This is a genomic window from Streptomyces fulvoviolaceus, from assembly GCF_000718165.1.
Taxonomy (GTDB): domain Bacteria; phylum Actinomycetota; class Actinomycetes; order Streptomycetales; family Streptomycetaceae; genus Streptomyces; species Streptomyces fulvoviolaceus.
In genome coordinates, this window is record NZ_JOEY01000064.1 from 1 (window position 1) to 56,888 (window position 56,888).

A 56,888-nucleotide genomic window follows, 5' to 3' on the forward strand; every position below is an offset into this window, starting at 1 on the left:
GGATGGCGTCCCGCGTGATGGTGTAGGCGATCAACGTGTGGGAGTGCGCGGGCGTTTGCCCGGGGCGCACACCTGATGCAGGCGGCCGCTCCCTGACCAAGGGGCGGGCCACCGTGCAACTCTCCCTGCTAAAACGCCAGTTCAAGCGGTGGGAGTGCACGATGGCCCTGTCTCAGTCTGACCTGTTACGCCTGCTTGAGTCACTACGCTCGACCGACGGAAGCGAGCTCGTCCGCGTCATCGCCGAGCGGATGGTGCAGGAGCTGATCGAGGCCGAGGCGAGTGCGCACATCGGTGCCGAGTGGAACGAACACACGCCCTCGCGGACGACCGTCCGCAACGGGCACCGCGACCGGGTGCTGACCACGCTGGCCGGCGATCTCGACCTGGAGATCCCCAAGGTCCGCACCGGCAGCTTCTTCCCGTCGCTGCTGGAGCGTCGGCGCCGCATCGATCAGGCCCTCTACGCCGTCATCATGGAGGCATACGTGCATGGCGTCTCCACGCGCAGCGTGGATGACCTGGTCAAAGCGTTGGGCGGAGACAGCGGGATCTCCAAGTCCGAGGTCTCGCGGATCTGCGAGGCCCTCGACGAGCCGCTGACCGCGTTCCGCACCCGCCCGCTGGATCATGTCCGCTTCCCCTACGTCTACCTGGACGCGACCTACTGCAAGGCGAGGGTGAACCACCAGATCGTGTCGCAGGCCGTCGTGGTCGCCACCGGCATCACCGAGGACGGAGGCCGCGAGGTCCTGGGCCTGATGGTCGGAGACAGCGAGAGCGAGGCGTTCTGGAAGGATTTCCTGCGTTCCCTGCGCGAACGGGGCCTGTCCGGCGTCCGGCTGGTCATCACCGACCAGCACCTGGGACTGGTCGCCGCGGTCCGCAAGGTCATGCTCGGCGCCGCCTGGCAGCGGTGCAGGGTTCATTTCCTGCGCAACGTCTTCAACGTGATCGACCGGGATTCCGGCGAGATGGTCGCCGCGACGATCCGCACGATCTTCACCCAGCCGACCGCCGACCTCGTGCGCGCCCAGCTCGACACCGTCGCCGACATGCTCGGCACCCAGTTTCCCAAGGTCAAAGCCATGCTGCTGGAGGCGAAGGAGGACCTGACCGCGTTCGCGGACTTCCCGCCCCGGCACTGGAAGAAGATCCAGTCCACCAACCCGCTGGAGAGGATCAACCGGGAGATCAAACGCCGCACCGACGTCGTCCAGGTCTTCCCCAACCCACCTGCCCTGGAACGGCTGGTGACCGCCGTGCTCTTCGAGACCGGCGGTCACGGATCAGGGCCCACAGGACGTTCACGCGTCGCCGGGCCAGGGCGAGCACGGCCTGGACGTGGCGCTTGCCCTCCGCGCGCTTGCGGTCATAGAACTGCCGGGAGTTCGGGTCGCAGCGGATGCTGACCAACGCGGAGGTATAGAAGACCCGTTGGAGTCGGCGGTGGTACTGGCTGGGGCGGTGCAGGTTGCCGCTGACCTTGCCGGAGTCGCGTGGCGCGGGAGCAACCCCGGCGAAGGCGGCCAATGCGTCCGGGGAAGCAAAGCCGTCCAGGTTGCCGCCGACAGCGGCCAGAAATTCCGCCCCGAGCACGGCCCCGATTCCGGGGAGGCTCTGGACAATGTCGGCCAGTTCGTGGCTTCGGAACCGCTCCTCGATGAGCCCGTCGATCTCGCCGATCCGCTCATTGAGGGCAATCACCTCCTCGGCCAGGGTGCGAACCAGCTGGGCGATGGTTTTCTCTGCTGGCACGGACATCTGCTGGCGCTTGGCTGCCTCAACGGCCCGCTCCGCGAGAGACCTTGAGTTCTTGACCTTGCGGTTGGCCAGCCACTTTGTCAGCCGCGTAATTCCGGTCCGGCGGATAGCCGCCGGGGTCTGGTAACCGGTCAGTAGCTTGAGAGGACCGACATAGGTGATGTCCAGGTCCCGCTCGAGCGCAGGGAAGAGACTCAGCAGGGAGCCGCGGAGCCGATTCACTGTCCGGGTGCGGTCCTCGACCAGGTCCGTACGGCGCCCGGTCAGCAGTTTGAGTTCGAGCGCGGCCTCATCGCCGAAGTTGATCGGGCGCAGGTCGCGCCGCATGCGGGCCTGGTCGGCGATGACGTAGGCGTCGCGGGCGTCGGTCTTGCCTTCGCCGCGGTAGCCGTCGGAAGCGCGGTTGACAAGGCGTCCGGGTATATAGAGGACTCTCTGGCCGTGCGCAATGAGCAGGGCCAGTAGAAGCGCCGGCTCGCCGCCGGTCATGTCGATCGCCCAGGTCACCTCGTCTCCCGCGGCCATGCCCAAGACGTCACCAATCAGCTGCAGCAGCTCTGGTTCATCGTTCACGACACGGCGCGACAATCGGGTGTTGCCCTCGGCGTCCAGGGCCAGGCCGTGGTGGTGGCCCTTGCCGCTGTCGATCCCTGCCCATATCCGGCTCATCGTGCTCCTGACGTGCAGACTCGTGCTGTCCGTACCGCAGACGACCTCGCCGGCATTGCTCTACACAGCGACTTTCTCGCACTTCCCAATCGGCGGCCGAGTCGTCGTGGGGAGCCGGGCGGCCAAGCATCTCGAGCCACAGTCGGCAGCACGACGAAAGCCACACCCGATTCCCTGGGTGCCGCAACCTTACGAATGGCTGGGGCGATCCCAGAGAGGAAGGTAGAGCACGACGAATGGATCGCCTTCCCCCGCCGCTACCTCCCCGAAGGCAGCATGGAAGAGCTCTACGCCGAACTCCCCGAAAGCGCCCCTGCACTACCTGGCCCGGCGCGAAGCCGTCAAAGCGGTACTTGGCTTCCATGGCACACCGCATGTTTCCACCACCACACGTGCCGTTGGCCTTCACGAGCCCCTCCCCGCCCATGTCCAGGCGCAGATGACCCCTGATGCCTCGACCGCCCAGCTGCGGCGGATGGCGTACTTCGCTGAGGGCAGTTACCGCACACGCTTTCTCAGACGCGGAAACCCGACTCCTCAACCCCGCCCTGAGGAGTCAGATTTGCTGCATACGTACCTGCTCCGACAGCTCCGCCTACCATCTGCAGGGGTAATCGATCTCAACGCTCGGCGGGCAGCGGCAGCCTCGGCACGGTAGAAGCATGACAGCACCGAGCACACCCCCATAACGGTCCATCGAGGTTCTCGGTCGAGGAGCCGAGCGAGTTCGAGAACCGTCGCGTAGTCAGCACCCCATGCCTCGACGAGGCACTGGTCTACAGGGTCGGCCGCCAGCAGTTTCCGACGTGGCCATCGTCTACGCCGACACACGCAGGTCCGGCCGAGGAGAATCACCCGAGTGACGAACAGCCCAAGAATTCTCTGCGATTTCACCTCGGTTACCGCCTCGGACGCCTGCCACGGCACCGCCATCCCCTCGTACAGCAGATGCCTTGCTCATCTGGATAGCACCCGGCGCACTGAATACCTGGACAGTTTGTCTCCCGGCTCGGACATCGACTGCAGAGGCGTGGTTTTTACGGGCTCGCTCTTGCGTGAACTCCTTGACGCCCTGTCTGACTCAATGGGTCATTCCGTCCTGGGCAACGCATTGTTTGAGGAGGCACACTTTCGGGGGGCTGCGCCCTTCACGGGGGCAGCGTTCACAGGAAAGGCATGGTTCGGCAAGGCGAAATTCGCTGGCGCGGCAGGATTCAGATTTGCGAAATTCAACGGAACCGCCCGATTCCGCGGAGCCCATTTCGCCGGAAAGGCCCACTTCGATCAGGTGCGCTTCGATCAAGGGGCGCGCTTCGAGGACGCCCAGTTCGACGCAGAAGCATCCTTCACCGATGCTCACTTCGTCGGAGATACGTGGTTCGACAAGGTGGACTTCAGCGCTGCTGTCTGGTTCGAAAGAGCAGAGTTTGACCAGAAAGTTCGCTTTCCAGACACCCAGTTCCATGAGCCTGCCCTGTTCGAAGAGGCGAAGTTCCACGGCGAGGCTCGCTTCGATCACGGGCATTTCCATCGCGAGACCGGTTTTGATCAGATTCTCGTTGGCGGCGCAGCCAGCTTCGAGGGAGCCCGGTTCGACGGCATGGCCCGGTTCGACCAGGCCCGATTCGCCGACCACGCCTCGTTCGCCGACGTTCGGTTCAACGACGCCTCCCAGATCGGGGCCCTCATGTGTGCGCGCACGCTCGGCCTGTCCGGCGCGGTCTTCATGCTCCCCGTGACACTGCAGATTGCGGCCGGGGAGCTGGTATGTGCGCGCACGCAGTGGGAGTCCACGGCGACGCTCCAGGTGAGATATGCCCGAGTAGATCTCACGGGTGCCGTGTTGTCTGCCCCTCTCGACGTGACCGCTCACCCTGTGCCCTTCATGACGCACAGCGGACGCGCAGTGGACGAAAGCCTGCTGACCGGCCGGGATGAGGCAGTCCAAGTGGTCTCGGTACGCGGCGTGGACGCTGCTCACCTGGTACTCACCGACACCGATCTCAGTACCTGCCGGTTCACGGGAGCCTTCCACCTGGACCAGATCCGGCTCGAGGGCCGTACCGTCTTCGCCGAGGTGCCTTCAGGCATCCACAGACGCTTCCGGGTCTGGCCTACTCACTGGTCCCAGCGACGCACCGTGGCCGAAGAACACCAGTGGCGTGCCCAGGCCACGAAGCAGGGTCCCAATCCTGACGGCGCCTCACCACGCCTGTGGCGGACCGGACCGGACCACGGTCATGCGGTACACACACCGGATCCAGACGACGTCACCGCGGTGTACCGGCAGCTACGCAAGGCATTCGAGGACGGCAAAAATGAACCCGGAGCTGCGGACTTCTACTACGGCGAGTCGGAAATGCGCCGCCACGACCGCGTCACAACATCACGCTCCGAGCGACTCCTACTGCACGGCTACTGGCTTCTGTCCGGATACGGACTACGCGCCTTTCGAGCCTTCGGCTGGCTCCTCGTCGCCATGGGGATCACCATCCTGCTTCTGATGAGCCTCGGCCTCCCCCAGCACTCCCCTCGGCAGGAAGCGACCGGCATCGTCCCGGCTGGCGGAGGCCGCGTGACGCTCACGCTCGATCAGGACGACCCGCAGAACCCCAGCGGCGACTGGTTCACCAGCGAGCGGTTCGAGAAGTCCTTCAGCATCACCTTGAACTCGGTCATCTTCCGCTCCAGCGGCCAGGACCTCACCACCGCCGGCACGTACATCGAGATGGCCTCCCGCCTGTTCGAACCCGCCCTCCTGGCCCTCACCGTCCTCGCCATCCGCGGACGCATCAAACGTTGACTTCGAGGATGAGCGGCTCAACACCGCGCTGCGCGGCCTGGATGCGTCCAAGCAGCAGGTGGTGCTGCGTACGCTGAGGACGAAGGAAGCACCTAGACCGAGGCCGCGGCGGCCGCCTGCGTCGTCAAGCCCCGCGACCGTCGGCATGATGGCGTCGTCGGCGTGAGCCGTGCCATCGCTGCCGTACGCCAGCGGGCCCCAGCCGGCGGCGAGACCTCCCCGCGCAGTGTTGGGTGATGGACGGGGCGGCGGGGTCGGCCACCGTTCCCGAACAGTGCCGGTGGGCTCTTCATATGCCCCGGTCGGAAGCGTGGGCGGGGCCGCCGTCTGGTGGGATGCTGAGCGCAGCGCCTGCGATGGCGCGTGGGGGATCTATGTTGATCCGACGACGGGCAATGACCAAGTGCGGGGTCGCCGTTGCAGCGGCCGTACTGAGCTGGGGTGCCGTGGCGTGCGGAGCCGCTACAGATCCACCGGGAGGGGATACGGGCCCCCTGCCTGAGACCAGTGGGGACGTCGGGGCCCCCACCCTCACCGGTACAGCACCAACCAGTGGCCCCACCGGCACAGGCGAGGTGCCTCCGCCCCCTCCTCCACCAACGAACACCTTTCCGAGCGATGGACAGCCTCCGCTCCCAACCGACCAACCGTCGCCGACGCCGACGCCGACGTGCAGCGAACTGCCTACTACGTCGCTCTCGCCGTCCTGTCTCTCGCCCTCACCGGATGGCTCCGGACCGTCGCCTGAACCGGATGAGTCCTGAGGCAGCCGATGGCCTCCACCGGGACACCGGCACCCGCCGACGGCTCTCCACGTCCGTCCTCCCGCAGCCGACGCCACGCAGTGCGACAGAGGACGGCGCGGCGGGCAGCGCCCCCGCCTGCTGCCGTTCGACGCAGAGTGCGTCGTGCGGCACGCAGGCGCGACGGGCTAAGTCCCCAGCGGCCGGCGACCGTGTGGGGTGGCAGTCCGGTTGAGCTGGCCAACTCGGCTTTCGGCGCGGGCTCGTTCATCGTGGCGCTGATGCTCTTCGCCGGCTTCGTCCACAGCAGCGTCTACTACGGTTACTTCCACCTGGAGAGCTCCGCCATCGGCTTCGACTCGGTCGAACTGGCACTGCGCAGCCTGCGACTGGCCACGTTCCCCGTGCTCATCACCCTGGCCCTGGCGATCGTCCTGCCGCGCCTTCCCGAGCTGCTGCCGACGCTCGGTGTCCCCTCCCACCTCATCCGGCGCATGCGCCGCGCCGGACGGGCGGTGGCCCGGGCCTATCTCGCCTTCGTCGCCGCCGGCATCGTCCTGATGCTGTTATGGCGCTACATCCAGCCCTTCGCCTGGGCCGCTCCCCTCCTGGTGGCGTGCGGCTTGATCCTTGGCCAGACCAGCGCCGCAGCGCCCGTGGCGACCAGACGACGGCGCCTGTGGGACCGTGCACTCCCCGTGGCCGGCGCCGCGCTGTTCCTGATGTGGGTGGTGGCCCTGGCCGCCGGGCAGCTCGGCCGCCAGGACGCGGAGCGCGACGCCGAACGGCTCGTGCGGCGGGTCGCCGTCCTCGTCCACAGCACCGAGCAACTGAGCATCACCGGTCCCCCCGGACTGGTCATCGAAGACCTCGGTGAAGGCCTGCACTACCGGTACCGCTACAGCGGCCTGCGACTGCTGGTCGAACGAGACCACCGCTACTACCTGCTGCCACTGGGCTGGAACCACAACACGGACCCCACCTACGTCATCGACGACGACGAAACCATCCGGATCGAACTACGCCCCGGCACCCAGCCCCGCCGGTGACCAAACCCCGTCCTCACCCGCACCGTCACTTGATCCATAGGACCGCGCGGCTTCACGGGCAGGTGGCGGGCATACCACCGGCGAAGGGACTCGTTGGGAGTGCACACCGCCTGCAGCGCACGTACGTACAGGCTGGACGGGGGCGGGTCCTGCACTTGGTGCATGACCAGTGTGGTGTCGTGCCGTCTCGCTGCCCTGCTGTGCCGCTATGGTTCTGGGCTGCGGCAGGATGCGCACGCCGCGAGCCTGCGTCCGGTACCCCGCACCGGTCATGCACCAGGCGAAGGACACCGGAACTGACTCGGTTCCAGGGACGGTCCCGCACCGTTTCGCCCATGCCTGCGCGTCATCGACTCTGCGGGGCAGCGGGGGCCCTGGAGCGGAGATCGATCCTCATGACCAAGTCCGGTGCGAGCGGCCCCAAGGCCCGTGCCCGCAAGGCGCAGCAGGCGGCTGGTGTCCGCTACACCCAGGTCCGCCGCACGAGCTCGCCGTCACGCAACGGGCGCACGGTGCAGTTCCTGCTGGAGGACCGGTACGAGCTCGGCACGCTCGAGGTGCAGATCGCGGCCGCATGGGCGCGGCAGGGACTGCGGGTGCTGCTGGTGCACGAGTACAAGCCGTACGGGATCAACATGGCCCTGTACTCCCGCCGCGCCCGGGAACGCAAGGCCGCCGAACAGCGGCAGCAGGCCTGGCCCGGGCACCGCAGCACCCTGCTGTGGACGGCCGGCACCGGCCGGGACCAGGGCGGGCTGCTGGTCGAGCAGCACACCCCATGGTCGACTCCGCCCGCCGAACCCAGGCTCCTCACACGTGACGACAACCCGCTCCGCGACGCACTGCAGTGGGGACGCCGCTACTTCGACACGGTGGTACTGATGGGTCGCCCGACCTGGCCGCACCGCGAGCTCGTGGACCACTTCGTCGTGCTCGCCGCCAGCAACGGCATCCCCGTCACCGAGACCCTCACCCACGGCGCGGTACCGGAGGAGCGCCAAGAGCATCCGCTCACCCCCGAGCAGAGTGCCGCGCTGCTGCGCGAGCGGTACCTGAACTTCCTCTACCACCGTCCGTCCGCGTTCCTCGGAATGATCACCGGAAACCGCGAACTGCCGGCCGCGGAGCTCGAACCCGGCTTCGTCCACGCGGTCGAAGCCAACATGGCCGCCGCCGGAATCCCGCTCCTGGGTCACGTCCACGTCGGCGACCACGACCTGGCCACGCACGCCCGCCGTACCGACCAGGCAGTCCTGGTCGCCGCCTCCTCGCTCGATCCCGGCGTCGAACAGGCCGCGAAGACCATCACAGACCGCTGGTAGCCACCCGGGGCTGCGGCAACGCACGGTCGCTCATCTCGGCCCTGCCTGTTGGGCCCTTTGAGGAGATACCCGCGAAGGGCCTACTAGAAAGTTGCAGGTTCTCGGACTGCGCAGGTCTGGCTACGGTGACATTTCGTCTGGGCAAAACTCCTGCGGGGCACCGAGACACGTGCCCTGCTCGGCCAACAACGGGGGATCCATGAACATTCGCAAGCAGCTCGTCACCCTTGCCGTTACCGGCGCACTCGCCGGGACTGGCCTCATCGGGACTGCTTCCACCGCCAGCGCGGCCACCTGCCTCGGCAGCGCACACTCCTTCACCAAGGCCGTAGACAACCATTACCACCCGCCATACAAGGAAAACCGCTTCCTCGCGACGAGCAGCAGCTGTGCGGACATCAACATCAAGCTCAGCAGCGCGTACACGGAGAACGTGAAGGTCTGCTTCTATCGCGCGGGTGGCGACCTCAACTACTGCCAGAGCGAGGAGAAGTCGGTCGCACCTGGCGCGTGGAAGGTGATCGCCACGGACGTCGCGGACAACGTTCTCTACAAGCTGTACTTCGGCAAGGCCGCCGCCTATGACCGGAAGATCACCGGCAGCTGGGCTTCGTAGACCGCCCAGCTCGCCTGCCGCAGAGTGGCCCTCAGCAATTCCTCCGCTGAGGGCCACACCAATTTGCCGCACTGAGAGACCAGCATGCCGCGGCGGCGGCCTTCGGGCTGTGGCAGGGCAACCGCGGCGCCCGGGTCGTGGCAATCATGATCGGCGTGGCGGCCTTCCCTGCCAGCAACGCCCCCGGCGTGTACGGCCTGGCCCTGATCGCGTACGGGCTGACCATCATCCTGCTGCTCGTAGTGCCCAGGTCGTCCCGCGCCTGGTTCAGCCGTCAACGGGCCGGCCTGCCGGACTGCATCAGGACCGCCCGCACCGGCGCGTACACGGGACGGGGACGGACGGGACGGTCGTATCCGCCCTGGCGGCCGCCCCACGGGCCCACACGATGACCGACGTGAAGTCGATGACCCGTCAGGTCGAGGTTGTTCTCGGCGGGCCGGGGCCGCTACCAACCGGTCCCTACCGGGGTGCGGCGTTACCGCATGGCCACATAGTCCTGCGGCGCCTTGCTCAGTCTCTCGACCATCTGCTCCTCGCTCATCCCCCGCCAGGCCACTGCGGAGGCACTGGCGATCTTCCGGAACAGGACGTCAGCGGGGATCGGCGGCAGACCGGCGAAGAGGAGGTGATGGTCTGCGCCGACGCCTTCGCTGAACTCGCGGTGCAGCAGCCACACGACCTCGGCGAACATGGGGTAGCTGCTCTGGTGCTTGTTCCACAGGCACCGCAGTGCATCGAAGCCGAAATCGACCTTGATGAAGCCCCACAGGTATGACATCTCTGCCGTCTTGTCCGGAAGCTGATCGCTATTCAGGTACCGGACCCAGTCATTCAGGATGTCCCACCGCAGCGCGTTGGTGATCACCCCGGCTGGTGCCACGCTCTGCCGTAAGTCGGCCGCGAACTCATCGTTGAACGTCATCCGGCGACCGTAACGAGAACAGCACCGGCGCACCACGGTGCCCGCTCGCGGTCCACCCGGAACTCTGCCGGCCGGCACCAGCGTGCGAGACCATCCCTCCCATGACAGATGGATGGGGAACGGTCATCGCCACGGTGATCCCCGCCGCGGCCGGTTTCATCGGCATCGCCGTAGGCCGCGCCACAACCAGGGACCAGGCCACCGTCGAACACAAACAATGGCTCCGGGGACAACGCCAGGAGGCCTACGTCGAGTTTCTCGCGGTCTGGGACCGCGCCCTGGGAGAACTCGTCGACAAGCTGGACTCCTTGAACAGGTGGGACAGCCTGATGGACGACTGGGAAGGCGACCCCGAATCCGCCCGCGAAGACATCTACGAGGCCGTCGCCGCCATACCCGCAAGGGTGAAGACACCGCGCGAGCGAGTCCTGCTCCTCGGGCCCGACGGCGTCGACGACCTCGCCGACAACATGCTCGCCAACATCACCGCCATGCACACCGCGCTCCTGGAACACCTCAACGAAGAACTTGGCCTTGCCGCGGCCCGAGTACGGTTCGAGGAAGCCCATGGACGCGGCCTAGAAAACCGGGGCGAGTGGCTGAACCGTGTGAAGGACGTCCTGCGAGCCGCTCCAAAGCCGACCTAAAACCCGCGGTGGACGCTCGCCGGTACTGCTGTGGCCGGGTCGCCGAGCGCCCCGCCACGAACGCGCCACCCACGATCGCGAGTTCGCCCGCCTCCTCGGACACCCCGGCCCACGCCTGACCTGAGACAAAAAGAATTTCCAAGATTTATTGCCGGTTTCGGCGCCGCAATTGGCGGTGGCGCCAACCCCGCACTCGCCGCTTGCCGCCCCGGGAGCTCAGTTCAGGCCCGCTTCGTCCTGAAATTGGCCGCAAGAACAGCGTCGACACAGACGTCCGGCAGGCTGGTCGACATGGCCAAGTCGTTCGCCGTGATGCCGTGTCGTGCTGCCACAGCCACGAACTCCTCTAAGGGCTCGCAGAGAATCAAGGTGTTGCTTCCCGCATCGGGGCTCGTTTACCTGGTACGGGCATCCCTGACGCGACTCGTGACCAACTGGCTGTCAAGTTTGGGGTGTTGTTCCCGCATCTGGACGAGCGGCAGCGTCGGCTGCTGATGGGAGCCGAGGCCCGGGCCCTGGGACACGGCGGTATCCGGGTGGTCGCGCAGGCGGCTCAGGTCAGCGAGACCACGGTTCGCACGGGCGTGGACGAGTTGGAGGCGGGCGAGGGACCGCTGGGGCGGGTTCGCCGTCCTGGCGGCGGGCGCAAGAAGGCCGCCGAGGTAGACGCGGGGCTGCGGCCGGCCCTGCTCGCACTGGTCGAGCCGGACATACGCGGGGATCCGATATCGCCGCTGCGCTGGACAACCAAGTCGACGAGGAAACTCGCCGCCGAACTCACCCGCCAGGGGCACCAGGTGAGCGCGGACACGGTCGGGGACCTGCTCCGGGAGGAGGGCTTCAGCCTGCAGGCCAACGCGAAGACCATCGAGGGCGCACAGCACCCGGACCGTGATGCCCAGTTCCGCTATATCAACGACCGGGCCAAGGAACACATCGGTGCCGGGGACCCGGTGATCAGCGTGGACACCAAGAAGAAGGAGTTGGTCGGCGACTACAAGAATCCCGGGCGTGAGTGGCGGCCGCCGGGCGAACCAGTGCTGGTCAAAACGCATGACTTCCTGGACCGGCAGGGACCGGGCAAGGCGATCCCATACGGCATCTACGACCTTGCGGCGAACACCGGCTGGGTCAGTGTCGGCACCGACCACGACACCGCCGAATTCGCTGTCGCCTCGATCCGCCGCTGGTGGCAGGCCCGCGGCCGTCACGACTACCCGCACGCCACCCGTCTTCTGATCACAGCGGACGCGGGCGGCTCCAATGGCTACCGCACCCGGGCCTGGAAGAGTGAACTGGCCGCTCTCGCCTCCGGAACTGGTCTCGAGATCACTGTCTGTCACCTACCGCCCGGGACCTCGAAGTGGAACAAGATCGAGCACCGGCTGTTCTCCCACATCTCCATGAACTGGCGCGGCAGACCACTGACCAGCCATGAAGTCATCGTGGACAGCATCGCGGCGACCACGACCCGCACCGGTCTGAAAGTCGAAGCTGAACTCGACACCGGCACCTACGACACCGGGGTGAAGGTCACCGACGCCGAGATCGATGCACTGGCAATGAGCCGGCACCGCTTCCACGGCGACTGGAACTACACGCTCCGCCCTGCTGGTCCTCGCCCGGCCCCACACCATGAGACGGAATCCGAAGCCGCCACAACCACCCACCCGGCCGCGCCCCCGGACGGCGTTGACACCCAAGCTCTCCGCGACCCGGAGTTGACCGGCATGACCACTGCCCAACTCGACGGTCTGGTCAGTGCGATGATCCCGGCGCTCACGCAACAACGCGAGCAAATCCGCCACGAGCGCCGGGGCGGCGAGCGCCGACGGCGCCGAGGTGCGGGTGCCAAGGACAAGCTCTCCGACGCAGACCGGATCCTCGCCACCGTGCTCTGCCTCCGCAAGATCGGCACCCACGACCTGCTCGCCCGACTCTTTGGCGTCACCGGAAGCACTCTCACACGGGCCGTCCAGGAAGCACGCCCGCTACTGGCCGAGCACGATCACGCGATCCACCCCTCAACTGCCAGATTCCGCACCCCGACTGATGTGGCCGTCCACCTCGACCGGTACGGAACACACCCCCCGAAGAAGATCAAACCCGCATGTTGATTCTCTGCGAGCCCTTAGCGGACAGGTCGGCCAAGTTGACCCAAGTCAACAGGCGATACCGCCGAACTAACTCAAGCGCGCCCCCGTTCCCCAGCTTCGTGCCGGGGAACGGGGGCAATTTCGTCGTTGATCACCTCAACGAGGGCAGATCAGAATTCCACCAAGGCACGTGATCTCGAACGAGCCCTGCCTGCTGATGTGCTCCGTGACAATCTCGCGCGCTCGGTCGATCGTCGCCTCGAACGGCACCTCGTGCTGATCCGCCCATGCGCGATACGAGTTCATGTGGGCGATCACAGGCTCAGTGGTCGCTACCGAGATCGTGCCGGGTAGCTCGACGATCTCGACCTTAGGGAATGCGGCTCCGAGCAATCCGGGCGCCTTCTCCAGCGAGAACCGTGCACTCAGTGAGATCCTCGACGGCCCCTTGTCGACGCCAAGCACGTCGCCAGCCGCACGCTCCCACAGTCGATCAAGTTCGACTTTGTCTCGCTCGCTGTTCGTCGAGGCGATCAGCAGGCCGCCAGTTACAACCCGATCGAGTTCTGCGACGGCCGCCGGTATGTCCTCAACGTGATAGAGCATGTGCAGGGCGAGGGCCGCGTCGACGCTGCCCGTCGCAAGCGGCAGGCGAGCCGCATCCGCGACAGCAACAGGCCTCGGTACTCCGTCCAGAATGCCGAGGGACACATCGAGGCCGAGCAGGCGCAGGTCGGGGCGTTCCTGCACGAGTCGCTTGATGAACATGCCGTTCCCGCATCCCACATCAACAACCGTGCCTCGAACGTCGCGCAGGTGCTCAGCCACAAGCCCGGGCAGGTCGTAACTCGGTGTCTGCCATTGGTAGAGCGACTGGCGCGCAGCGAGGTCTTGCTCGGTCTTGTACGCGCTCTCGGTCAAGATCGCGCGGTCGGTCACGGCGGCGTCGTGCGTGGCGGAAGGGTCAGTCACGTCAGCGGCTCCGAAGGGTCGGCAGCAGGCAAGGCGATGGGTTTCGCCGTGCCCCTGATGCGTTCCCGCAGGTCGGCAACCTGGGGCGATCCACGGTACTTGGCCGCACCGAGTTCGCTCGCGAACCTTCCGAGCCGAGTGACGATGCTCGCCGACAACTGCCCTGTCGGGCTGCTGAGGACCGAGCCGAGCAACTCTGCGGCGGCGTCGAGGTCGCCGGCAAGCAGATGACCTTGGGCAAGGTCTAGGTGAGCGGCGAGCAGATCGAAAGTAGACCGGTCATCGTCTGCCGCCTCTTGGTACAAGTCGACCGCTGTTTCGGCGGCGTCGATGGCACGCTGCACGTTTTGAACTCCACCTAGGGCAAGGTGAGTTGTTCCGGCATACGTGAACTGCTTGGCATGGGGGAAGCTGAAGATGCCGGGCACCTCGTCACTTCCGTTCACGGCTTCGCGTGCCCGCTCGGCAGTCACGAGCGCCTCGGCAGCACCGCGCACATCGCCGACTACCGCCAGCGCTCGGGCCTCCAGACTCGCCAAGCGAGCCGCGATGGTTCCCGGCGCCGTGTACTGCTGGCCGCTCCGGGCAAGGTCCGCGGCACGCGCTGCGTCGCCGTCCCAAAACGCGATGAGCGACTCAACGGCACGCACCCATGCCCGTAGCCCGTTGTGTCTGGCCGCCTCGGCGCAAACCCATGCCGTGCGGGCGTGGGTAGCGGCCGAGTGGTAGTCGCCCACGTCAAGGCAAACGTGCGCGGACAGACCGCTAAGCCGGCCGGCCGCTGTCAACAAGTCCGTTGTCTGCTTGGGCCGTTGGCGGCCTCGCAGCGTCTCGAACGTCTCTTCCCTAAGATCGCGAATCTCAGCGTGCAGCTCGGCCAGCGGACGACTCACGAAGTGTCGAGAGAGCCGGGCAACGTCGGCGTCAATCTGCTCAACGGCGGTTTCGTCCGCGTTCCTGGTCGCGAGGAACCGAGCGAATCGTGCTGAAGCCGCAGCGTCGGCCGCCAACGTGTGACGCGACGGCGGAGGAGCAGCCGGCACAACCGCGTGCACGCTGATTGGCGCGGCCTCACGCCGACGGACTTTGCTGACCGCCGCCGCACGGTCCAAGAGCACCTGATCGACGCCGAGGACTTCCGCGAGGTACTTGCGCGTGTGGTCGGACGGAATGCGCACCTCACGCTCGTACCGGCCGACCTCCTTGCCGGTCATCGCGCCCCGGCCCTCGACCTCGTTGTACCGGTCGGCGATTCCCTGTTGCGACTTAGCGAGGTCCTGACGCAGGCGAGCGAGCAGTGCGCCGATGCCTAACTCGCTCATCGTGGCTCCCGGCTAGAGACTCTGGCCCCCATCTTGGCCCCCTATTTGGCCCCCGCGCAGGCTCCCGACCCAAAAGGGCTACGGAAGTTTGCTGGTGGCATGCAGTTTCACCACCACAACACCGCGTCCCCCGCGGCCGTTCCGTTCCCCGGGGGTCTGGCTCCACCGCCGCCCACCCCTCTAACCCGCGGCTCTCTCCGCTTGATCAGTGTGCGCCGACAGAGACTCGACGACGAGGGCGACTTCGTGCTGCATGTCGCCTTCGGCCGACTCCCCAACGTCGTGCGTCTGGTCCGTAACACAGCCGTCGAAGTTGCAAAGCCCCTCGGCTACTTGGAGCAGCTCGACGACGTACAGCTGCTTACGAGCGAGCTCGCAACCAACGCCGTACGGCACTCCCACGGCGATATCACTCTGACCGTCCGCCGCCGGTCGGATGCCGCTCTATTCCTCGCGGTCGGAGACGAATCGCCCCACTTCCCCCGGCGCCGTTCAGCAGCTCTGCACGACGAGCGCGGACGTGGCCTCGAACTCCTCCACTGTCTCGCCGCCCGCTGGGGAATCGCCTCTACCGGTCACGGCTCCAAGTACGTCTGGTGCCTGCTCCCCACGCCTACAACACCCCCCATTCGGGAGACCCCCGCATGAACTCCCCCAAGCCAGCAATGCCGGACCTCGCCGTCACCCTTCTGGACTGCAAGCAGCGCGACCAGGAAGCCCGTAAGCAGACTCACGGGCCCGACGCCGACCCCTTCAAGCTCGGCGTCATCGCCGCCGACAACGCGTTCGTTCTGCGCGGAATCATCGAGCAGCACGGATGGCCCGGGCACAGCCTCGTCGGCAAGCTCGCCGCGAACGCCGCATGGTGGATCGCTCAGCACGCCGACCGTGACCGTGACTTCCAGCAGCAGGCCCTCACCGCCTTGCAACAAGCCGTACCGAAGGGCGAGGCCACCCCCGTTCAGCTCGCCCACCTGACCGACCGCTGCCTGCTTCGCGCCGGCATGCCACAGCTCTACGGCACCCAGTACAGCTACCAGGGCAGCACCCTCAAGTGCCACGAGATCGAGGACCCGGAGAACCTCGACGCTCGCCGCGCCGAGCTCGGTCTCGACCCCTGGGCGGAGTTCGACGAGATGATCCGAACCGCGTTCCCCGTGGTGGGCGTCAAGGTGGTTTCCGATGCCCACCCCTAGCCAAGCCTGCCCCAACTTAGGCCGAGCCGTCCGCCGGCAACTACGCCGGGCCAAGTATCACGGGGCCGCTCACATGGTCGTCGTCCTGTGGTGCCTGCCCGCTCTGTGGATCGTTCGCACCGCCTCGTACTGAGTCGCAGGAGATCGGATGCAAGAGCTCATCGTCACCCCGTTCCTCGAGGGCCACTACGTCTTACGCCCTGGAAGCCCCGCCGGCATCAAGATCACTCAACTCCAATACGCAGAACTGTGTGACTCCCCGTCCAAGGGCACCATTCCCACATGGTTGCTGACCGCCGCTCGCCGCCGCTGGTCTCTCGACCTCGGCGAAAGCCCCGCGCCCGACGCTCTGTTGATCCGCGATTGCTCCCCATACGGCCACGGCCGTGCCTCCTACGAGGTCAACAACGGGTGCAACTGGGCGTGCGGCCACTGTGTCTACGGCGACAAGCTGCACGAGGGCCTCGCATGGGAACCCCGCGAGCGTCTGCTGCACATCCTGCGCGACGCGGGAATCGTGTGGATCGAACTCGGCGGGGGCGAGTGCACGATCGACAGCCACTTCCCGGAGACGTACGCGCTCGCGTACGACCTCGGAATGATGGTGGAGATCCTGACCAACGGGTCCACCCTGCACCGCCCGAGCATGCTCGACCTGCTCACCACTCGCCGCCCGTACCGGGTAACGCTCAGCGTGTACGGCGCCACAGCAGAGACCTTCGACGACTTCACACAGCGCCGCGGCGCCTTCAACAACTTCATGCGCGGCCTCGTCGCCGCCAACGAGGCCGGACTGCCGCTGTCCCTAAGCGTGATCATCACCCGCAGGAACGCCCACGAGGCCGAGGCCATGCGGGCACTCGCCCACCGCTACGCCTCACGCGTCCGTGAGTACGCCCAGATGTCCCCGACCTTCGCCGGCGGCGCGGACCCCCTCGCGGAACAGGCCCCCGAGTACCTCCGCAACGAAACACCCTTCACCGGATGCGACGCCGGCCACACGTCCTTGAACGTGAACCCCTTCGGCCTGGCGAGCGTCTGCAAAGTCTCCCGTGACAACCCGATACCACTACTCAAAGAAGGTGTCGCGGGATTGGCGCGGCTCGGCGCCATCGCAGACCGAGCACTTCAGCGTCAGGACGCATGCACGGGCTGCGCCCTTCAGAAGAAGTGCACCAAGTGCATGCCGCTCGTGAAGATGCACCGCCGAGCCGACGCGCCTCTGAACCGCTACTGCCAGCACGCTTGAGAGAGGAAGTACGCCCATGACTGCCACCGCTGTGAAAATCACCGTACGGCCGACCGACGAGGACGAGGTCGAGTTCGTCGACCTCGACGAGGTCGCCGGCAGCGACGTCATGAGGGGCTGCGGAGACGACAACCCGTACAACTAACCCCCTCCGACCCGAGGCTGCCCGCCCCGCGCGGGCAGTCTCGCCTACCCCATCCGAGCCCCTACACTCCCGCCGTGGTGACCATGAGACTGCAATGGCAAGACCTACCCGCCGCCACCCGCGAGGCCGTCGAGGCCCGTACCGGCCCTATCTACGCAGCAGCGACCGCAGACAAGGGGCTCAACAGCGAGATCGCCGCCACCCTCGACACCCGCGCCGGCCGCATCTTCGTCAAAGGGATGAACACCGGTCACCCTCGCGCGTGGACACAGAACCGCGAGACAACGATCAACCCTTACGTGGCCCCCCTCGCCCCCCGCCTGCTCTGGCGGGTCAACGACGACACATGGGACCTGCTCGGTTACGAGCACCTCGACGGCCCATCAGTCGACTACTCCCCCCGGTCCGACGACCTGCCACTCGTGGCCGAGGCAATCATCACGCTTTCCAGCGTCCGAGCCCCCATCGACCTCGACCTCAAGCACATCGAGCGACGCCTCGCCGACTACATCGACAACCCCGATGACGCCGAACTGCTGCGCGGCGAGACCCTGCTGCACACCGACTGGCACCCCGACAACATCCTGATCGTCGACAACGCCGCCCGCGTCGTCGACTGGGCATGGCCAACCCGCGGCGCCGCATGGATCGACGCCGCCTATTGGGTCGTTTGGCTCATCTCCGCCGGCCACACCCCCGCCGACGCGGAACAGTGGGCTGCAAAGGTCCCCGCATGGTCTACGGCATCCCGGCGCGCCCTAGACATCTTCGCGATCGCTCAAAAGCGACTCTGGGCCGGCATCGCCACCGACGCTCCCGACATCGCATGGATGCAAGACCTCGCCGCCGCAGCCGCCCAATGGGCCAACTATCGCCGGTCGTGAACCAGGGGGCACGCATGCCGGACCCACTCATTCACCCCCACGAGACACTCACCACCCGCGACGGCGAACAAGTCGAGATCGACGCAGAGATGGTTCCCACCATCCGTGAACTGTGGCGCCTCAACTTCACCACACTCGCCTGCTGCCAAGACGTCGGAGAAGCGACCGCCGGCGTCCGAGCACAAAACGACAAGCCCCTCGGCTACGGCGCCGACAGCTTCATCGCGTATCACCGCGGTTGGGCCCTGCTCAAACTCCCGATCACCGACGCCATGCGCCTCGTCGCCATACTCGCCGAAGAGCCAGCGTTCGCCGACCGGGTCCGCCGCCGATGGCGCCCCGGTTCCTGGCGTATGGACGTCCCCCTCGTACCGGACGGACTCGACGAGGCCGCCCTGCTGCACTTCCCCCGCTGACAGCTCGCCGAGCTCGTCGAGGTCCTCGAACAGCAGCAGATTCACAACCGCCCATGATTCGCCCGTCGGCTCCGGGCTCGACAGGCGAGTTCAGTGTGGCTGGGCGCGCTAGTTGGTTGTAACTATGCGTCCGTGACCGCTACGGCTGATCCGTCAGGGACTGTAAGACGTTCGGGTCTGGCCCGTAGTCGGTGGTGACGCTGAGTGTCCGTCAGGGCAGGAGGATGCGGTGGCGGAGGAGGTCGAATCCGGCGCGTCCGTGCATCTGTCTCATGATCCTCTTGGTGCGGGTGTTGACGCCTTCGGTGCGGCCGTTGTGGTAGGGCAAGGTGAGGCCGGCGTCCACGGCGGGCCGGTCGATTTCGAGGCCGTTGGTGAGGCTGCGCAGGTGGGGCAGGTCGACGGCGCGGGCGGCCGTGATCCACTCGGTGAGTTTCACGTCGTTGCCCTCGGCCGGTTTGAGCAGGGCGGCGAAGCCGCCTACGAGATCGCCGAGTGCGGTCATCTCCGGGCAGGCCGCGGCGATCTTCTCCAGCAGGGTCGTTTCCTTCGGACGCAGGTTTCCGGGGTCGGTGAACAGGAGGCGGCTGGCGTGACGTGGGGTGGTGACGGGTCGGTCGCCTTCAGCGCGGCCCTGGTTGAGGTAGCGGACCAGCAGGTTGGCGCTGCCGGTGTAGCCCAACTCCCGGATTTCCCCCAGCAGTTGGGTGACAGCAACTGCTGGACCGACCGCGCGGCGGGCGCGCAGATGGCCGCGGTAGGGGTCGACGAGGGTGGGCCGGTAGGCGGGGGCGATGCGCAGGGCCTGGGGTTCGGGCATGCTGGCGTAGCGTTTGACGGTGCTCATGGCCAGGCCAGGCGGCGGGAGCAGTCGAGCAGGCCGACGCCCTGGCCGAGGAGGTCGTGGATCTTGTTCCAGCGTTCGCGGGTGGTCTGCTCGCGTACTCCGCCGGGGCGGGGTGGGTTGATGGTGGCCCAGCAGCCGGTGTGCGCGCGGACCTCGAGCTGGACTTTGTCGCAGAGGTTTCTCCAGAGGTGCCATCGGTCGCTGACCTGCACCGCGTCGGGCAGGGCGCGGCGGATGGCCTCGGCGCAGGTGGCCGAGCCGTCGCGGCACACGACCTCGACACCAGGATGTTCGCGCAGCCAGGACTCCAGGGTGGCCCTCTCGCGGTCGGGCAGGACCGCGACGCGTCGGCCGGTTTCGGCATCCGTGATGATCGTGGCGTAACGGTGGCGGCGGCGCAGGGCGAAATCGTCCACGCCGATCACCCGTGGGACCGCCTGCTGCGGCAGCGGCAGGCGTCGCAGATGGCGCAGTGCGGTACTGCGGGAAACGGGCACGGCCAGCAGGCCGGCGAGGCGTGCGGCCGCCCGGCCGCATAACTCCCGCGCCACCTGGGATATCTGCCAGGCAAGCCGCACCGTGCGGCGCTGATGGCGCTCCACCAGTCCGGGAATCTGCTCGCGGAAGGTCTGCCGTCGGCAGCCCAGGACCGGACAGACCAGCCGCCGTACGCGCAGGTGGACGACGACCTGGCGGCCGTCGACCGGCACGTCGGTCACTGACCGGCGGTGATACTCGTGCACCTTCGCCGTCGGCGTCCGGCACACCGGACACGGCACCGCCGCATCCCGAGTGCGAGCCGTGACCACCACCGCGTCACCGCCGTCCACCACGTCCTCGACGACCAGCGCCGACAGACCGGAAAACACCGTCCCCATAAGAAAGTCGATATCCACCACAAGATCATGATCAAGGACGGCTACTCGGCGTCACCACCGACTACGGGCCAGACCCGCTCGTTTGACAGACCCCCTGTAGGGGCTGGGAGGACCCCAAGCTGTCCAAGGAGTGGTTTCTGCGCGACGGCCGGAAGATCGGGTACGTCGGCGCCGACGCGACCCTGTGCAGCACGCAGCCCCGGACCAACTTCACCCTGGGGCCGTGGCGCAGCTTCGTCTCCTGGGCGACGTTCCACAACGTTCCGTGGAAGGGCGACCGGATCTCCGTCGAGTGGGGAGGTCTGGGCAGCAGCAGGTACCTGGATCCCTACTGGCCGCTCAATCGATGAGTGCCGGTCATCCCTTCACCGCACCAGAGGTGAGTCCCTGGACGATGTACCGGCTGGCGAAGGCGAACAGCACCATGGTCGGGGCGATCGTGAGCACCGCGGCCGCCGACATCGAACCCCAGTCGATGTTGAAGCTGGAGATGAAGCCGTTCAGCGCGGTGGGCACGGTCTTGTTGGCGTCGCTGTTCATCAGGGTGACCGACAGGAACAGTTCGTTCCAGCAGTTGACGAAGTTGAAGATGAACGCGGCGATGATGCCGGGCTGCATGACAGGCAGCAGCACCCGGAAGAGCGCCCCGAGCCGTGAGCAGCCGTCGATCATGGCGGCCTCCTCCAGTGCGTCCGGCACGTTCTCGAAGAACCCGCGGAGCATCACCGTGCAGAAGGGGATGCAGACCGCGATGTAGACGAGGGTCAACCCGAGCCGGTTGTCGACGAGTTGGAGTTCCGTCATCAGCATGTACAGCGGTCCGAGCGCGATGAAGGACGGGATCATCTGGGTGACCAGGGCCGCCATCAGGAGTGCTGTCTTGCTCCGGAACTCGAAGCGCGCCAGCACGTACGCCGACAGGAGTGAGATGACGGTCGCCACCGCGCCGGCGACCGTCGCGATGACGAGGCTGTTGGTGAGGTAGACGCCGAACTGTGCCTTGCTGAACAGGCCGGTGTAGTTGGCGAGCGAGAAGTGCTCGGGCCAGTAGGCGATCGAGGGGCTGAAGATCGTCCCGGGGCTCTTGAGCGAGGTGATGGTGATCCAGTAGAGCGGGAAGACGGTGACGATCAGCCAACCCGTCAGGAACGTGATGCGTACGGCGCGTCCGGCGGTGGACTCCTTGTTGATCATGATGTCTTTCCGTTCCGCTCCCGGGTGGCCGTGAGGTAGAAGACCGAGAAGACCATCAGCATGGCGACGACGATCAGACCGACCGCCGAGGCCTTCCCGTAGTCGCCCTGCTGGGTGATGGAGATCATCCACGTGGTGACGATGTGCGTCTCGTTGGACGGACCGCCGCCGGTCATGCCGAAGATGATGTCGGGGAAGTTGAAGATCCAGATGACCCGGAGCAGGACGGTCAGCGCCAGCGTCCCGCGGATGGAGGGGATGGTGATCTGGAAGAGCGTACGGACCTTCCCGGCGCCGTCGAGCGCGGCGGCCTCGTAGATTTCGTCGGGGATCGACTGCAGGGCGGCCAGGATCATGATGGTGAAGAAGGTGACGCCGTACCAGATGTTGGCGATGACGACGGCGGTCATCGCGGTCTTCGGGTCGGCCAGCCACGGGATCGGTGTGTCGATCAGATGGGCCTTCTCCAGCAGGTCGTTGACGACTCCGAACTCGCTGTTGAACATCCAGCGGAACAGGATGCCGATGAGGAACCCGGAGATCGCCCACGGGAAAAAGATCAGCGCCTGGTAGAGGCCGCGGAAGCGGAAACGGCGGCGCAGCCACAGGGCGATGGCGAAGCCGATGACGAACTGGGGCACGATCGAACCGACTACCCAGACCGCGGTGTTGCCGAGGACCGTGTAGAAGACCGGGTCGTCCAGAATTCCCTTGAAGTTCTTGAGGCCGACCCAGGAGGTGTCCGTGAGGTCGTTGAGGTTCCAGTTGCGGAAGGCCATCTGGCCGCCCGCGATCATCGGGTAGTAGACGAAGATCGCGACGAACAGGGCGGCCGGGGCCATGAACGCCGCGATGCTCAGGCCCCGGCGGCCGGTGAAGACCGGCCTGCGCGGGCGCGGTGCGGCCGGCCGGGCCGCCGCCGGCCCCGGGTTGTCCGTGGGCGGCGGCGCGGCTTGGCGGGCCTTCGCGTCGGTGGTTGAGGGATTCACGTCCGGCCTTCCCGCCAGCCCTACTGGCTCTTCCACTTCTCGGTCCAGTAGGTGTTCCAGCCGGCCAGGAGCTCCTTGGGCGTCATCTTGCCCAGCAGCACCTTCTGGATCTCGGAGTCGGACTTCTGGATCCACTCGGTCCACCAGGAGGAGTTACGCGGCTGGGTGACCGTGATGTACGTGTCCGGGCTCTCGGTCATCGTCACGTAGCTCGCCCAGGCACCCGTCTTGTAGAACGTGTCGTCCGCGGAGCTCTTGAGGATGGGCACCAGGCTGTTCTTCTTGTCGAAGGTGGTGGCCGCGTCGCCCTCGGAGAGGAACTTGATCAGCTTTTCGGCCTCCGCCTTGTGCTTGCTGGCGGACGCGATGCCCCAGCCCGCGGTCGCCACCGGCTGAACGGCCTTGCCGCTGGGGCCGGTCAGCAGCGGGGCCGTGGTCCACTGCTTCTTGGTGATCGACTTCGACTCCCCGACCGTGGCGATCACTTCGGGGTCCTGGAGGAGGAAGGCCGTCGAACCGTTGGAGAAGCCCTCGACCATCTCCGGGTAGCCCCACGCGACGGACGACGGCGGCGACGCCTTCTTGAAGAGCTTGAAGTACGTCTCCAGGGCGGTGAGCGCCTCCGGCGCCGAGAAGATCGTCTTGCCGTCGGTCAGCTTGAAGCCGTTGTCCCGGTCGATCTTGTCGGCGACGTACGCCTCGATGACCGCAACCGCGTTGCTGTTGGCGTTCGTTCCACCGCGGAAGGCGTAGCCGTATCGGCGCTTGTCGGGGTCCTGGATGGCGGTGGCCTGCTTCAGCAGGTCGTCCCAGCTCGCGGGCGGGGCGGAGAAGCCGGCGTCAGAGACCAGGTCGGTGCGGTAGTAGAGGCTGAGGCCGTAGAAGCCGTACGGGATGTAGTACGTCCGGCCCTTGGCGTCCTTGGAATACTTGACAGCGTTGTCAGTCAGCGCGTCCCAGCCGCTCCAGCCCTTGAGGTCCTTGCTCATGTCGTAGATCCAGCCGTTGGTCGACCACGGCCCGGCCGTGATGTCCCGGACCTCCATGGTGTCGATGCCGCTGCCGGACTGGAGCATCTGCTGGATCTTCTGGTCCGCCTGTTCGGTGGGCGGTGAGATCAGATCCACCTTGATCTTGGGGTTCTGCTTCTCGAACTGGCCTATGAGGGTCTTCAGTACGGCCGTACGGACCGGGTTGGTGAGACTCTCGACCATGTGAAGCGTGACGGTTCCGTCACTCGCGCCGGAGCCGCCGCCGACGGCACAGCCCGACACTGTCAACGCGGTGGCGAGCCCGAGGGCGACCGCTGCCTTTCTCCTGCTCAACACTGTGCTCTCCCAAGTCCGGGGGTTCTGTGGTGGATCACTGCGATGTGAGGTGTGCGACGTGCTGGGTGCGGGCCCATGCGCCGAGCACCGGAACGCAGTGCTCGGCGAAGTACTCGAAGTCGGCGGCCGTGTTGTACACGTGCGTCGACAGCCGGAGGTAACCGACGCCTCCGAAGCTGGTGAAGGCGGCCTCGACGCCCAGTTCCGCGGCGATGCGGTCGCGCAGGGCGTCGGCGGCGGCATGGGTGGTGCCGAGGCCGTCGGGAAGCCGGACCAGGCGCAGCGCGTTGACCGGCATGCCGACGTCAACTGCACTGTCCGCACCGGTGAGTTCGGCGAAGGCGTCGCCGACGATCCGTTCCGCGTAGTCGGCCAGCGTCCGCATGTACGCGCGTGCCGTGTCCCAGCCCCAGGTGTGCTCGACGAAGTCGAGGGAGGCGGGCGCGGCGAGGTAGCTCGTGACGTCGACGGTGCCCTGGGTGTCGAAGCGGGCGGGGTACTGCTCCGGGGCGCCCCACGAGTCGATCAGGGGGTGGAGGTCGTCGCGGAGCGGTCCGCGGGCGACCAGGGCCGCCGTACCGCGGGGTGCGCAGCCGAACTTGTGGAGGTTGCCGATCCACACGTCGCAGTCAAGACCCGCGAGCGGGTCCTCTGCGAGGCCGGGAACGTGTGCGCCGTCCACCAGCAGCGGGATGCCGCGTTCACGCGCCACGCGTCCGATCCGCTCAACTGGCATCCAGCGGGCGGTCGCCGAGGTGATGTGGTCGAGGACGATCAGGCCCGTCGCGTCGGTGATCCCGGCGAGCACGGCCTCGTACGCACGGTCCTCGTCCGCGTTGAGGGGGACCCGCGCGGTGCGGACGGTGCCGCCCCAGCGCCGGGCCAGGCGCTGCGCTCCCATGGTCACGGCGCCGTAGCCGTGGTCCGTCACGAGGACTTCCCCGCCCGGCCTGGCCGGCACGTTCGCGTAGACGATGCTCGCGCCGCCGCTGGCATTCGGCACCAGGGCGAGATCCTCCGCGGCGACCTTCAGGAACGCGGCGACCGCGCCCCGGGCGGCGGCGACCCGGACCGGCAGCCCCGGGAACCACACGCCCGGCGAGCGGTCCATCTCCGCGCGCAGCCGGTTCTGCTCCTGCTGCACGACGAGCGGAACCGCCCCGAACGACCCGTGGTTGAGGTGCTTGTGCGCGCGGTCCAGCGACCATGCCTCGGCCGCCGGTCTGCCATCGGCGAGCAGCAGAGGGCTCGGCGCGGTGGTGACAGTGCTGACATCGAGCTCGCTCACGTATGACTCACGATCTCCCTGGCCCATGACAGCAGGCCCATACATCGGACGGCCACCAAAATAGATCTGATGACTTGCGGCGCATCGTGGCACGACACCCTGGGGTGAGCAAGAGTTCCAGGGCGCCGACATCAGACGGTCACGCGATTCAGAGGGGGTGGCCTGTTGCCGTAAGCCCTCCACAAAGTGGGCTTTTAGCTGCACATACGCCAAGAGATGAGGCCCGTGGCGCAGCCTTCGAGGCTGTCCGCGATTTGATGGCGTCGTGACCGGTCGATTACGTCCTCGAAATAAGTCATTGGATGACTTGAGGGGAGATGCCGTAACTCATCAGATGACTCTGTAAGCTGCTGGAGGCCGAGCGAAGTGGCCAAGTCCTCAGGAGGGGAAGAATGTCCGCAGTTGACCAGGCGTTCCACGGGCTACGGCACATGATCTCCACCGGCCGCCTGGTAGCGGGGCAGCGCATTCCGCCCGAGGGCGAGCTGTGCGAGGAACTGGGCGTCTCCCGGGGCTCTTTGCGTGAGGCCGTACGGATGCTCGCGGCCCTGCGGGTCATAGAGCCCCGGCACGGCTCGGGCACCTATGTCTCACAGCTGCGGCCGGAGGACATCGTGGGCAGCCTGTCGCTGACCGTCGACCTCCTGCCGCTCGCCGGACTGCTGGAGATGTACGAGATCCGGCGGATCCTGGAGTCCCATGCGGCGGCGCAGGCGGCGGCCCGTATGACCCCCGAGACGCTGAAGTCGGTCTTCGAGCACATCGAGGCGATGGAGGCGACCGAGGACCCGGAGCGGGTCTCCGCCCTTGATCAGAGCTTCCACGCGGAGATCGCCCGCGTCGGCGGCAACCCCACCCTCGGCTCGCTGCTCGGGGTGTTCCGTGCCCGGTCCCGCGCCTATCAGGTGTTCACCCTGCCCGAGGGCCCGCATATCAAGCGCGCCAGCGACGAGGACCACCGCGCGATCGCCACGGCGCTCGCCAACCGCGACCCCGTCGCCGCCGCGGGCGCGGCCTCGGCCCACGTGGCCCATACCGAGAAGTGGCTCACGGCCTTCCTCCAGCAGGAGCCGGCCGCCGACGGCAACCCTCTCGGCCCGGAATAGATCACCACCAGGACGTTGTCGCCGTTCAACGTCCGAGTGACCGCTACTCCGCCGGGGCGAGAGCGGCGTGGCGCGGCACAGTTGTCCCCCACCTGCTGCCCGGCAGTCAGGGGCTGTCGCCGAACCACTCCCAGCGGGCTGGGTAGCCGGGAAGCGGGTCGTACAGCGCCCGGCCGCCGGGCCCGAACTGCCCGAGCTCCGTCTGGAGGGAAACGCCGGTGTCGATCTAGTCCTGCGTCCAGCCGGTGATGTCGAGCTGGTAACCGAGCTAAGTTCCTTGTTTATGCAGCTCAGGGATAATTTCTGCCAGCTTCCGGGCAGAGGTCAACTCGGTGATCACGAACGGAGTGTGAAGTATCTGGACCTGCCCGATACAGGCTGCCTCTTGGAGACTGGCGATCCCTGAGAGCCGTATCGGCTACTCGATCAGCGGTGTTCCACAGGCAGAACCCGCGTCACCGCCTTGCCAGTTTCGCCAGCCAGGGATGTCCGGGATGCACGCGCGTCAGCCACTCACGGAGAACGTCGCGTCGCGCCTGGCTCAGCAGCGGCAGGACCCCGTCGAAGTCCGCATGGTCCTTGGCCCGTGCCGCCTTCGCCTTGAACAACAGCACCAACTCCGGCACCAGATAGGGGATGCCGTCTGCAGTCCGCTCGATGATCGCGTCGTACGGCAGCCGCAGGCTCTCGTCCCGCCGACAGATCCATGTCCCACCCTCGTGAGGCTCCCGAAAGACATCGAACAGGAACTGACCGCTCACCGGATCCCTCAGCCAGGTCTGGTGCGTGGGCACCCTTTCGGGCCGGGCCACCAGGGCCCGTATCCAGCGAGTTGTGCGAGAGACTGGTGAAGGTCCCGTCTGGTCACGTCCGCTGGAGTGGTGTATTGACGGCCACTCGGTGATCTCTTCTGTGAGGCTAGGCGGTGAGTTCGGTCGGGACGAGGGTCTCGTCGGTTTGTGACTCGATCGGGTGGAGGCGGGCCTTGGCCAGGAGGTCGAGTCCCATGTAGCGGCGGGCTTCGGTCCATTCGTCGTTCTGCTCGGCCAGCACCGCGCCGACGAGGCGGATCAGGGCGGTGCGGTCGGGGAAGATGCCGACCACGTCGGTGCGGCGGCGGATCTCCTTGTTGAGCCGTTCCTGCGGGTTGTTCGACCAGATCTGCCGCCAGATCTCACGCGGGAAGGCAGTGAACGCCAGAACGTCGCCCTGTGCGGCGTCCAAGTGGGCTGCCGCTTTGGGGAACTTGGCCTCCAGGGCGTCCAGCACGTGGCGCATCTGGGCTTTCACGGCGTCGGTGTCGGGTTGTTCGAAGACGGTCCGCAGCAGGGTGGCGACCCATGGCTGGGCCGACTTGGGGACCTGGCTCAGCAGTGCGCGGGCGTAGTGCGTGCGGCAGCGCTGCCAGCTCGCGCCGGGCAGGGTGGCGCCGATCGCGTTGACCAGGCCCATGTGCGCGTCGGAGACGACCAGTTGGACGCCGGACAGACCGCGCGCGACCAGGGAGCGCAGGAAGGCCAGCCAGCCGGCACCGTCCTCGCTGGAGGCGACGTCGATGCCGAGGATCTCACGGTGGCCGTCGGCATTCACGCCGACCGCGATCAGCGCGTGGACGTTGATGATGCGGCCGCCCTCGCGGACCTTCTGGGTGAGCGCGTCGGCCCAGACGAAGGCGTAAGGCCCTTGGTCCAGGGGCCGGTTGCGGAACGCGGTGACCTGCTCGTCCAGATGCTTGGCCATCGCGCTGACCTGTGACTTCGACAGCTGGGTGACGCCCAGGGACTCGGCGAGCTTCTCGACTCTGCGGGTGGAGACACCCAGCAGGTAGGCGGTGGCGACCACCGAGATGAGGGCCTGTTCGGCCCTGCGGCGTCGCTCCAGCAGCCAGTGCGGGAAGTAACTGCCCTGGCGCAGCTTGGGAATGGCAAGCTCGACGGTGCCGGCCCTCGTGTCCCACTCGCGTGGGCGATAGCCGTTGCGGTAGTTGACGCGTTCGTCGCTGACCTGCCCGTATTCTGCGTTGCAGAGGGCATCTGCCTCCGCGGACATGAGCGCGTCGGCGAAGGTCTTGACCATCGCGCGCAGCAGATCGGGACTCGCCGCGGCGAGGTTGTCCTCGGCGAGGGCGTGCAGGGGCAGACTGTCGGGTGCGGTCATCGTGCTGATCTCCTTCGAGGCTTCGACACTTCGAAGATCAGCCGGTGGCCGTTCAACTATGCGGGCACCATCCCGATGCCGGAGCAAACCCCCTTCAGCTCTCCTTGCGGTCGGCCTACCAAGCCTGGGCTTGGACCCCGACGGGGTTTCCACGTTCCGGACCAGTAAGGAACGGCTGGGGTGGGCACCCCCTCTACCCCGGGACCAGCGGTGTCCGCCTCCTGGGCAAAGTTCCCCAGAAGTCACTTGGCGCCTTTCAGCACCGGGTCCTGTCACTGCCGATTACTCACCACCGAGCAGCGTTATCGTCACGAGGCATAGAGCTCGTAACACGATCTTGTTGAAGTGCCCTGGTCGGGCGTGACCGTTGGGTGATTCGGCCGTTCGGGAAGGTGTGGGTACTCGACCGTGGATCGTGGACGACGACTTGTGGGCCCTGATCGAACCGCTGTTGCCGCCCTGGCCGGAGCGGTCACCCGGGCCTCGGCCGGTGGCGGACCGGCTGTGTCTGCAGGGCATCCTGTACGTGTTCCACAACGACATAGCCTGGCAACTGCTGCCGCTGGAGCTGGGGTTTGGCTCCGGGCAGACCTGCTGGCGCAGGCTTGAGCGATGGCAGCAGGCCGGTGTCTTCGACCAGGTGCACCGGATCCTGCTCGCGGAACTCAACGCGGCCGGCGAACTCGACTGGTCCAGGGCGTGGGTGGACGGCTCCCACATCCGCGCGAAAAACGGGGCGCCGACACCGGTCCGTCGCCGGTCGACGCCGCAACCGCATCGGATGTCTGATCTGCGACGGACGCGGCACCCCTCTCAAGGTCATCACCACCGCGGCCAACGTCAACGACGTCACCCAGACCCTCGCCCTCGTCGACGGCATCCCGCATGTCGCAGGCCGCCCCGGCCGGCCACGCCGCCGCCCCGACTCGCTGCTCGGGGACAAGGGCTACGACTCCGATCCCCACCGCGACGAGCTGCGCAAGCGCCGGATCCTGCCGGTCATCTCCCGCAAGGGCGCCCCCGAACATCAAGGGCCTGGGCAAACTCCGTTACGTCGTCGAGCAAACCTTCGCCCTGCTCCACCAGTTCAAGCGACTCGCCGTGCGATGGGAATGCCGCACAGAACTCCACGACGCGTTCGTCTCCCTCGCCTGCAGCCTCATCTGAGGCTATGAGGGCCGGGGCCCCAATCAGGCGGGTCCGGAGGACCATCGTTCCGGGACTATCCGGAGCTCGGGGAGGAGGCCCGAAATGGCTTACGTGGGAATCGATGTGCACCGCCGCCGGTCACAGATTGCCGTCATGGACGAAGGCGGCCGGACTGCGGTGAATCGGAACGTGCTCAATGGCCGGGAGAATGTGCTGGCCGTGATCGGGGACCTGCCGGCCGGCACGCCGGTGGCGTTCGAGGCTGCCTTCGGCTGGGGCTGGCTGCTCGAGCTGCTCCAGGACTACGGCTTCGAGCCGCATATGGCACACCCCCTGCAGTGCAAGGCGATTGCCTCGGCCCGGCTGAAGAACGACAAGATCGACGCCGCCACCCTGGCTCACTTGCTGCGCTCGGATCTGCTGCCCGAGGCATGGATCGCTCCGCGAGCGGTGCGCGAGCAGCGGGCCGCGCTTCGCCACCGGGCCCAACTGGTGCGTCTGCGCACCCTGCTGCGCAACCGGATCCACGGGGTGCTCGCACAGTACGGCTGCGACCGCCCGTCGGGCTGCTGGAGTGCACCAGGCCGAGCCTGGCTGAGCGAGCTCCCGCTGCCGAGCGCCTCCCGGCATATCGTGACCGACTTGCTGGAGAGCATCGATGCCCTCCAGCACATCATCGACCGGGCGGATGCTCTCCTGGCCGAGAGCGCGACGTCGGATCCCCGGGTGAAGGCACTCACGCAACTGCCGGGTGTCGGCCCACTCACCGCGATGACGATCGTGGCCGAGGTCGGGGACATCTCCCGGTTCTCCTCGGCCCGCAAGCTCGCCTCCTGGGCCGGGCTTACACCCACCGTCCGCGGCTCTGACCGCACCGTGCGCTACGGCCACATCTCCAAACAGGGCGATCCGTGGCTGCGCTGGATCACGAACCAGGCGGCCCAGACCGCCAAACGGTCGCCGCAGTTCGCGGCCCACTACCAGCAGGTCGCATGCCGTCGCGGTAAGAAGATTGCCACCGTCGCGATCGCCCGCAAGCTCCTCACCCACGCCTACTACCTGCTGCGCGAGGCCCAAGCCGCGCAGGCTTCGAAGGAGGCCGGCGGCCCCGCGTGAAGACCACCTCCGAAGGACGGGACAACAAGTCCCGGGCGAGCTCGCCCTCTAGCATGAGCCGGCCACGCCGCACTCGATCATCTGAATGAGCAGCCCGATCCCCGAAACAAGGTCATGATCCCGCCGCACCCCGGACGGGATCGAATGGGTGCATGCGAGTCCTCTCCGCACGACCACACACCGGGGAACGGCTTGGGCCCTGTCCTTCCAACAACCTGGCGCGCGCTCTGCCACGCCAGGGCGGATTGGTATGCCCCTTGACTACCCCAGCCCTCATGGGTGCTGGAGACGGCTCAAGAAACACCGATCATGATCGTGTTACGAGCTCTTAGGCGTGCTGTCGCATGAGGTTGGCGCCGCTTCAGAGGCGGGTGGCGGCGCGGCGATGTCGGGGAAGGCCTTGCTGCACCAGGCGGCGAGTTGGGTGTAGGCGGGTGAGGGAGGTCGACGCCTGATGCCGACGCGTCCTGCACTTTGGCGGCCGTTGTTGTGCCGAAGAACGAAGAATCCAGGACCATCCCGAGCGGCGCGGCGTACGCGGCGGCGAGTGCCACGATCCGGGCGCCTTCGGCTAGTGCCGTGACCGCATTGGTTCGGCGGGGCCTTGGGTCTGGCGTTGTTAGGGGCCGGGGGTGGACGCTCGCAGGATGGGACGGCGTGTTGATCCACGGGAGATAGTGCGGCGTGAGGGTAGCGATCTGTTCGCGTTCTTGATCTCGGATGGGGGTTTCGTGGGGCCCGAGGTGCTTGAGTCCGGCTTGGTTTACCAGCACCGTTCGGGGCTCCAGATCGCGATCTCTTACCTGGGACCGCGTGAACCGGAGGTGACCACAAGGATTCGTGTGTCGAGGGACGGCGGCGCCACGCGCTCAGCGTCACTTGACTGCCTCTGGGTGGCCTTCGAGTGCGGGACGCTTCAGGATGTGCCCACGTCAGCCGTCAACGGCAAGACAGCGGCGAAGCGGTTGCGGCAGCAGGCGGAGGCTCTGCGTCGGCTGCTGCCGACGCTGTTGACCTCGGAGGTTGATGATGCGGTTCGTCGCTGTCAAGGGCGATTGCTGCCCGAGGAATGAGGTGCGGTTCAAACGCCGTCAGGCGGCGAGCCCGACCTGGGTGACGTACTCGCACTTGGGGTGGGGAGGCGCCAAGGTGCGGCTCCTGAGGTGGTGTCGGGACGGGTCAAGGGCGCCTTCTTTGGCTGTGTTTCAGCTTCCCGGCGAGGAGCCGGAACCAGTGGTGGGGCCGGATTGTCTTGAGGGAGCATGAGCGCGTATCTGCCCCGGCGTCGTGCGGAGCGGCGTGGCCTGCGGCTGTGGCCGGTCGGCACGGTTTTGGCCCTGACCTTCACTGCGGCGGTCGTGGTGGCGGCCGCGGTGTTCTACACGGGTTGGGATCTGCTGGACGCGCGGGGGTTGAAGGCCGAGCGGCGCCTGGACTCCCAGACGCTCTTCGATCTGGTGAAGCTGTCTTTCGGTGTGGTGGCCGGCGCCGGTGCCCTGGTCGCCCTGGTGGTGGCCTACCGTCGTCAGCGGCTCGACGAGGACGGTGCCCTGCGGGAGGCCACACGCCTGCACACCGAGCGTTTCACCGCCGCCGTCACCCAGCTCGGTGATGACTCCGCCGCGGTCCGCTTGGGTGGGGTGCATGCTCTGGCCGGCCTCGCCGACGACGCCCCCACCCGGGGCCTGCGCCAGACCTGTATCGACGTCCTGTGTGCCTACCTCCGTCTGCCCTACACCGCGAAGGCCGATCTACCGGACGACGATGCTCCGGCCCGGCACGCTTACCTGGCCCTGCGGGAAGTACGGCACACGATCATCCGCCTCATCCGTGACCACCTCCGCTTGGAGGCCGACCACGCTCACTCCTGGCAGGGCCATGACTTCGACCTCACAGAAGTCGTCTTCGACGGCGGCGACCTCTCACACGCAATCTTCTCCGAAGGCACGGTCGACTTCCGTGGGGCGACGTTCTCCGAGGGCACGGTCGACTTCCGCAGGGCGCGGTTCTCCGGCAGCACGATCTACTTCAGCGAGGCGCAGTTCTCCGGCGGCAGCGTCGACTTCCGCGAGGCGGAGTATCTACTTCAGCGAGGCGCAGTTCTCCGGCGGCAGGGTCGACTTCATCGGAACGCAGTTCTCCGGCGGCAGCGTCGACTTCCGTGGGGCGACGTTCTCCGGCGGCACGATCTACTTCTACGAGACGCAGTTTTCCGGCGGCAGGGTCGACTTCCGCAGAGCACAGTTCTCCGGCGGCACGGTCGACTTCAACAGTCCGGCCGACTTGGGCAGTCCGTTCCATGTCGGCAGCCCCGTCGGCTTCGGCAGCGCGACGGGTGTAGCGCCGGTTGGCCTAGTTCCGTCCGACGAGACGGCTCTGCCCTCTGGGCTGAGCCTGCCGACTGCGTGGTATCCGGGCGGGGGTGCGGCCTAGGGCAGCCAATGGCTCCGGTGGCGTGCCTGGATGGCCGACGGTTTAGACCTCGATGTAGGCGACTACGAAGCCGGTTATCTGGGGTTCCCAGGGTGTTAGTGCAGGTCAACGCCGTGTAGCTGTGTGAGGGACGTTAGGCACGGTGCTTTTGGCCTTCGTGACAAGATCTGGGTGTGACGACGTTGTTCCTGACGGTCGGCCTGCCAGGGGCCGGAAAGACGACGAGAGCTCGGCAGCTGGCCGAGGAGCACAGCGCTCTGCGGCTGACGCCGGATGAGTGGATGCGCCCGCTGTTCGGCGATCCGCAGCCGGAGGGTAAGCGCGCTGTGCTGGAAGGACGGCTGCTCTGGCTTGGTCTGGAGGCGCTGAGGTTGGGCACCAACGTGGTCCTGGATTTCGGATGCTGGTCTCGTGACGAGAGATCCGCGATCCGCTGGTTGGTGATGTCTGTGGGCGCGTCCTTTCAGCTTGTGTATGTGCCGGTGGACCATGAGACCCAACGTGCTCGGGTCGCCCATCGCCAGTTGACCACCCCTGATCAGACCTTCGCGATGAGCGAGACGGACCTCGTGCACTGGAGGACGCTGTTCGAGGAGCCCGATGCTGCGGAAATCGAGGGCCATGGAGTGGGAGGTCCGCCTCCTGGGTGGTCAGGCTGGTTGGAGTGGGCTACCGATCGGTGGCCGTCACTCGCGTGATCGTCCGGCCCTAGGCACGGTTCTCGTTGCGGATCATGCGGCGGAGGCTGGTGCGGGCAGCGGCGAGGTCGTCCTCGAGCTCGGCGACTCGCTGCCGGAGCTGTGTGTTCTCTGTGGTCGCCTCCCGCTCCGCCGTGGAGAGTCGCAGGTTCTCCTCGGTGAGCTCGTTGATGCGGTCGACCAGGTCGTGGTTGCCGAGCTGTTCGACCTGCTGACCCAGATGAATGCGGGCTTGTTGCCGCAGCTGGCCGTTCTCGGTTCGGAGCTGTTTGATCTCCTGTCGGGCGAGAAGCAGGTCGGTCTGCTCGCTGGCAGTGGAGACCTTCCGCCCGCTCTGCTGGTCCTGGTGGCCTTGGGCGCCCTGTCGGGCCCGGGCCTGATCGATGCGTTCGCGCAGGCCAGGGGCATAGACGAGCCAGCTGGAGACGTCAGCTTCGCGGGCGACCGCTGCAAAGGTGATCCGGCGGTTGTCGCGGAGCATGTCCTGGACGGCCTTGAGGACGCGTCCCCGTTTGTCGGCACTGTCCCGTTGACGTGCGGCTTTGAGGATCTCTGCGCGTGTCCTTGAGGGCTTCTCGGACGTCTCAGCAGGCATCCGAAGCGTCCTTGCGGATCACGGTCAGCGGCAGCAGCTTGTGGTCCCGGGTCGCGCGGACCTTCCGCAGGACCGCGCTGGCCTCCTCGATCTCCTCGCGCTCGTCCGTGGGGAGCTTGCTGAGCCGGTCGCGCATGGTGTCGGCGACGGTCGTGAAGGCGGTGATCTGGTCGGTGAGGTTGCGGACGACGAAGTCGTCGGCGTCCATGGCCTTGGCGGTCTCGCGGTCGGCCCGCAGGTCGTTGACGTGCTCCTCGATCGCGGGCAGGTAGGACGGGTCGGGGCGATAGAAGCCGCAGCCGGCGCACTGGAAGCGGATCGCGCAGGCTTTGCCGCCGGCTTTGACGTTGCTGGGCTCGCGGCAGTTGCCGAACGGGACGGCGACCGATTGCGCTTCGTAGTCGGTGGTGCTGGTGAACGGTGCCGGCCGTCCGGAACGGTCGATGGTGTGCTGCCGCATGGTCGTGATCGCTTCTCGTTTCCGCTTCAGGGACACCTGGTAGTACGACATCGTGGTGACGATCGACCGGTGGTCCATGAGTTCTTTGAGCACGTCAACGGGGACGCCGGCGTCGGCGTGACGCTGGGCATAGGCATGCCGGAAGGCGTAGGGGAAGATCAGTGTGCGGTCGAACGGGAGCCTGTTGCCCTGGTCGTCCAGTTCGTCGCTCAGCAGCACCGGGATGGCCGCGACCCAGTCCCGCATCGCGCTGGCCAGGCTGGACCCCATGTGCGCGATCCCGCTGCGGTCGGTGATCGACGGGAACAGGTACTTCCGGCTGCGGGAGGGAACCTCCAGCTCGCGTCGACGGGTCTGCCAGGTCCTGATCACCGCGGCGGTCTCGCGGGTGATCGGCAGCTTGCGTCCGTAGCGGCGCTTCTTGACGTTGTCCCAGATGAGGGTGTCTTCGCCCCCGCGGGTCTCCAAGCACTTCAGCCGCAGGCTGGCGATCTCGACGGGACGGCGGCCGGTATCACGCAGGACCAGGTAGGCCGTCTGCATCATCAGCTCGACGTCGGCCGGCTCCATCTCGCCGTAGGGGAAGCCAGCTCCCATCAGGGCAAGGTGGGCATCGAGCTGGGCGATGACGGGCTCAGGGACGGCCCGGCCGGCAGCATCCTCGCTCGTCTCCTCGGGCGGCAGGACCAGAGTCTTGTCCCGGTCGAAGCTGCCGGGCATGCCGGTCAGCATGTCCGTCTTGCGGCCGAAGTCGACGATCTCCATGAAGCTGCCGAACGACTGCTGGCGATGGCTCCGGCTGGCGAGTTCGTCATCGGTGGTGCGGCGGATGCGGCTCATCGCGGTGAAGACCGCCTGCATGTCGGCGAACCGCAGTTTCGTGTAGTCCTGGCCCCCGCCGGGCCGGGCATGCAGTGCATCGGAAGCAACGACGCAAGCGGCGAACACCCGTTTGAACTTGCCACTGTCCAAGCTGACCGTGGTGGCCCATGTCTTGATCACTTCCCGGAGCCACGGCTGACGGATGGCGGAAGCGTCGACCTCCCCCGGGCGGTTGCGGCGCCCGCCCAGCGCCGGGGACCGCAGATTCATCCAGCCCAGGTCCCAGGTGTCGGCATCGGTGGGCGTCAGGCCGCGGAACGACAGTGAGGCCCGGCGCAGACCTCGAACGGTCTCCCGGATCAAGGCCACGAGGTTGTGGTGCTTGGCGACCCCCTCGATGAAGGACGCGACATCCACCGTCAGCAGGGTCGGGACGCCCTCCAGCCGACGAGTCAGATGGCGGGTGGCCATCGGCTCGATGATGCCGCCGCGGGCATCCCGTTGCTGGAGTGCGTAGAGAAGCTCCCAGCGGACAGGCTCCTCCAGGTCCCGCAGGGTGAACTGGTGGGTGAGCAGACGGGTGGCCGCTTGCCGGGCCCATTGCTCGGGGTCGCGGGTCGCGCCCGCTCTCTTCTCACGGTCCCACCGCTGAACGTGCGGGCCGCAGAGCCCGGCGACCACCCGCTGGTTGAAGCAGCCCCGGACGATGCAGGTCGGCCTTGCTTCCAGCGGCTCCGCAGTGGTGACAGCCAGCCATTCCTCGACGGTGGCCTCCGGATCCGGGCGCCGGCGCCAACGCGAGTAGTGGGTGCGGCAGAGCCTGGCGCTGTAGGCCGGCCGTTCGCATCTGCCGGAGGGACCCTCCAGAGCACATGGCTCGCGCTCGGCCCCCCATTTCGTGCGGATCCGTCGGGGCCGCCGGTAGGTGGCGACGAACTCTTCCCGGCTCAGCCTGCTGGCCCTGTGAGCGTCCAGGCAGTGTCGGCAGAGCAGGTTGCGGGAGGGCATCACGGTCCAGCACGAGGTAGTGGCGCACTTCGAGGCCGAGGTGCGCGGGTTGTCCACGTCGCCGTCGAAGAACCATGCCTGCTGGGACCATTCGCCCGGCCGCCAGAGAGGATCAACCTGGTCTTGCAGCCAGCTCGTCCAGGACGCCAGGTCGAGGGGAACGACGTCGGAGAGCGGCTCCGCTGTGATCGGGGCGGGACTGGTCACGAGCGCCTCCCCGCTGCCACCAGCTCGACTGCCGCCCGCTTGTCCGCGTCACTGGCGTGCAGGTAGGGCGTCAGCGAGGACCGGGAGACGTGCCCCATCAGGTCCTGGACCACGTCCTCGTCGACGCCGGCGCGGACCCAGGCCGTGGCTGCCCCGTGTCGCAGCATGTGCGGACGTGCGGTGAGCTGGGTCTTCTTCGCCAGCCGGTCGAAGAGTTCCTTCGCCGTGCCGTAGCGCATCGGTCGCCCGAGCGGGGCGTGGAAGAGGTTCACGAAGACCATGTCGCAGCCGGCCGCCTCGGGAACCTCGTCCCTTTCGAGCTGGTAGTCCGCATAGAGCCCGGCGAGGTCCTCGGTGACCGGGATGACCCTGGCGAAGCGGGACTTGGCCAGGGCTCCGTTAGCGTTGTTCGCCCGCCGCCGGACGTGGATGTGTGGGCCTTCGACCCGGCATCCGAGCATCCGTGAGTCGCTGAGCAGGTGCATATCCTGACGGCGTAGTCCCAGGGCCTCGCTGATCCGCTCTCCCGTGCAGCCGAGCAGGGCGATCAGGAACCGGTCGCGGGCCCGCGTGGCGACCTGGAACAGCTGGTCAGCCTCCTCCGGGGGCAGATACTCCACGGCCTCTTCGGACGGCTCCGGCAGCTTGAGGATCTTCGTCCTCACGGTGCGGAACTGGCCGTCCTCGCCCGCATCCTTGCCCGGCGGAAGCCAGCTCAGGTACTTCGTTTCCGACAGCCGGCCCACAAGCTCCGCGTCCACCCACTCGTTGCGCGAGCAGAACCGCAAGAACTCGCAGACCCCGGTCATCACCGCGTTCGCGGACTTCTCCATCCGGAAGCGCGGCGGGGAAGGCTTGCACTGCTCCGGGCGATCGGATATCGCCGCCTGACCAGGACCGTCAGGACCTGAGCCGATTCTGCTGAGGATCGAAGCAGACCAGCCCCATTGAGTCCGCGAGGGCCGCTGCCCAGGCAGAGACCTCCTCAGCCCTGCTCCAACTCATCGGGAAGTAGACGAGCGGACCCCCGGCCCCGCCGATCAACGGTCCTGCGGCCCAGGGTGAGGCGTCCTCCAGATCTTCAGTCACGTCACCCCACCGATCCACAAGCGCGGCGACGTAAGCCGCGATGCGCTCGGTCGGAGGATGGCCCACCTCTGTGTCCAGGTAGCGGTCGAAGAGGTCCGTGAAGGCTCGGCCAGCGGTTTTGTCGTCCGCTGGCTGCTGTCCTTCCCACACGGCCAAGTCGTAACTCATGCCCGGAGGCTCTCACACCGCAGTGACAAGGCAACGCTGACGTCCGACAAGCACCAAAGGAAACGGTGTCTATGTGATGAGCCGGGAGCGCTGGGAGGCTTCGGCGGAGTCGGCGGCGGGCCCGTGCAGGGTGTTGCGCTGGCGCAGTTCGCCGACAGCCGCGGCGGCAAGCCAGGCGTCGGCGCGCTCGAGTTCCATGAGGTCGGTGGCGGTCAGGTCAGCGGGCGTGCCGGGGGTGTTCTGGGCGTGCGGCCGGTAGACGGTGTTATTGCACTTGAAGCCCAGCGTGTTCAGCAGCGGCGGCAGCATCTGCCGGTAGTACGAGCTGTACGACGAGCGCAGCGTGGTGCGGACCTTGGCCTTGAACGCCTTCTCGTTCGCCTTCGCCTCCGCGACCAGGTCGCGCAACGTCTTCTCCCCGACCACCGGGTACAGCACCGCGCGTACGGTCCCCTCCGGCCGACCCACCGCCGCATCTGCCAGGCGGAAGAGGATACCCTCCTTGCCCCTCACCTTCTTCAGCTCCGCCGTCAGCTGCCGTTCCACCCGCCGTTCGGCACGGGCGTTGATCTTGTGGACCAGGGCGACGAGCAGTTCCACCAGGGCGTCGGTGATCTCCGCCTTGCGGGACGCGCACAGCGCGGCCAGCAGGGTCCGTACGTCCTCGCCCGCGTCCCGCAAGTCCGAGGGGTACATCTTGATCGCCCGCGCCCGCCACGCGGCCACCAGTTTCTCCGAGCAGTCCGCGAACAGTCCCTCCGGCAATCCAAGTTGCCCTACGGCGGTCAGCTTGGTGATCTCCGTCAGCAGCGAGTCCAGCCCCACCGCGCCCGGGTCCCGCTTCAGCGAGGCCAGCAGCGCGGTGCCGTCCTCATTGCCCTCCGCCACCAAGTCCAGCAGGCGCCGGGCGCACACGTCGCCCAGGCGCGCGACGGTCTGCGCGCAGAAGACTCGCTCCGCCCGCGCCCGCGCGGCGGACACTATCCGCTCGATACGGCCCGGGGGCTCGATGCGGTCGCTGCGGCACTGCGCGAGCAGGGCCTCACGCAACCGGTCCTCCAGCAGCTCCACCGGGCAGACCTCATCGGCGAGCCAGCCGGTCAGCCGCTCCTCGTCGGCGCGCGCCGACGGACGGAACCCGAGGGCCTCCCGGATCTGCGTACGGTGGCCCTTCGCCGAGCGGGACGACAGGTCGTACTTCGCCAAGTCCTCCGCCGGCACCTTGACCACGTCGGCCAGGTAGTCGACAGCGGCCTGCGGGACCTCTTCCAGGATCTGGGGGAACCGGCCCTCCAGCTCGAAGGACTTCAGCATCAGCACGAACCCGAGCCGCGTCGGGCCGGACTTGTTCGCGACCAGGTCCCAGTCACTGCCCACCGGCGTCCAACACGCCACCATGTCCTCGGGCGACCACTCCCTGCGCATGAACGGCCCCGCCCCTCCGTCGACTACTCCTTCCGCCTAACGCACAGGCCGGGCACGAAGCAACGGGGCGGGAAAGAGGGCGATGGTCACTTTGCACCGTGGGTCAGAGATAGGAGACCGGGGCCGTGAAGGGCCTGCCGATTCAGCGGCAACGGACCCACCGCACTTTCATGCCTGCCTGCCGAAGGCGCCGTGGGTTCTCAGTGAAAGCACCTCAGTCACGCTGAACTCACGGCCGACGTGTTGGTAAGGATCATGTCACCAGCCGCAAAGTAGTCCGGAGACCGGAAAGCCGTCAGCGCTGAGGCGTATGGGCGTCGTCGAGTTACTCGCGGACCTGAGCCTTCACTGTGGGATGCGCGTCACCGCTGTCCGCGTCTAGGCCTGCGAGCAGGCGCAGCCCGTCCTCGGCGGGGCTGCCGGGGGCCGCGGACAGCACCAGCAGCTCCATGCCCGATTCATCCGGTAGTGCGAAGTTCTCCTGGTGCAGTTCCAGCAGTCCGATCAGCGGGTGCCGGTACGCCTTGCGTCCATGTGTGCGGGCGCGCACGTCTGCGCGGGCCCAGAGGCGGCGGAAGCGCTCGCTGCCCATCGCCAGTTCGCCGATGAGCGAGGCCAGACGGGGGTCCTCGGGGTATTTGCCGGCGGCCAGGCGCAGGTGCCCGACCACGTCGAGGGTGCAGTTCTCCCAGTCCGCGTAGAGGCCGCGCTCGGCCTCCTCAAGGAAGATGTGCCGGGCGGTGTTCAGGCCCGGCATCGGCCTGCCGTAGAGGAGCCCGGCGAGGCGGTTCCCGGCGAGCACGTCCAGGCGGTAGTCCATGATCAGCGCGGGTGCGTCGGCGACCAGATCGAGAACGCGCAGCAGCTCCGGCCGGACCCGCCCGCCCGGCGCCTTCGCACGGCGGCGGCGCTGCCGGGCGAGCCGGTAGAGGTGCCCGCGTTCGGTCTCGTCGAGGCTGAGGACGCGGGCGAGCGCGTCGAGGACCTGCTCGGAGGGCTGGGTCGCGCGGCCCTGCTCCAGGCGTACGTAGTAGTCGACGCTGACTCCGGACAGGTGCGCGACCTCTTCGCGGCGCAGCCCTTCGACGCGGCGGCGGCTGTCGGTGGGGATGCCGACGGCCGCCGGGTCGACCCGGGAACGCCGGGTCCGCAGGAAGCCCGCAAGATCGTCCATGCCCCCCAGTATGGCCTCGGTGGTGCCCGTGAAGGTGGTCCTGCCGGTACCAGGAAGTCCCGTCCTACGGAAGAGGAGCCCCTGAACGCCGGGCGCCGCGGCCCCCAGGATCGAAGACACCCGATCCGAAGGAGCTCCCATGAAGACGCTGATCGTCTACGCCCACCCGGAGCCGAAGTCGCTCAACAGCTCGCTGAAGGACCTCGCGGTGTCCACATTGGAGACCGCCGGGCACGAGGTACGGGTGAGCGATCTCTACGCGATGAACTGGAAGGCGGTCGTGGACGCCGCGGACTACGGCCCCGACGCCTCAAGTCCGCTGAAGGTCGCCCTGGACTCGGGCCGGGCCTTCGACGCCGGGACACTCACCCCGGACGTCCTCGCCGAGCAGGAGAAGCTGCTGTGGGCCGACACGATCATCTTCCAGTTCCCGCTGTGGTGGTACACGATGCCCGCGATCCTCAAAGGCTGGGTGGACCGGGTGTTCACCTACCGCTTCGCGTACGGCGTCGGCGAGCACAGCGACACCAGGTACGGCGAGCGCTTCGGCGAAGGCACCCTCGCGGGCAGGAAGGCTCTGGTGTCGGTGACCGCCGGCGGCCCGGAGTCACATTACGCCGCTCGCGGGATCAACGGCCCCATCGACGATCTGCTGTTCCCGATCCACCACGGCATCCTCTACTACCCGGGCATCGAGGTGCTGCCGCCGTTCGTGCTGTACGGCACCGACCGGATGACCGGCGAGGACTACCCGGACGTCGCCAAGGCCTGGGAGCAGCGCCTGCTCACCCTGGAGTCGACCGAGCCGATCGCCTTCCGGCGGCAGAACTTCGGCGACTACGAGATCCCCTCGCTGCACCTGAAGGAGGGACTGGAGCCCGCGGGCCGCATGGGTTTCGGGCTGCACGTGCGCGGTTGACCGCCAGCGATGGACAGGGGGAGCTGGGGCGCCACCTCGAGGAGCAGCCCCGAGGGCGGTGGCGGTGGTGGCGGCCGACGCGGCCAGCTACCTGCTCTCGGCCCTGGGCAGCCCCGCTCCGCAGCACGAGCGGGAGTCGGCCGAGCCTCGCCTGACGGACCGCCACGACTGTCACCGCAATCGGGCTGCGCCGCCCTACCTCGGGACGGTTCACCCCCGCGCCTCCAGTTGGGAGATGAGCGCGACGGCTCCCCTCCCCGGACGCAAGCACGCTTGCCGACCGGCCCGCCGAGTGAACACAGCGTGCTGCTCATTCTCGTGAACATCGAACAGCCGCCGATCGGGGTGCCTCCGGAAGTGGTGTACATCTGCTGTCCGTTCTCGGGCTCTGGTCAACTTTCTGTGGAGGGCTCACCGACGGTGATGTCAGTGGCATGTGGTGGGATGGCCTCGCTCTATCAGCCGCCTGGTGGGAGATCGTTCCGATGAACCGCTCCGGATCTGATGGAGGCTCCGGACTGTCCCGAGTTGGGTGGAGTTATGGCACGTCCATCCCCCTACCCTGCCGAGCTCCGTGAGCGTGCGGTGCGCATGGTCGCCGAGATTCGCCCCAACTACCCAACCGAATGGGCGGCGATGAAGGCAGTCGCCGCGAAGCTGGAGATTGGTGCGGCGGAAACGGTGCGGACCTGGGTCCGCAAGGCAGAGATCGATGCCGGCCAGCGCCCGGGCGTGACCTCCGACGAGGCTGCCGAGACCAAGCGTCTGAAGGCCGAGAACGCCGAGTTGCGGCGGGCGAACGAGATCCTCAAGGCGGCGTCGGCTTTCTTTGCGGCCGAGCTCGACCGGCCGTCGAAAGGAGCTCGGGCGAGTTGCGTATCGCCCGAGCCGAGCCGGCCGCCCTCGGGCTGTTCATGTGCGGGCGCCCCTACATCACGCCGCTGATCCCGTAGTCCTGCAGGAAGGCTGGCGCGATCATGTGCTGGATCTCGGGCCATGTGGACAGCTCATGTGCCAAACGGGGGTGGGCCGCGGCCCATCCTGGTGAGTGCGCCACGAATTCGCGGCTGTTGAATACCGTGAAGCGGTTCAGCACGGCGGTGTCCAGGCGCCGTGCCTCATCTGGGTCTCGGCAGATGAGCAGGGCCAGGCTGTCTCCGAGCGGCACCGTGATCCTCTTGCACTCGTGGAGGCCTGCCCCCACGCCGTGGTCGTACACCCCCGGGGGCAGGGACGGAGGATCGCTTCCGACATAGCCGGAGAAGCACACCACGTTGTCGCCGACGAGAAGCCCGCCTGCGCGTGGCCTGTAGCAGGACCAGTGCATGCTTGCGAGCAAGCTCACCAGGTAGTTCCACCGCTCCTTTGGACACACATCTTCGTGGCGCATGGTCCACGGGCTGATGACGTACGAATCGAGCAGTCCCAGGAGGCTGGTCTGCATCTCTTCCTGGGAGGCCTGCTGCCCTTGACTTTCAGTGTCGACCTCCCGCGCGACGACGTACATCAGAAAGCGGGAGCGCTGCCACTGCAGGGCCAGGAGCCACGCCAGCGCCTCGCATGCGTCACCGCGGAGGGCGCGTGAACGGGCTGCGTCCAGTGTCCGGATGGCCGCCATGGCGTCGCCCTCGATCTGGGACATGGCCGCTTCCAACGTCGTATGGTCCGGTGCGCGCCCTGGCCGGTACAGCGTGTGCCCGAAGTTGCGGTGTCCGACGTTGGTCACGCTGGCCTGGTACTGCTTCTGCGCCATGACCCGGTGGACGATCAGCCGCTCGGCAGGATCGGCGAACCGTCGCAGCAGGAGCTGGGGAACGAAGTGGTGTTTCTTGGGATGGTCGGGCACATCAGCCCCAGTTCTTCAACGCCTCGGCGGCCTGGCGGACGTTGCCGCGGCCCTCGACGACCAGCGTGATCTGAGGGGATGACTACCCGGTTCGGGATCAGGGTTTCCAGGTGCGCAGGAAAGAGGCGATCCGGGTGGCGGTGCAGCGCGGGTTGTTCAGCTCGTGGGCGAGTGCGGTGAGCTGTTCGCGGGTTGGGTTGACGGGGATGTTGCTGGCCTCGAGATACATGACGGCGACCGCGCAGGCCACGGTCAGGTTGGAGCGCTCCAGCCAGCGGCAGCGGCCCAGGGTGTGTACCAGGGCGGCGGCGCGGGCGTAGGCACCGTCGTAGACGGGTGTGTCGAGGAGTTCGCCGCGGTGGCGGGCGACTGCTGCGATGGGCACGCCGTAGTCGTCGGCGGCCGGGTCGCGGTGGCCGGCCCGTTCGGCTACTTCGAGGATCCAGGATTCGTCGACGTGCAGGATCACGCGGCGGCACCCGGCTGCGGCTCGGCGTACGGGGCGTCGAGCTGCTCCTCCAGGTCGTCGAGGAAGGTGCCGTGCTCATCGATGAGCCGCTGGGCAGCCGCCATCCCGGCAGCGCGGGCGCCGGTCGTGTCCTCGATGATGAGCCGCTCGACGTACCGGTTGAAGTCCAGGCGGCGGGCAGCCGCGGCGGCCTTGCCGGCTGCGAGGACGTCCTCTTCCAGCCGGACCTGCGTCTGCTTCTTCGTGGAAGTCACATCGCATATGGTAGCAGGGTGGTAGCAAGTGGGGTCTGGAGGTGCGGATGCGACTTCGAAGTGTCCGTTCTCGACTGCTACCTGAAGGTGACGGCGTCCATCACCCATGCTCGACATCACCCTGCGTAACCTCACCGGTACCTGGAGCGCCGAAGTGGCGTACACGGGCCAGGGAATGGAGAATTCTTCATAGTCCTGGACGATCCGGTTCACCTCGCGTGCAGCGAGCGGATCTCAGCCGCCCCAGGTTTCCTGGCCCTTCAGTAACTCTCGCTGGGCGCGGTCGCAACGGGAGGTGGCGTGACGAATCCCCGAACCGTCCTGATGCAGGCAAGCCAAGGTCCCGTACCGGGGAATTGGCGGGTCTTCACCAAGAAGCGGGGGAAACTGTCCGGCTTCCTGCGCGGGACATCGGATGATCCGGATCCGCTGCTGGTCATCACCCCTGACGAGGTCATCGAGTACAAGGACGAACGCAAGCCGCTGACGATCGTCAATTTCTACGATCTAGATGGAATAGCGCTGAAAGCGACCGCAAGTACCTCCTCCGGAAGTATGCTGGCGAATCTTGACGTATGGGTGGACCTCAACTACCGCGACGGCCGGAAGGGAAAGTGGCGGTCCATATCCTTCGCGGACGACCTACAGACGATTCAGGGGTTCATCGAAGCGTACGGTGTCCACAAGACACTTCAAGGGCGCTACTGACCTCTGGCCCAAAACTTCTGCCCATTCCGGGTAACAAGAAGCCGTCATCCAGGCAGATCAGTGATTCTAGTAGGCGCCCTAGTCGCTGGCGCTGTCCGATGAAGGTGAGGGTGCAGCGTCGAGGCCGCCAGAGACTTCATGCAGCCTGTGTGCGACATTCTCGATTTCAGGCAGAAGAGAGTCTGCTAGGACTGCTGCTAGGTCGGATGCTACCTTTCGGCTACCAATGTCCGCGTAATCGATTCCAGAGCCAGCATGCCTTTCCCTGATCTCATCGCGCCTGGCTTCTGCTTCGGCGCGCCGAAGTTCTGCCTCAGTAGTCGCCGCTTACGTCTCGGCAATCTTGGCCTCTTCCTCGGCATTCTTACGTCGGATTCTGTTTGGTAGCGTGAACAACGAGCTTTTTCAGCGTTGCCGCTCCAGGGTGAGGATGGCCGCGGTGATTGACGACATTCGATTCGGGCCGCATCGGGACCTGCGGAAGATCCGCCACGACTTCAGTCGTGCGACGCCGCGTTCGACGGGTGCCCGTGCCGCGGACAGCGCGCGGTTGACGGTCTGCCGGGTTGGCGCAAGGTTCCGGCCTGGCGGGTGTCTGATGGGTGTTGTTACCCACGGGCCGGCTCCGATGTAGGCGCGGTCGGCGAGGACAGGGACGCCCTGGCGTTCACAGATCCGGGTGATCCGGTGGGTGCGGGCCGCGGTCAGGTCGTGCGCACGGCCGGGCAGCGTGGGCGAGATCCACAGCAGTCGTCCGTCCGGATCGGTCACCAGCTGCACGTTCACCCCATGCCGACGGTGCTTGGCGGAATAGTCGGCCCGGCCGTCGCCTACCCGGTCGCACACGGCGAGAGTTCCGTCGAGACGACGACGGTCAGCTGAACGTGTCCGTGGCCCAGGTGGACCAGGTCGTGACCGCAACGCAGGAGCACGTCGCCGCACTACTGCTGCTGCGCAAGAAAGGCCCATCGGCAGGTCCCCCGGAGGAGTCCCTCGTCCTGCGCGTGGCATACGAGAACGCGTCCCAGGCCGCATTCCTCGTACGCCACGGTCGCACCTCCCACGCCGATGCCATCCACCGCCTGCGCTACGTCCTCCCCACTGAGCGCGCCCGGGCGGAGGCACAGGAGGATCCATGTTTTGACGGTCTCCATGGCGAGCTCGACTTCCAGGAACTGGTCCAGGAGCCTCCCGGCACCTTCATGGGCCTGCCCGTTTCACCGGCTCGTCCCGGCCGGTCTGAGCGCGCCGCCGAGTTGGTCCTGCGTACCGGGTCCGACCAACAGCGCGGCGAGCCAGCCGAGAACCTGGGCCGACCCCAAACCCACGGTCACCCATTATCATCTTTTGCGAAGTAATGCAATAAATGCGAAGATCGAGGTGCTGAGTGAGTCGCTAGGAGAAACAGGTGACATCAGGGCAAGGTGACACGTCCGAGAAGGAGTTCGTCGAGGCTTTGGTCGAGCTACGGGCCGAGGCTACGGTGCACGACCTGGTCCCGTGGTGTTCCCGTCATGGCATCGACGTGGTGCCTATGACCGCCGGGGCACTCGTCACCGGATCGAGCGGGAAGTTCGCCGAGGCGTTCGGCGTCGCGCAGCTCGCGAACCGTTCACGTCCCCAGACGCTGCCCGTGCCACCGGCGCTCGCGAACACCGCGAGGTCCGTCACCGTGCTGCCGATTCCCACGCCCGGAGCCCGCGACCGGAGTTCGTGACCGGCTGCCGCGCCGCGTGTGTCCGGGCCTCCGCTTCTGGAGGACAGATGACGAACCCCACAACGCCCCAGTACGGGCAGGACGTTCCGCAAACCGTGTACGGCTATGTCTCCGCCCGCTCGCAGGGCGGGGTGCCGATGACCCAGGCGACCGCCTTCGACTCGGCCAGGCCGTTCCGCGCCGAGGACGACGCCTTGGAGCGCGCCAAGGAATACGCACGGACAGCGGGGTTGACCGTGACCGCCGAGAGCCGGCTGGGCTTCACCGTCGCCGGCACACCGGCCTCGTACGAACAGCTCACCAGCGGACGAATCGCCAGCTACGAGGTGGAGCAACTGGGGTCGATGAACCGAGAGCGTTTCGTCACGCACCTCGACATCATCGGCGACCGGCAACCGGACGCCCTCGGCGTCGGCGCCGCCCCCGGCGAGGACGCCATCGAGGCGGTGGCCCTGGAGCGTCCGCGCACGCCCATGCGTCTCCTCCCGGCCGCCGCCAAGCCGCCGGAGGTCGCCGCGTTCCACCTCACGCTCCCGGACGACGTGGCCAGGCTGCTCAACGCGACCCCGGCGCACGAGGCGGGACACGAGGGCCGCGGTGTGCAGGTCGCCATGGTGGACACGGGACAAGCCGAGCACGCCTACTTCACCGCCCACAACTACGACGTCGCCCCGACCATCGCACTCGTCCCCGGCACCAGCCCGGCAGAGGACCCGATCGGACACGGCACCGGTGAATCGGCGAACATCTTCGCCATAGCTCCGGGCGCACGGCTGCGCCCCTACCGCGCGAGCAACCGGCGGGGCGACCTCACCGCCGCCACGGCCGGTTTCCTGCGCGCCAAGGCAGACCGCCCGCAAGTCCTCACCAACTCCTGGGGCGGGGACGGGGACTTCCCCCCGTTTGGACCGCCGAGCCAGGCCGACGTGATCTTCGCGCTTGAGATCCTGGACGCGGTAGAGCAGGGCATCGTCGTCATCTTCTCCGCGGGCAACGGCCAGTTCGCCATCGAACCGCAGGTACCTGGCGTGATCGCCGCGGGCGGGGTGTTCGCGGCGCAGGGCGACCGGCTGCGCGCGTCGAACTACGCGAGCGGATACGTCAGCCCCTGGATCGACGGCGTCCGCGTGCCGACGGTGTGCGGTCTGGTCGGCCTGCTGCCCCGGGCCCAGTACCTGATGCTGCCGGTGCCGCCCGGCTGTGCGATCGACGTCGACGAGAGCCTGCCGGACTCGGGCGACCCGACCGGCGACCCGGGCGACACCACAAGCCCGAGGGACGGCTGGGCGATGTTCTCGGGTACGTCGGCTGCGGCACCGCAGATCGCGGGAGCGGTGGCCGTGCTCCTCGGAGCCCGGCCGAGGCTGACTCCCGCCCAGGTGGCCGAGGCGCTCGTCAAGACGGCCACCGACGTCACGACCGGCACCAATCACCCGCGGTTCGGCAACAGCGCCCAGGTCGGCCCCGACACGGCCACCGGGCCCGGACTGGTCAACGTGAGTGCCGCGCTGGACTTCGTCCTCACGCAGCACCCGTAGCCGCAGCCACAGCCACAGCCGGGCGGATGCTCTGGTTGAGCCGGAAGACGTTGTCCGGGTCGAGGTCCCGCCTTGATCCGGACGCGTTCCTGCCCCTCGGCCATCATCATGTTCACGTCGGCACCGCCCGCTGAGTGAAGGTGCAGGGCCTCGACATAGTCGACCGTCCACCGCCTGACCAGGCCGGCGTTGGACGGGCCTGGGTCGACACCGGCCTCGGGGGTGTTGGACCGACTGGCCGCTGGCTGCCAACCATGTCTGTGATCGTGGCCGACTGCGGCTACAACCGCAGCGTCTCCTTCCGCCTGGCCCTGGAAGAACGCGGCTGGTCCGACGGCATGGCCGTCGACCCCAAGGAAAGCCGCCGCAGCCAAGCTATCCGTGCCATGCCTCATACAGGGCAGCAGCCGTCGTGACCGTGATCGCCGGGACTGGCATCCACAAGCGTACGGTCGCGCCCCAACTTCGAGCCTGGCAACGCTTCTCGAGTTGGGTACGGCGGCGTGGCCGCTTCTTGTCATGCATCCATCTCTCCCGGGCCGTCCAGTCGATGCTTACTGGAACCAGCGTGTCCTGAGGACTCCCGCAGTCACGGGAATGCCCTACCGCAGGCACGGGCTTCGCAGGTCACGGCGCCGTGCCGAGTCCGGCGGCACGCGCCATGGCGACAAGATCCATGCGGTTGACTGCCCCGAGTTTGGCTTTGATGTCGGTCAAAGCGTTCTCGACTCGTTTGGGGTTGATGCCGAGTTGTGCGGCGGCGCTGGCGGTGGTTTGTCTGGGAGCGGCGATGATGTTGAGGATTTCCCTTTCTCGGACGGTGAGTTGGGGAAAGGCGGTGTCGCGCCGGGCTTCTCGCAGTTGGTCGAACTAGGGGCGCATCCGGGCGGTGTCGGACAGGTTGAAGATCCATGCGCCGGCAGCAACGTCGTGGACGGCACGGATGATGCGGAGACAGACGAGGCTGCAGGCCAGTTCAAGCGGGACCGTTGTTGCCCGGGTCCTCACGCAGGGCGGCGGCGACCAGGCCTTCGAGGGCCTCGCGCGGTACTTCTCCCCCGCTCACCAGCCGGTCGAAGACCAGTCCGTCGATGCAGGTCAGCAGGATGTGAGTGCGATTCTCGACGTCCGTCACGCCGTGGGCGGTGAGGAACAGCCGGACGGCCTCGCGGCCGGCGTTCTCGCGGGGTACGAGGATCTCACGCAGCTCACGGTCACGCACGCTCTCGACGGCGCAGGCATAGCGAGCGAGCGAGCGGCGGCGGCCCTGGCTGGTGAGTCGATGTCGGGTGAGCAGTGCCATGCCGTCCACCAGTTCCTCGATGGTGCGCAGAGGTGGAAGCTCTTCGGCCATCGTTTGCAGTTCCGCCTGGTCGAGTTGGACCAGGCGTGTGACCAGCCCGGTGAGCAGCGCGGCTCGGGTGCGGAAGTAGGCCGACGTGGTGCCGGGCGGCATGGTCGCTTTGCGGTCGACTGCGCGGTGGGTCAGGCCGCGGATCCCTTCGTCGGCGAGTACGTCGAGAGCCGCGTCCGCGAGGAGGGTGCGCCGATCCGAAGCCATGACTCCTTTCTACACCTGTAGAGCCTCAGATAGGGTTACCTTCTACAGATGTAGAAGGTATGGGGGTATCGCCATGGGCAACACGGCAGTAGTGGTCGGAGGGGGCATTGGCGGGCTGGCCGCCGCGGTCGGACTGCGCCGCATCGGATGGGAAGTAACGGTCGTCGAGCGCGCGTCCATGCTTGAGGACGCGGGGGCGGGCATCTCCCTGGCCGCCAACGGCCTGCGGGCACTCGACGAACTCGGCGTCGGCGAGGCGGTACGGGATGCCTCGCGCGCCCAGTACAACGGCGGCACTCGCACGCCACAGGGCGGTTGGCTGGCCAGGATGGACGGCTCGACGCTGGAGAAAGCGGTGGGCACACCGATCATGGGCATCCCGCGCTTCACCTTGCACCGACTGCTTCGCGACTCCCTGCCCGCCGAGGCACTGCTGACCGGCTCGGAGGCGGGCTCGCTCGAGCAGATCGGCCCGGGGACGGTTCGAGTCGGCTGCGGCGACACGGTCCTGGACGCCCATCTGGTGGTGGCGGCCGACGGCATCGGCAGCAAAGTGCGCAGCGATCTCTTCCCAGCCCACCCCGGGCCGGTCTACAGCGGCTCGACGGTGCTGCGCGCCATCACCGAGCAGGCGGTCGACCTGCGCACCGACTTCGAGCTGACCTGGGGGCACGGGGCCGAGTTCGGGCACATCGCCTTCCACGACGGGCGGGCCGAGTGGCACGCCGTCCTCAACCTGCCCGCCGGGACGCGGTTCGCCGACCCACTGGACGAACTGCGCAGACGATTCCACACCTGGCACGAGCCGATCCCCGCCCTGCTCGACGCGACCCGGCCCGACGCCGTGCTGCACCACGACGTGAACGAACTCCGCACACCGCTCCCCTCGTACACGCTCGGCCGGACGGCGCTGCTCAGCGACGCGGCACACGCGATGACGCCCAACCTCGGACAGGGCGCTTGCCAGGCGCTGGAGGACGCGATCACCCTGGCCGCCGCGCTCGCCACCGGGCCCACCGTTGAGGCCGCGCTCGCTCGCTACGACGCCGAGCGCCGACCGCGCAGTCAGGCCGTCACGCGAGCCGCCCGGCAGGCCGGGCGGATGGGCCAGCAGCTCTCCCACCCACTGGCCGTCGCCCTGCGGAACACGGCGATGCGGCTGACACCCTCCCGCGCCGCAACGCACATGATCCTTCGGCACCACGCCTGGGTCCCACCACAACTGAGCTGATCCGATTCGTGCCCCGCCAACTCACCACCAGACACCTTCCGAGACAAAGTCCGGCTGCGGGTCTTGCCGTTGGCGGTCACGGTGGGCAGGGCGTCCGGGTGCGTGCTGATCTTGTTCCGGACGACCTGTGGGAGCGGGTGGTGCCGCTGCTGCCGCGTGCTCCCGAGCGCAGTTACCGCTATCCCGGGCGACTGCGTGTTCCCGACCGGGTGACCCTCGCTGGCGTCTTGTACGTGCTGCGGACTGGTGTCGCATGGCGCGACGTCCCCACGGAGACCGTGGGCTGCTCAGGGGTGACGGCGTGGCGCCGACTGCGGGACTGGATGCTGGGTGTGAAGGCGTGCGGGTCTTCCAGGCCGCAGCTCAATCGCCGACCCCGGCCAGGCTGATGGCCACCAGCCGCGACCATCGGTCACGATCCGGCAACGCAGCTCTCTGGCTGCCGTGGTCGGGCTCATGGGGCCGACCACGGCCCGTCAGTCCGGCGAGCAGGTGATACGCAGCCCGATTGCGCACCCTCGGACGGGCGGTGCGCAATCGGGCTGCGCAACCGGTCGAGGTTCGTGCGCAGTCGGGTTGTGCTGAGCGGCTGCGCAATCCGCCCGGGGGTTCCTGATGTTCTCGTGCACTGCGCAGGCTCTGCCGCCCCTTTGGGTGGACTCCTGCTGCGCATCGATGTGCGGGTCCGGCGGCCTCGCGGCAACACGGCCTCGCAGGAGTCGTCGGCCGCAGAACTACACCGAACAGGACGAGCGCTGGCCGGCTCGCGGCTGTCCCGTGGTGGGGGTCATGGTCGGCCCAACCATGACCCCCACCACGGACTTCGTGTCCCCATCGTGACCGTGGTCGGGGGTTCGTGGTCGGTGGTCGGGTCGGGGCCGACGGGTTCTCTCAAGGTCAGCAACATCCGTTCTGACCTGGGAGTTTGACCGCCAGCACGCGGTGACCAGCAGCACCCGGTCCTCCAGCGGCAGGCTCCAGGGCCTGCCCTTGCGGACCGGGTCCGCGCCCTCGCGCCGCAGCGTGGTGAGTAATTTGGCGAACTGCCTTGGGCTCAGCCCGGTGAACGGGGCTATCCACGAGGGCTCCGACGCCGTGATCACACCAGCCACAGCAAGATCGTCTCACCTGCCGGGCAGGCAGTTGGCGAGCCAGTCCGCCTGTTGCGCACGACTGCCGCCGCCATCGCCGTCCACCACATAGGCCAACGCCTCCACGAAGGTAGAACCCAGTGGCCAGAGGCAGTTCGGCCCCACGGCGATGACGCGACCGCTGGCCGCAATGTACGCAAGGAACTGACTCGACCACATGCCCAGAGGGCTGTAGTTCTCTCCGTAATGTCGCCTCAGCGTGGAGGCTTCCTCGGCGGCGTCGATGCAGGCGTGAACGGGGTCCATGTGCAGTGACGAACCGGGGACACGGGTCGGGGAGCTCATGATCGTCAGCTCGCCGAACTCGGCCCAGACCGCTGTCGCCAGGTCGTTGAGTTCGAACCCGGCACCCGTCAGTTTCCGTGTCCAGTCCGTGATGGCGATCTTGCGACCTGGTGTCCACCCGGCAGCACCAAGCGCGTCCAGCACCGGCGGACTGTAAGCCGTCATCGACTCACTGATGTGTTCACTGTTGTGTTCTATACGCCCTCCCACTCGACCTATGTGTGTTGCCCCAGCCTGCCGCACATCCCCACCAACGGACAGGGTTATTGGTCACGAAGGACACGAAGATCGTTTACGGGACAGCCCTTAGGCTCGAAAGACCGCCTCTGACCAGCGGGAATGGTGAAGTCCCACTGGAGTACTAGCCGTCTCATGTGAGTTGTCGGTTAGGCACATTCCCAGGGCTGCCGGCCGCCGGACAGCAGCGCCCTGATCCAGCTCCGGTCTCCATCCGTATCCCGCGGTGCGAAGTAACGGAGGTACATCCGTGCGCCCCGTTTCTTCTTCGTAGCCCGCCGTCTCGTTCGGCCGAACGAGTTGTCGGCAGAGCGACACCGGCGGTCTCGCCTCCGCGCAGGGCTTGTGTTGAACTGCGCACCATAGTCCGCAAGCGAGAGCGGGGTGGCCGCGATGCCTCTTGAGGGCGAGTACGAGCCGAGTCCGGCGCAGTGGGTGCGCGAACAGGTCGAGCTGTATGAGAGTTCGGGCGGCATGCAGGGGACGACGCTTTGGGACACGGGCCTGCCCGTCGTCATTCTCACGACGCGCGGCGCGAAGAGCGGCAAGGTTCGCAAGATCCCGCTGATGCGCGTGGAGCACGAAGGGCAGTACGCGGCCGTGGCCTCGAAGGCCGGCTTCCCGCGTCACCCGGTCTGGTACTTCAACGTCAAGTCCGACCCGCGCGTGGAGCTCCAGGACGGCTCGATACGCCGGGACATGACGGCCCGTGAGATCACCGGGGACGAGAAGGCCGAGTGGTGGGAGCGCGCGGTCGCCGCGTATCCGCCGTACGCCGAATACCAGGAGAAGACCGACCGCGTGATCCCCGTCTTCGTGCTGGACCCGTGTACGTAGTAGGGCCGGACAGTCTCACTTGAACTTGTCCCCGGAATGCGAACTGAAGAAGGTCAGGTGAGACAGAGGCAAGGTCTCGTGAAACGGGACATCCGTTGCCCTGCACTGTCTCATGGACGTGTCAGACATGCCATTCAGATGACACTACCGGTGAGAAGAAGACCCGGAGTATGAGAACCTCCAACAAGTTTCAGGCCGCGAAGCCGACCGCCGTCACGTACTCATACTCGCCCCACTGGGAACCCAAGTCGATCACCGCGTCGTTGATCCAGGCCTCGTCGAGAGCTTCGTTGTCGTCTGCGGCCCAGGCCTGCACCACGCGATCCCAGTGGCGGACGTTGAGCGTGCGGTACGCGACCACGCGTTGCCGAGACCTCGGGACCTGGCTCTGATTGAGCGGGTGGAACTCCACGCGGGTCCCGCGTCCTTCGCGATTGAGGCGGGCCAGCAAGTACTTGGCCACGTTGTGCCGACGCACGGTACGGTACGCGGTCTCGATCTTCTGCAGGTTCCTCTTCGACGGACCGCGCTTACCGTCGACCCACGCCTTGAGTGTACGGTCGGTGACCGTCAGGCCGGCCTCACGGGCAGCCTGACGGGCGTGGTCGGTGCGAGTGAGGTAGTACAGACGGGCGAGCAGGCCACGCCGTGCCGTGATCGGGGTGGCGATGAAGCCGGCGAGCGTATCGAGCTGGCGGGCCACGGCCTCGTGTCCCTTGACGCCCCGAGCCCCGAATTTGCCGAACTCGATATTCCTCTCCGGCATCTTCGTCTCCTCAACCTGCTCAAAATTGACGGAGCCTCAAGCGCATGCGCTCAGGGCGAGTTAAGAATATCTGACTCTCAGGCCTGGACGGGCGGCGCCTCAATTTCTGGACCGCGTGAGTTCAGTGGAATTTCACGGCTCGCAGTCACGATTCCGCCCCCACTCTGTGAAACTGCACGACCACTTGCTCAACTTGCAGGATCGACCCCAGGGCGGTGTCGTTGAGCGGTTGCGTCCGGCTTGATGCCGATTCAGGCATCTTGTGGGGCTGGTGAGTCGTGTCGGGAGATAGGGCGGTGACAGGCACGACCAGCGGGTGATCATGAGGTTTCGAGTCCCTGATCACCACGTCGGAAGACCGTGCCTGCCCACTCATCATCGCCCATGCCTGTCGGCCTGGGCCGGCTCACTGCTGCCCGGTCTCCCGCGCCCGGGGAACGCCCGGATCCGCTGGACTGTCTGGCAGCGGTGCCCGATCCGCGACGGGCCAAGGGCCGCCGTCATCCCCTCGCGTTCGTCCTCGCGCTGGCCGCGTGCGCGGTCCTGGCGGGGGCGAAGTCGCTTGCCGCGATCGCGGAGTGGGCCGCCGACGCACCACCCGCCGCGCTCGCGGCTCTCGGCGGCCCGCCCCGGGAGCCGTCCGGTCCCACCGCGCCGGCCGAGACCACGGTCCGCCGGGTTCTGCAGCGCGTCGACGGCGACGCCCTGGACGCCGCGATCGGCACCTGGCTCGCCGCCCGCGACCCCGACAGCCCGCCAGTCGCGCCGAGCAAGCCCGAGCGGCCCCGCCGCTCGCTGGCAGTGGACGGCAAGACCGTGCGCAGCACCCGCCGCGCGGACGGCACCCAGGTCCACCTGCTCGCCGCGATGACCGGCGCAGGCCTGGTCACCGCCCAGCGCGAGGTGGACCGCAAGACCAACAAGATCACCGTCCTTCGGCCCCTCCTTGCCCCGCTCGACCTGACCGACACCGTGGTCACCCTCGACGCGCTGCACTCCCAAGTCGCCTACGCCCGCTTCCTGGTGGAGGACAAGCAGGCCCACTACATCGCCGTGATCAAGGCGAACCAGCCGCTGCTGCACCAGCAGCAGAAGAAGCTTCCCTGGCGGGACGTCCCGCTGCTGAGGACCCGCGCCACCGCCCACAGCCGCGACGAGATCCGCCGCGTCAAGACCTGCACCGCCACCCGCGGCCTCGCCTTCCCCCACGCCGTGCAAGCTGTCCAGATCGTGCGCCGCCGCATCGTCACCACCGGCAAGGTCGCTCTGGAACGCGTCTACGCGGTCACCGACCTGACGGCCGACCAGGCCGACGCTCCCGAGATCGCGCACCGCGTCCGCGAGCACTGGGGCGTCGAGAACAAGATCCACCATGTGCGTGACACCTTGTGGGCCGAGGACGCCTCCCGCGTACGCACCGGCACCTCACCCATGGCCGGCCTGCGTAACCTCGCCCTTGGAGCCCTCCGCCTCGCCGGACATATCAGCATCACCGCTGGCTCCGGCACCACGCGCGGGACGCCACCCGACCTCTGGCCACCCTAGGCATCACATGATCAAACCGGACATCCCCCTGAGCGACGCGATCCTGGGGTCAGACTGTGGAGTCGGTGATAAGGCCCGGTCGAAGACGAAAGGAGGGCTGCCGTAGCACTGGTTGGGCGATGTCGGGAGCCGTCCCCGCGGCGGACCCAGCTTGTCACCTCCCCCGTATACGGTGTGGCGTCCGCATCATTCGAAATCTTGTACAAGGGAGAGGCGAAGCCGTGGAACCCTGGTTCAAGGGCATCGGCCCCGTCACGTTGTTCATCGAAGATCTGGTGGAGACGAAGAAGTTCTACGAGGACATCTTCGGCCTGACGGCGGTCTTCGAGGACGCGGACTCGGTCGTTTTCAACTTCGGCAACACCCTGGTCAACCTGCTGAAGTCCTCCCAGGCCAGTGAACTGGTTGAGCCCTCGAAGGTCGCGGCGCTCGAGGCCGGCGTGCGCTTCCAGATCACGATCGAGGTGGAAGACGTGGACGCAGTGTGCGAGAAACTCGCGGAACGCGGTGTGAAGCTCCTCAACGGTCCCCAGGACCGGCCCTGGGATATCCGGACCGCCGCCTTCGCCGACCCGTCGGGCCACGTCTGGGAGATCGCCAAGTAATGGCCAACACCGAGATGATGACGCTGTTGGGCTTCCTGAACGGCAAGCGCAAGCACGTCCTGGGCATCCTCGAGGGCCTCGAAGACGAAGCGCTTCGGCGCCCGGTGCTTCCGTCCGGCTGCACCTGCCTGGGCCTCGTGCACCATCTCGCCCTGGACGACGAGAAGTTCTGGTTCCGCGCCGTCGCGGCGGGCCAGCAGGTCGCGATCGATGAGATCCTGGGCTCCGACGACGACGCTTGGAAGCCTGCCCCGGAGAAGTCGGCACAGG

The 56,888-nt window shown here is 67.1% G+C and carries 51 protein-coding genes and 7 pseudogenes (1 of these 58 running past the window's edge); 32 read left to right on the forward strand and 26 right to left on the reverse strand.

What is annotated here, in order from left to right:
- Window positions 1–161 precede the first annotated feature (161 nt).
- A pseudogene (locus IG08_RS0145720) lies at window positions 162–1,274 on the forward strand (IS256 family transposase); the annotation flags it as partial.
- On the opposite strand, the gene IG08_RS58075 reads toward IG08_RS0145720, so the two are convergent.
- Window positions 1,195–2,433, reverse strand: a complete 1,239-nt coding sequence (locus tag IG08_RS58075) for an IS110 family RNA-guided transposase (RefSeq protein WP_078655997.1) — start codon at window positions 2,431–2,433, stop codon at window positions 1,195–1,197. The pseudogene IG08_RS0145720 and the gene IG08_RS58075 sit on opposite strands and share 80 nt — an antisense overlap.
- Window positions 2,434–3,292: 859 nt before the next feature.
- Between IG08_RS58075 and IG08_RS0145730 the strand changes: the two genes are divergently transcribed.
- The 5 genes from IG08_RS0145730 (at window position 3,293) to IG08_RS0145750 (ending at window position 9,358) form a co-directional block, all read left to right on the forward strand.
- Entirely contained in the window at window positions 3,293–5,236 is a 1,944-nt protein-coding gene (locus IG08_RS0145730) for a pentapeptide repeat-containing protein (RefSeq protein ID WP_234343142.1), read from the forward strand.
- A 1,024-nt stretch (window positions 5,237–6,260) separates the two neighbouring features.
- A complete protein-coding gene (locus IG08_RS0145735) occupies window positions 6,261–7,028 on the forward strand; it encodes a hypothetical protein (RefSeq protein WP_063757840.1) in 768 nt (255 codons plus the stop codon).
- Window positions 7,029–7,423: 395 nt separating this feature from the next.
- On the forward strand, window positions 7,424–8,350 hold the full coding sequence (locus IG08_RS0145740) for a hypothetical protein (RefSeq protein ID WP_030618183.1): 927 nt from the start codon (window positions 7,424–7,426) through the stop codon (window positions 8,348–8,350).
- 199 nt (window positions 8,351–8,549) lie between these two features.
- A complete protein-coding gene (locus tag IG08_RS0145745) occupies window positions 8,550–8,966 on the forward strand; it encodes a hypothetical protein (protein WP_030618186.1) in 417 nt (138 codons plus the stop codon).
- A 155-nt stretch (window positions 8,967–9,121) separates the two neighbouring features.
- On the forward strand, window positions 9,122–9,358 hold the full coding sequence (locus IG08_RS0145750) for a hypothetical protein (protein ID WP_158812359.1): 237 nt from the start codon (window positions 9,122–9,124) through the stop codon (window positions 9,356–9,358).
- Window positions 9,359–9,444: 86 nt separating this feature from the next.
- On the opposite strand, the gene IG08_RS0145755 is transcribed toward IG08_RS0145750, so the two are convergent.
- Complete coding sequence (locus IG08_RS0145755) at window positions 9,445–9,891, reverse strand: hypothetical protein (protein WP_030618193.1); 447 nt, start codon at window positions 9,889–9,891, stop codon at window positions 9,445–9,447.
- A gap of 101 nt (window positions 9,892–9,992) precedes the next feature.
- Here IG08_RS0145755 and IG08_RS0145760 point away from each other — a divergent pair, with 101 nt between their 5' ends.
- Both IG08_RS0145760 and IG08_RS0145765 read left to right on the forward strand, forming a co-directional pair.
- Window positions 9,993–10,538 carry a hypothetical protein gene (locus IG08_RS0145760; protein WP_030618196.1) on the forward strand — a complete coding sequence of 182 codons (546 nt, stop codon included), beginning with the start codon at window positions 9,993–9,995 and terminating at the stop codon, window positions 10,536–10,538.
- Window positions 10,539–11,032: 494 nt separating this feature from the next.
- Entirely contained in the window at window positions 11,033–12,655 is a 1,623-nt protein-coding gene (locus tag IG08_RS0145765) for an ISAzo13 family transposase (protein ID WP_078656005.1), read from the forward strand.
- Between the two features lie 135 nt (window positions 12,656–12,790).
- Here the strand turns inward: IG08_RS0145765 and IG08_RS0145770 are convergent, their stop codons facing one another.
- Complete coding sequence (locus IG08_RS0145770) at window positions 12,791–13,606, reverse strand: class I SAM-dependent methyltransferase (protein WP_030618202.1); 816 nt, start codon at window positions 13,604–13,606, stop codon at window positions 12,791–12,793.
- Window positions 13,603–14,928: an NsdA family TPR-like regulatory protein gene (locus IG08_RS55045; RefSeq protein ID WP_043456833.1), complete on the reverse strand. Its 1,326-nt coding sequence runs from the start codon at window positions 14,926–14,928 to the stop codon at window positions 13,603–13,605. Before IG08_RS55045 ends, IG08_RS0145770 begins: the two co-directional genes overlap by 4 nt.
- A gap of 210 nt (window positions 14,929–15,138) precedes the next feature.
- Here IG08_RS55045 and IG08_RS59560 point away from each other — a divergent pair, with 210 nt between their 5' ends.
- From IG08_RS59560 to IG08_RS0145805, 6 genes are all read left to right on the forward strand, one after another.
- Window positions 15,139–15,576 carry an ATP-binding protein gene (locus tag IG08_RS59560; protein ID WP_158812360.1) on the forward strand — a complete coding sequence of 146 codons (438 nt, stop codon included), beginning with the start codon at window positions 15,139–15,141 and terminating at the stop codon, window positions 15,574–15,576.
- On the forward strand, window positions 15,573–16,124 hold the full coding sequence (locus IG08_RS55050) for a DUF6624 domain-containing protein (RefSeq protein ID WP_158812361.1): 552 nt from the start codon (window positions 15,573–15,575) through the stop codon (window positions 16,122–16,124). The genes IG08_RS59560 and IG08_RS55050 overlap by 4 nt, the downstream gene beginning before the upstream one ends.
- Before the next feature lie 148 nt (window positions 16,125–16,272).
- On the forward strand, window positions 16,273–17,373 hold the full coding sequence (locus tag IG08_RS0145790) for a radical SAM protein (RefSeq protein WP_030618214.1): 1,101 nt from the start codon (window positions 16,273–16,275) through the stop codon (window positions 17,371–17,373).
- A gap of 16 nt (window positions 17,374–17,389) precedes the next feature.
- On the forward strand, window positions 17,390–17,518 hold the full coding sequence (locus tag IG08_RS62640; RefSeq protein WP_267965053.1) for a hypothetical protein: 129 nt from the start codon (window positions 17,390–17,392) through the stop codon (window positions 17,516–17,518).
- Between the two features lie 74 nt (window positions 17,519–17,592).
- Window positions 17,593–18,402 (forward strand): protein kinase family protein, encoded by an 810-nt coding sequence (locus IG08_RS0145800; protein ID WP_030618217.1) that lies wholly within the window; start codon window positions 17,593–17,595, stop codon window positions 18,400–18,402.
- A gap of 14 nt (window positions 18,403–18,416) precedes the next feature.
- Window positions 18,417–18,818, forward strand: a complete 402-nt coding sequence (locus tag IG08_RS0145805) for a hypothetical protein (protein WP_030618220.1) — start codon at window positions 18,417–18,419, stop codon at window positions 18,816–18,818.
- Between the two features lie 211 nt (window positions 18,819–19,029).
- Here the strand turns inward: IG08_RS0145805 and IG08_RS55055 are convergent.
- The 5 genes and pseudogenes from IG08_RS55055 to IG08_RS0145830 all read right to left on the reverse strand — a co-directional run bounded on the left by IG08_RS55055 (window position 19,030) and on the right by IG08_RS0145830 (window position 25,342).
- Window positions 19,030–20,543 (reverse strand): annotated as a pseudogene (locus IG08_RS55055) (ISL3 family transposase).
- Between the two features lie 357 nt (window positions 20,544–20,900).
- Complete coding sequence (locus tag IG08_RS0145815; RefSeq protein WP_030618223.1) at window positions 20,901–21,737, reverse strand: carbohydrate ABC transporter permease; 837 nt, start codon at window positions 21,735–21,737, stop codon at window positions 20,901–20,903.
- The gene (locus IG08_RS0145820; RefSeq protein ID WP_030618225.1) at window positions 21,734–22,726 is read right to left on the reverse strand and encodes a carbohydrate ABC transporter permease; all 993 of its coding nucleotides are present in this window, start codon (window positions 22,724–22,726) and stop codon (window positions 21,734–21,736) included. Before IG08_RS0145820 ends, IG08_RS0145815 begins: the two co-directional genes overlap by 4 nt.
- Before the next feature lie 20 nt (window positions 22,727–22,746).
- Window positions 22,747–24,051, reverse strand: coding sequence for an ABC transporter substrate-binding protein (locus IG08_RS0145825; protein ID WP_030618228.1), 1,305 nt, complete (start codon window positions 24,049–24,051; stop codon window positions 22,747–22,749).
- A 37-nt stretch (window positions 24,052–24,088) separates the two neighbouring features.
- The gene (locus tag IG08_RS0145830) at window positions 24,089–25,342 is read right to left on the reverse strand and encodes an aminotransferase class V-fold PLP-dependent enzyme (RefSeq protein WP_030618231.1); all 1,254 of its coding nucleotides are present in this window, start codon (window positions 25,340–25,342) and stop codon (window positions 24,089–24,091) included.
- 392 nt (window positions 25,343–25,734) lie between these two features.
- Between IG08_RS0145830 and IG08_RS0145835 the strand changes: the two genes are divergently transcribed.
- On the forward strand, window positions 25,735–26,448 hold the full coding sequence (locus tag IG08_RS0145835) for a FadR/GntR family transcriptional regulator (protein WP_030618233.1): 714 nt from the start codon (window positions 25,735–25,737) through the stop codon (window positions 26,446–26,448).
- A gap of 455 nt (window positions 26,449–26,903) precedes the next feature.
- Here the strand turns inward: IG08_RS0145835 and IG08_RS0145840 are convergent.
- Window positions 26,904–27,236, reverse strand: a pseudogene (locus IG08_RS0145840) (hypothetical protein); the annotation flags it as partial.
- A 130-nt stretch (window positions 27,237–27,366) separates the two neighbouring features.
- On the reverse strand, window positions 27,367–28,605 hold the full coding sequence (locus IG08_RS0145845) for an IS256 family transposase (RefSeq protein WP_030618238.1): 1,239 nt from the start codon (window positions 28,603–28,605) through the stop codon (window positions 27,367–27,369).
- 394 nt (window positions 28,606–28,999) lie between these two features.
- Between IG08_RS0145845 and IG08_RS58080 the strand changes: the two are divergent.
- The 4 genes and pseudogenes from IG08_RS58080 (at window position 29,000) to IG08_RS0145870 (ending at window position 34,001) form a co-directional block, all read left to right on the forward strand.
- Window positions 29,000–29,772 (forward strand): annotated as a pseudogene (locus tag IG08_RS58080) (IS5 family transposase).
- Window positions 29,773–29,856: 84 nt separating this feature from the next.
- Window positions 29,857–30,870: an IS110 family RNA-guided transposase gene (locus IG08_RS0145855; RefSeq protein WP_030618240.1), complete on the forward strand. Its 1,014-nt coding sequence runs from the start codon at window positions 29,857–29,859 to the stop codon at window positions 30,868–30,870.
- Window positions 30,871–32,748: 1,878 nt separating this feature from the next.
- Window positions 32,749–33,303: a pentapeptide repeat-containing protein gene (locus IG08_RS63225; RefSeq protein WP_420823320.1), complete on the forward strand. Its 555-nt coding sequence runs from the start codon at window positions 32,749–32,751 to the stop codon at window positions 33,301–33,303.
- 173 nt (window positions 33,304–33,476) lie between these two features.
- Complete coding sequence (locus IG08_RS0145870; protein ID WP_030618246.1) at window positions 33,477–34,001, forward strand: P-loop nucleotide/nucleoside kinase family protein; 525 nt, start codon at window positions 33,477–33,479, stop codon at window positions 33,999–34,001.
- A gap of 10 nt (window positions 34,002–34,011) precedes the next feature.
- Here IG08_RS0145870 and IG08_RS0145875 read toward each other — a convergent pair whose 3' ends face one another.
- The 6 genes from IG08_RS0145875 to IG08_RS0145900 form a co-directional block, all read right to left on the reverse strand.
- Entirely contained in the window at window positions 34,012–34,596 is a 585-nt protein-coding gene (locus IG08_RS0145875; protein WP_030618248.1) for a DUF6262 family protein, read from the reverse strand.
- Entirely contained in the window at window positions 34,586–37,093 is a 2,508-nt protein-coding gene (locus IG08_RS0145880; RefSeq protein ID WP_030618252.1) for a tyrosine-type recombinase/integrase, read from the reverse strand. The genes IG08_RS0145875 and IG08_RS0145880 overlap by 11 nt, the downstream gene beginning before the upstream one ends.
- Window positions 37,090–37,926: a tyrosine-type recombinase/integrase gene (locus IG08_RS58085; RefSeq protein ID WP_234343144.1), complete on the reverse strand. Its 837-nt coding sequence runs from the start codon at window positions 37,924–37,926 to the stop codon at window positions 37,090–37,092. The genes IG08_RS0145880 and IG08_RS58085 overlap by 4 nt, the downstream gene beginning before the upstream one ends.
- Before the next feature lie 67 nt (window positions 37,927–37,993).
- Window positions 37,994–38,350, reverse strand: a complete 357-nt coding sequence (locus IG08_RS0145890) for a hypothetical protein (protein WP_030618258.1) — start codon at window positions 38,348–38,350, stop codon at window positions 37,994–37,996.
- A 69-nt stretch (window positions 38,351–38,419) separates the two neighbouring features.
- A complete protein-coding gene (locus IG08_RS0145895; RefSeq protein ID WP_234343145.1) occupies window positions 38,420–39,775 on the reverse strand; it encodes a DUF4158 domain-containing protein in 1,356 nt (451 codons plus the stop codon).
- 325 nt (window positions 39,776–40,100) lie between these two features.
- The gene (locus IG08_RS0145900; protein WP_030618265.1) at window positions 40,101–40,949 is read right to left on the reverse strand and encodes a helix-turn-helix transcriptional regulator; all 849 of its coding nucleotides are present in this window, start codon (window positions 40,947–40,949) and stop codon (window positions 40,101–40,103) included.
- A 139-nt stretch (window positions 40,950–41,088) separates the two neighbouring features.
- Between IG08_RS0145900 and IG08_RS0145905 the strand changes: the two genes are divergently transcribed.
- Entirely contained in the window at window positions 41,089–41,868 is a 780-nt protein-coding gene (locus IG08_RS0145905) for an NAD(P)H-dependent oxidoreductase (RefSeq protein ID WP_030618267.1), read from the forward strand.
- A gap of 540 nt (window positions 41,869–42,408) precedes the next feature.
- Window positions 42,409–42,725, forward strand: a pseudogene (locus IG08_RS58090) (IS3-like element ISMyma3 family transposase); the annotation flags it as partial.
- Between the two features lie 71 nt (window positions 42,726–42,796).
- Here IG08_RS58090 and IG08_RS0145910 read toward each other — a convergent pair.
- From IG08_RS0145910 to IG08_RS0145920, 3 genes are all read right to left on the reverse strand, one after another.
- Window positions 42,797–43,714 carry a DUF4238 domain-containing protein gene (locus IG08_RS0145910; protein WP_030618269.1) on the reverse strand — a complete coding sequence of 306 codons (918 nt, stop codon included), beginning with the start codon at window positions 43,712–43,714 and terminating at the stop codon, window positions 42,797–42,799.
- 97 nt (window positions 43,715–43,811) lie between these two features.
- Complete coding sequence (locus IG08_RS0145915; RefSeq protein ID WP_030618271.1) at window positions 43,812–44,183, reverse strand: hypothetical protein; 372 nt, start codon at window positions 44,181–44,183, stop codon at window positions 43,812–43,814.
- The gene (locus IG08_RS0145920; RefSeq protein ID WP_030618274.1) at window positions 44,180–44,437 is read right to left on the reverse strand and encodes a hypothetical protein; all 258 of its coding nucleotides are present in this window, start codon (window positions 44,435–44,437) and stop codon (window positions 44,180–44,182) included. Before IG08_RS0145920 ends, IG08_RS0145915 begins: the two co-directional genes overlap by 4 nt.
- A gap of 300 nt (window positions 44,438–44,737) precedes the next feature.
- On the opposite strand from IG08_RS0145920, the gene IG08_RS0145925 reads away from it, so the two are divergent.
- A complete protein-coding gene (locus IG08_RS0145925; RefSeq protein ID WP_030618277.1) occupies window positions 44,738–45,145 on the forward strand; it encodes a hypothetical protein in 408 nt (135 codons plus the stop codon).
- A gap of 405 nt (window positions 45,146–45,550) precedes the next feature.
- Here IG08_RS0145925 and IG08_RS0145930 read toward each other — a convergent pair.
- Window positions 45,551–46,015: pseudogene (locus IG08_RS0145930) on the reverse strand (transposase family protein); the annotation flags it as partial.
- Between the two features lie 41 nt (window positions 46,016–46,056).
- Here IG08_RS0145930 and IG08_RS60395 point away from each other — a divergent pair.
- The 4 genes from IG08_RS60395 to IG08_RS60880 all read left to right on the forward strand — a co-directional run bounded on the left by IG08_RS60395 (window position 46,057) and on the right by IG08_RS60880 (window position 48,816).
- Window positions 46,057–46,503, forward strand: coding sequence for a hypothetical protein (locus IG08_RS60395; RefSeq protein ID WP_158812362.1), 447 nt, complete (start codon window positions 46,057–46,059; stop codon window positions 46,501–46,503).
- 50 nt (window positions 46,504–46,553) lie between these two features.
- Entirely contained in the window at window positions 46,554–46,862 is a 309-nt protein-coding gene (locus IG08_RS61890) for a hypothetical protein (RefSeq protein ID WP_234343146.1), read from the forward strand.
- Window positions 46,863–46,909: 47 nt separating this feature from the next.
- Window positions 46,910–48,400 carry a S8 family serine peptidase gene (locus IG08_RS0145940; protein ID WP_234343147.1) on the forward strand — a complete coding sequence of 497 codons (1,491 nt, stop codon included), beginning with the start codon at window positions 46,910–46,912 and terminating at the stop codon, window positions 48,398–48,400.
- A gap of 254 nt (window positions 48,401–48,654) precedes the next feature.
- Window positions 48,655–48,816, forward strand: a complete 162-nt coding sequence (locus IG08_RS60880) for a hypothetical protein (RefSeq protein ID WP_199821067.1) — start codon at window positions 48,655–48,657, stop codon at window positions 48,814–48,816.
- 211 nt (window positions 48,817–49,027) lie between these two features.
- Here IG08_RS60880 and IG08_RS63230 read toward each other — a convergent pair whose 3' ends face one another.
- Entirely contained in the window at window positions 49,028–49,261 is a 234-nt protein-coding gene (locus IG08_RS63230) for a helix-turn-helix domain-containing protein (protein ID WP_078656000.1), read from the reverse strand.
- Window positions 49,262–49,376: 115 nt separating this feature from the next.
- Window positions 49,377–49,961, reverse strand: coding sequence for a TetR/AcrR family transcriptional regulator (locus IG08_RS0145945; protein ID WP_030618291.1), 585 nt, complete (start codon window positions 49,959–49,961; stop codon window positions 49,377–49,379).
- A gap of 73 nt (window positions 49,962–50,034) precedes the next feature.
- Here IG08_RS0145945 and IG08_RS0145950 point away from each other — a divergent pair, with 73 nt between their 5' ends.
- Together IG08_RS0145950 and IG08_RS59565 are read left to right on the forward strand one after the other, a co-directional pair.
- Complete coding sequence (locus IG08_RS0145950) at window positions 50,035–51,192, forward strand: FAD-dependent monooxygenase (RefSeq protein ID WP_030618294.1); 1,158 nt, start codon at window positions 50,035–50,037, stop codon at window positions 51,190–51,192.
- A gap of 140 nt (window positions 51,193–51,332) precedes the next feature.
- A complete protein-coding gene (locus IG08_RS59565) occupies window positions 51,333–51,581 on the forward strand; it encodes a transposase (protein WP_420823321.1) in 249 nt (82 codons plus the stop codon).
- A 522-nt stretch (window positions 51,582–52,103) separates the two neighbouring features.
- Here the strand turns inward: IG08_RS59565 and IG08_RS58110 are convergent.
- Both IG08_RS58110 and IG08_RS0145955 read right to left on the reverse strand, forming a co-directional pair.
- A pseudogene (locus tag IG08_RS58110) lies at window positions 52,104–52,304 on the reverse strand (IS5/IS1182 family transposase); the annotation flags it as partial.
- A 12-nt stretch (window positions 52,305–52,316) separates the two neighbouring features.
- Window positions 52,317–52,772, reverse strand: a complete 456-nt coding sequence (locus IG08_RS0145955; RefSeq protein ID WP_158812363.1) for an SUKH-3 domain-containing protein — start codon at window positions 52,770–52,772, stop codon at window positions 52,317–52,319.
- 486 nt (window positions 52,773–53,258) lie between these two features.
- On the opposite strand from IG08_RS0145955, the gene IG08_RS0145960 reads away from it, so the two are divergent.
- Window positions 53,259–53,702 (forward strand): nitroreductase family deazaflavin-dependent oxidoreductase, encoded by a 444-nt coding sequence (locus IG08_RS0145960; RefSeq protein WP_030618300.1) that lies wholly within the window; start codon window positions 53,259–53,261, stop codon window positions 53,700–53,702.
- Between the two features lie 190 nt (window positions 53,703–53,892).
- Here IG08_RS0145960 and IG08_RS0145965 read toward each other — a convergent pair whose 3' ends face one another.
- Window positions 53,893–54,468 carry a hypothetical protein gene (locus tag IG08_RS0145965; RefSeq protein ID WP_030618303.1) on the reverse strand — a complete coding sequence of 192 codons (576 nt, stop codon included), beginning with the start codon at window positions 54,466–54,468 and terminating at the stop codon, window positions 53,893–53,895.
- A gap of 384 nt (window positions 54,469–54,852) precedes the next feature.
- Here IG08_RS0145965 and IG08_RS55070 point away from each other — a divergent pair, with 384 nt between their 5' ends.
- From IG08_RS55070 to IG08_RS0145980, 3 genes are all read left to right on the forward strand, one after another.
- Window positions 54,853–56,013, forward strand: a complete 1,161-nt coding sequence (locus IG08_RS55070) for an ISAs1 family transposase (RefSeq protein WP_234343148.1) — start codon at window positions 54,853–54,855, stop codon at window positions 56,011–56,013.
- Between the two features lie 221 nt (window positions 56,014–56,234).
- The gene (locus tag IG08_RS0145975; RefSeq protein ID WP_030618306.1) at window positions 56,235–56,618 is read left to right on the forward strand and encodes a VOC family protein; all 384 of its coding nucleotides are present in this window, start codon (window positions 56,235–56,237) and stop codon (window positions 56,616–56,618) included.
- Window positions 56,618–56,888 carry the 5' portion of a DinB family protein gene (locus IG08_RS0145980; RefSeq protein ID WP_030618308.1) on the forward strand. Its footprint extends 227 nt past the window's final position, so 271 of the gene's 498 nt are visible here — the first part of the coding sequence; its start codon is at window positions 56,618–56,620; its stop codon lies off the right edge, out of view. The genes IG08_RS0145975 and IG08_RS0145980 overlap by 1 nt, the downstream gene beginning before the upstream one ends.

What these genes read in the sequence shown, in the direction of transcription:
- IG08_RS0145735 (WP_063757840.1), top strand. Translation starts at nt 6,261, where the DNA reads ATGCTCTTCGCCGGCTTCGTCCACAGCAGCGTCTACTACGGTTACTTC.
- IG08_RS0145765 (WP_078656005.1), top strand. Translation starts at nt 11,033, where the DNA reads ATGGGAGCCGAGGCCCGGGCCCTGGGACACGGCGGTATCCGGGTGGTC.
- IG08_RS0145900 (WP_030618265.1), bottom strand. Translation starts at nt 40,949, where the DNA reads ATGGACGATCTTGCGGGCTTCCTGCGGACCCGGCGTTCCCGGGTCGAC.
- IG08_RS0145945 (WP_030618291.1), bottom strand. Translation starts at nt 49,961, where the DNA reads ATGGCTTCGGATCGGCGCACCCTCCTCGCGGACGCGGCTCTCGACGTA.
- IG08_RS55070 (WP_234343148.1), top strand. Translation starts at nt 54,853, where the DNA reads ATGCCTGTCGGCCTGGGCCGGCTCACTGCTGCCCGGTCTCCCGCGCCC.
- IG08_RS0145965 (WP_030618303.1), bottom strand. Translation starts at nt 54,468, where the DNA reads ATGCCGGAGAGGAATATCGAGTTCGGCAAATTCGGGGCTCGGGGCGTC.
- IG08_RS0145740 (WP_030618183.1), top strand. Translation starts at nt 7,424, where the DNA reads ATGACCAAGTCCGGTGCGAGCGGCCCCAAGGCCCGTGCCCGCAAGGCG.
- IG08_RS0145845 (WP_030618238.1), bottom strand. Translation starts at nt 28,605, where the DNA reads ATGACCGCACCCGACAGTCTGCCCCTGCACGCCCTCGCCGAGGACAAC.
- IG08_RS0145890 (WP_030618258.1), bottom strand. Translation starts at nt 38,350, where the DNA reads ATGAGTTACGACTTGGCCGTGTGGGAAGGACAGCAGCCAGCGGACGAC.
- IG08_RS0145760 (WP_030618196.1), top strand. Translation starts at nt 9,993, where the DNA reads ATGACAGATGGATGGGGAACGGTCATCGCCACGGTGATCCCCGCCGCG.
- IG08_RS58075 (WP_078655997.1), bottom strand. Translation starts at nt 2,433, where the DNA reads ATGAGCCGGATATGGGCAGGGATCGACAGCGGCAAGGGCCACCACCAC.
- IG08_RS58085 (WP_234343144.1), bottom strand. Translation starts at nt 37,926, where the DNA reads ATGGAGAAGTCCGCGAACGCGGTGATGACCGGGGTCTGCGAGTTCTTG.
- IG08_RS0145755 (WP_030618193.1), bottom strand. Translation starts at nt 9,891, where the DNA reads ATGACGTTCAACGATGAGTTCGCGGCCGACTTACGGCAGAGCGTGGCA.
- IG08_RS55045 (WP_043456833.1), bottom strand. Translation starts at nt 14,928, where the DNA reads ATGAGCGAGTTAGGCATCGGCGCACTGCTCGCTCGCCTGCGTCAGGAC.
- IG08_RS0145855 (WP_030618240.1), top strand. Translation starts at nt 29,857, where the DNA reads ATGGCTTACGTGGGAATCGATGTGCACCGCCGCCGGTCACAGATTGCC.
- IG08_RS60880 (WP_199821067.1), top strand. Translation starts at nt 48,655, where the DNA reads ATGTCTGTGATCGTGGCCGACTGCGGCTACAACCGCAGCGTCTCCTTC.
- IG08_RS0145960 (WP_030618300.1), top strand. Translation starts at nt 53,259, where the DNA reads ATGCCTCTTGAGGGCGAGTACGAGCCGAGTCCGGCGCAGTGGGTGCGC.
- IG08_RS0145815 (WP_030618223.1), bottom strand. Translation starts at nt 21,737, where the DNA reads ATGATCAACAAGGAGTCCACCGCCGGACGCGCCGTACGCATCACGTTC.
- IG08_RS0145805 (WP_030618220.1), top strand. Translation starts at nt 18,417, where the DNA reads ATGCCGGACCCACTCATTCACCCCCACGAGACACTCACCACCCGCGAC.
- IG08_RS0145745 (WP_030618186.1), top strand. Translation starts at nt 8,550, where the DNA reads ATGAACATTCGCAAGCAGCTCGTCACCCTTGCCGTTACCGGCGCACTC.
- IG08_RS62640 (WP_267965053.1), top strand. Translation starts at nt 17,390, where the DNA reads ATGACTGCCACCGCTGTGAAAATCACCGTACGGCCGACCGACGAGGAC.
- IG08_RS0145875 (WP_030618248.1), bottom strand. Translation starts at nt 34,596, where the DNA reads ATGCCTGCTGAGACGTCCGAGAAGCCCTCAAGGACACGCGCAGAGATC.
- IG08_RS55050 (WP_158812361.1), top strand. Translation starts at nt 15,573, where the DNA reads ATGAACTCCCCCAAGCCAGCAATGCCGGACCTCGCCGTCACCCTTCTG.
- IG08_RS63225 (WP_420823320.1), top strand. Translation starts at nt 32,749, where the DNA reads ATGACTTCGACCTCACAGAAGTCGTCTTCGACGGCGGCGACCTCTCAC.
- IG08_RS0145950 (WP_030618294.1), top strand. Translation starts at nt 50,035, where the DNA reads ATGGGCAACACGGCAGTAGTGGTCGGAGGGGGCATTGGCGGGCTGGCC.
- IG08_RS0145940 (WP_234343147.1), top strand. Translation starts at nt 46,910, where the DNA reads ATGACGAACCCCACAACGCCCCAGTACGGGCAGGACGTTCCGCAAACC.
- IG08_RS0145905 (WP_030618267.1), top strand. Translation starts at nt 41,089, where the DNA reads ATGAAGACGCTGATCGTCTACGCCCACCCGGAGCCGAAGTCGCTCAAC.
- IG08_RS0145790 (WP_030618214.1), top strand. Translation starts at nt 16,273, where the DNA reads ATGCAAGAGCTCATCGTCACCCCGTTCCTCGAGGGCCACTACGTCTTA.
- IG08_RS0145835 (WP_030618233.1), top strand. Translation starts at nt 25,735, where the DNA reads ATGTCCGCAGTTGACCAGGCGTTCCACGGGCTACGGCACATGATCTCC.
- IG08_RS0145895 (WP_234343145.1), bottom strand. Translation starts at nt 39,775, where the DNA reads ATGCGCAGGGAGTGGTCGCCCGAGGACATGGTGGCGTGTTGGACGCCG.